The organism is Cyclobacterium jeungdonense, assembly GCF_010994275.1.
In the GTDB taxonomy this organism is placed as follows: domain Bacteria; phylum Bacteroidota; class Bacteroidia; order Cytophagales; family Cyclobacteriaceae; genus Cyclobacterium; species Cyclobacterium jeungdonense.
In genome coordinates this window covers 1-57,671 of sequence record NZ_WMCD01000016.1, presented here as the reverse complement: position 1 = coordinate 57,671, position 57,671 = coordinate 1, and the positions used below count along the sequence as shown (strand labels likewise).

The following is a 57,671-nucleotide window of genomic DNA, read 5'->3' as shown; positions in this document are numbered from 1 at the left end:
CCATAACTTATTCCCTAATAGGGTTTTTAAATTGAATTCGATGTTATCAGGCAATCCTTCCTGATTCCGGTAAAAACCATTGAGAATCAAAGAAACCTGAGGAGAAAGGGCTTCTCTGAAACCGGCTTGGGCAATGTAGGTAACAGGCCTTCCATCCATAAATTCCTCTCCACTGACTATGCGTCCTTTATTTACGTTATGCATGGCGTAGGAAAAATAGTACGATTTATGGGTTAACGCCAACCCGATATTAAAGTCAAAAATTTGCATGTCCGAAAAGCTGCCCAGGTATTGACCAATAAGAGGATCTCCAGCTTGTTCACTGGATAAAGCATTCCCGTCCAGCCTAATGGTTTGGTAATTTAGTCCAGCCCCTAATCGTAATTGGTGTTCACTGGTCAAGCGAACCCTGCTGGCATAAGCAACCAAAAGCTCCGTTTCTTTAAAGGCCCCATACGTGTCATGCATCAGGTTAATGCTGTAGGCATTTTTCCCCATAAGAGCAGGGTCTTCCAGTCCTTTTGCCTCGGAAAAATCCATTTCAGCACTGATAAAATAGGTTTTAGGAGCACCTTCCATCCCAGACCATTGATTTCTCACAAAACCCCTTAAGGTGCTCCCTTCGTAACCTGTCAGTCCAGGGTTGAAATAACTTTGAAAATGACTAAACTGACTGATGTATTTTCGTGACTGTGCCTGCAGATTACCGGTTTGAAAAACCAATAGGAATAGAAGGAAGCAGGCTGTTAGTTGTACGTAGCTGTTTTTCATCGTCCTTTAATTAATTGTTAAAAATGGTAAGTACTCCTCTTCGGACTTCGTCCGTTTCTCCCAAACTGATAACCCAGAAATAGGTTCCGGTTGGTAATTCCTTGCCAAGAAAGGTTCCATCCCAACGCTCATCCGGGTTTTCTGTATAGAAAATGCGCTTGCCGCTTCTCTCATAGACTGCGATTTTGCCTCCCTGGTAATACCGGAGATCATTTACTCCCCAATCATCGTTGATACCATCGCCATTGGGCGTAAATGAATTAGGTACAAAAATAGCATCCAGGTTGGCCCTGCTTCTATTAATGGTAAAGGTTTGGGAAATGGTATTTCCGGCCCGATCCGTACTGCTGACTTCCAGGGTAAAAGCGGTTTTTCCAGGCAGTGCTTCTTGACTGTTCCAATATAAGTCACTGCCAGATATGCCGAAATAGCGGTTATCTATTGTTAATCCTGTTAGCTCATACCTGTGAATATTATCTGCCGGATCCAATGTGTTAAAGGTACCAATGATAGTCCCAGGATCACTATCAGCGGCAAACTCATCGGTAGATAGCGTGATTTCCTCCGGAAGAGCTTTGTCTTCAATCAAAACACTTAGGATTGGTTCTAGCTGATCTGGATTCTGGATGTTGCCAAAGTCGGGGCTGCCTTTGTATTGATACAAACCAGCTACTTTGGTGTCCAATACAGGAATCGTCCAACTAACCGGGATGCTGGTTTCCTGCCCATTACTGAGACGTACGGTAATCCTATCCGGGAAGGAAACGGTTTCCAATGGGGTGTTCCAGGGTAAAGAGACCAACTCGGGATCTTCGATTTCAACGAGGTTTAGATCTATTAGATCAAGTACGAATGAAGCCGTTTTATCATTTCCTTCGGTGTCGATAGCGGTTAACTGAATAAGGATCGTTTCGGTATTGGAGTATTGTGTTCCTGGCGCCGGACTCTGAACAAACTGGGACAATTCGCAATTGTCTCGCGCAATCGCTACTTCGGTGAAATCCGGCAATACGTACGTTCCATTTAAATAGATGGTATTGTCCGCTGGTATGGATTCGATCACCGGTGCGGTGACATCCTCGATGATTACTTCCTGAGTTTGGGTGCTGCTGTTTCCATTCGAGTCAGTAAACGTCCAGGTAATCAGTGTGTTTTCCAGAATCGGAAGGTTTCTATCAGGGCTTCCTACAATACTTCCCTCACAATTATCGGTCGCCGTTGGAGGATCCCAAGATTCCAATTCACACTCCGCTCTCAAAACCGGGAGTATGGCGAGGGAGGGTAAAGGAGCGGATTGGTCTTCTACGGTCACTATTGTATTTGAAGAAAATGCGATTCCCTTTTTATCCACAACACTCACCTCAATGTCCTGTTCTCCTAAAGTTGAGCAATTAAAATCAACCCTGTTAAGAATCACAAGTTGACCTGCCGCCAGGGGTTGGTCCAGCAGACTTGCAGCCTCCAACGTTGCTTTGCCCGATTCATCAAGTGTGAGTGTGCTGGTTTTGACACGAGGAAGAATTTGGAAAGTGTCTCCAGAAAATTGAATTTGATAATTGCTACCCGCACTCAGGTTTCCTTGATTAATTGCATAAGAACCTACGTCTTCACCCGGCTCCCTGCCCAGTGATCCAGTGAATAAAGATTCATCCTCCCCGGATACGAAACCGCTACTGGTAAATGTAAACGCGGGGTCGTTTTGCCCGTACAATTTGCTTAGTCCGGCATCTGCTGTTACCTGCAGGGTCTGGGGATTGATGGTAAAGTCAGCAGCTGTAAAGTCCAGCATATAATTTGCTCCGGCACTAAGACTACCCTGGGTGATGGCGTACATTCCTACTACTTCTCCAGGCTGCCTTTCCAGTACTCCGCTAAATAAGGATTCGTCATCTCCGTTAACGAAACCGCTGCTCGTATAGGTTAACGCAGGGTCATTCTGTCCGTACACTTTCTTTTGCCCGGCATCCGCAATGAGTACTAGCGTTTGTGGATTGATGGTAAATTCCGCCCCTATGAAGTCCAGGGTATAATTACCACCTGCACTCAGGGTTCCTTGGTTAATTGCATAAGACCCCACGTCCTCTCCGGTCTTCCTGCCCGGTGATCCGGTAATCAGAGACTCGTCTTCACCATTTACAAAGCCGCTGCTGGAAAAAGAAAAAACAGGATCAAGTTGGCCGTAGGTTTTATTTTGTCCAGCATCTGCGGTGACTTGCAGGGATTGTGGATTGATGGTAAAATCAGCAGCTGTAAAGTCCAGTGTATAATTGGTTCCGGCACTCAGGTCCCCTATATTAATTGCATAAGAACCGACATTCTCACCCGGCTCCCTGTCCAGGGCTCCGGCAAATAAGGATTCGTCATCTCCGTTAACGAAACCATTGCTGGTAAAGGTAAATGCAGGGTCATTCTGTCCGTACACTTTGGTTTGCCCAGCGTCTGCAATCAGTACCAGCGTTTGTGGATTGATAGTAAAGTCTGCCGTTGTAAAATCCAGGATATAATTACCACCTGCGCTCAGGTTTCCTTGGGTGATTGCATAAGAACCCGCATCTTCTCCGATTTCCCTGCCCAGTGCTCCGGTAAGTAACGATTCGTCATCCCCATTGACAAATCCACTGCTGGAAAAGCTGAAAGTCGGATCGGTTTGCCCATAGGTTTTGCTTTTTCCGGCATCTGCGGTTATCAAAAGGGTTTGAGGATTGATAGTAAAGTCTGCAGTTGTAAGGTCCAGTGAATAATTATTTCCTGCACTAAGGCTTCCCAGGACAATTGAATAGGTTCCTACATCCTCCCCAGCCTGTCTTTCGAGGGCACCAGAAATCAGGGACTCGTCATCTCCATTGACAAATCCATTACTGGAATAGCTGAAGTCCGGGTCGGTTTGCCCGTAGGTTTTGCCTTGTCCGGGATCTGCGGTTATCCGAAGGGTTTGTGTATTGATGGTAAAGTCGGCCGCTGTAAATTCCAGAGTATAATTACCACCTGCACTTAGGGTTCCTTGGTTGATTGCATAAGACCCCACGTCCTCTCCGGTCTCCCTGCCCAGTGCTCCGGTAATCAGGGACTCATCTTCACCATTAACAAAGCCGCTGCTGGAAAAGGAAAAAACAGGATCAAGTTGGCCGTAGGTTTTATTTTGTCCGGCATCGGCGGTCAGTACCAGTGTTTGTGGGCTAATGGTAAAGTCCGTCCCTGTAAAGGCTAAGGTATAATTGGCACCGGCAGTTACGTCTCCCTGGGTGATTGCATAAGAGCCGACGTTCTCACCCGGCACCCTGTTCAGGGCCCCGGTTAATAAAGATTCGTCGTCTCCGTTAGAGAAACCAGTGCTGGTAAAGGTAAGTACAGGGTCATTCTGCCCGTAGGTTTTACCTTGCCCTGGAACTGCGGTCAGCACCAGGGTTTGAGGATTGATGGTAAAGTCAGCCGCTGTGAAGTCCAGGGTGTAATTGGCACCGGCAGTTAAGTCTCCCTGGGTGATTGCATAAGAACCGACGCTCTCACCGGGCTCCCTGATCAGGGCCCCGGTAAGTACGGATTCGTCGTCTCCATTCACAAAACCGCTGGTGGTAAAGGTAAGGGCAGGTTCATTCTGCCCGTAAACTTTGCTTTGTCCGGCATCGGCGGTCAGCACCAAGGTTTGCGTATTGATGGTAAAGTTGGCCGCTGTGAAGTCCAGGGTGTAATTGGCACCGGCAGTTAAGTCTCCCTGGGTGATTGCATAAGAGCCGACGTTCTCACCCGGCTCCCTGATCAGGGCCCCGGTAAGTACGGATTCGTCGTCTCCGTTCACGAAACCGCTGCTGGTAAAGGTAAATAACGGGTCGGTTTGCCCGTATATTTTGCTTTGCCCGGGATCTGCAGTCAGTACCAATGTTTGCGGATTGATGGTAAAGTTTGCCGCTGTGAAGTCCAGGGTGTAATTGGCACCGGCACTTAAGTCTCCCTGGGTGATTGCATATGAGCCGACGTTCTCACCCGGCTCCCTATCCAATGCTCCAGTAATTAGGGTCTCGTCCTCTCCATTTACAAAGCCGCTACTGGTAAACGTAAAAGCAGGGTCCAATGTGCCATAGGTTTTGGCTATTCCTTCCGCAGCCGATACCGTTAGCGATTTGGGAAATATGCTGGCAATGCCGGATGGAGCAGCGGTTATATTTAAGGTATAATTTTCAGCATCTGCACCAGTTAATACCGCTGAAACGATTGAAACTGGTTTGTCCGTGCCACTTTGAGAATTGGCGAATGCCAGCACTAAATCGGACACCATCACTTCATCTCCAGGTTGAGGGCTAAGAAGCTCCAGATCATTGGTAAGAAATATCGCCTGGTTGGTTCCGTCGTAGGTTTTGTTTTCAGCCTGGAAAGACCCACCTAAAGTAAGTGTCTGTTTTTCTGTGGTAAAGCTTGCTTGCTGACCAAATGCAGTACCTGCGGCATTAGTCGCAAATGCCCGTACATAATAGGTGGTATTGGGAGCCAGACCGGAAACGCTGGCAGAAAAGGAGCCGGGGCCGCTGCCAATGGTAACTTTTTGGTCAGTTAGATCCGGGATTCCTGAAGTATTGAGGACAATTCCACTTTCGGTTACTTCACTAAATTGCTCGTTTTCTACCTCGCCTCCTAACGTCGCAGCATTGAATAAAATACCAGCAGGATCGGTTGTGTTTACTTGAGGAAGGGTAAAAACAGGACCTATGTACCCGGATTTTACCGGAGCACCGGAATTGTTTCCATCGGATGGGGTCACTTCAAAACTAATAAAATGCCCCAGGTAGTCAGAAAGCAGGGTTAAAACCTGTCCACTTTCTCCTGAAATAGCTGTCTCGTTGCTACCCACTGCATCGTCGGCCAACCACCATTGAAAGCTGCTCCCCGATTCTGTGTCGTTTTCGGTATCGGAATAGGTATAGGCACCCGTCAAACTTTCACCAACTGCAGTCGTTCCGGAGGCACTTACGCCTGATGCGACCGGAGGAGCATTTGGAGCGTTTACCTGAATAGACAAGGAACTGTTCGCTGCCAGGGATCCGCCGGTACCGGTATTTCCCTGATCGTTAATTTCAACTGAGAGGACCGCTTCGCCGACAAAATTGGTGGAACTGGTAAATTCCAATCCATCCAACGCATTGTTGATGGCAGTAAGGTCTCCAGAGAACTGCATGGTACTGTTATTGGAACCAGTTCCTTGCACGAAGTTTAGCCCGGCGGTCGTTGCCAGGTCCAGGCTGCCATTGGTTACGGATAGTTCGACTAGTAGCGCATTGGATCCAGCATCCGGATCGCTTACTGTTATTCCATTACCTCCTGCGCTACTCAATGCCAACGATTGATTGGAGAGGACTTCTTCGGTGGCGGGGAGGGATAGTGTTGGTGCGTCGTTAACCGCTTCAATGGGTATTCGAAGATTATGGGTGCCATTTGCAGGTGAAGAAAACCCTCCGTTTTCATCTTCCACAACAATGGAAACAATTCTTTCAGGTTCGGTTCCGCCCAATGTTGGATCTTCCGAAGTTGTGCGGAAAGCCAAGTCCCTTAGTACCGTGGTCAGGGTGGTCGCATTGGCGGTGCCAGTCAGTTCCATGGTGTTTTCATCCACCTCCTGAAAAATAAAAGGAGAGGGGTTGGCCAGACTAAATTCGTCCCCTGAAATTCTCCCTGTTCCTTCAAATCGGATAATTGCACGAATAAGTTGATCTCCATCTGCATCGCTGACATCAATGTTCTCCAAAATGAGAAGGTTGGAGGCATTTTCCTGGTAGGTAGGTGCCGTGTAAAGGTCCGGACCCACTTCGGGAATGGTATTTATAAATTTGTCGACTTGGGCGGTTACCTCCGGACCTTGATTTCCCGATATATCCGTTAAGGATACAGTCAGCGTTATCTGTCCATTCGGTAAACTGCTCAGATCGATTCCAGTTACCTGTTGGGTTGTACTTAGGATGGTACCGGATCCGGTTACAGCTGCGCCTCCTCCTGAACTATTAAATGAATAGATATAAGTGCTTTCCAATTCGGCTCCAGCAAAAGTGAATCCTATCTGATCCTGGTTGGCTAGTTCGATCATATTTTGATCAATGGTTACCGAGTAACCCAAAGGAGCGGCATTATCTACGCAAAAATCAAAATTATCCAATGCCAGGTAAGTAAAGGTGCCGCCTGTTTCGAGCACTAATTCATCCACCAGTATCGCTGAGTAGTCTGAAAGACCATCTGTTGCAAAATCCAGGTTGAAAAACCCGCCTGTTCCGCCAAAGTCAGAAGGAAAACCGCTGGTTTTTTGCAGGGTATATAAAACGGTGCCATCCCGTTTTCCGCTAATTGTAAGCGAACCATCATTGGTGGGAGATACGCCGGACTCGAAGGAGGAAAGGTATAGGCCTATCTTACTGACTGCAACAGGAGTTCCGGAAACCTGTAAGGTGTATGGTCCCGAACCAGATGATTCCAGGTATTTTGCCGATCCATTTGCTCCAAAACCAATTCTGTTTTTAACGGCCCAGGTGCCAGACAAGCTAAAATTCTTGCCATTTCCACTAAAGCTTACGGCTCCGTCGGTTTCGTCTTCAAAGGATTCGGAGGAGCAAGCCCCTACCAAATGGATTTGTCCGTTGACATATTCCAGCGTGCCGGTATTTCCCAGGGCATCTCTTATGTCCGTTCCGTTTTTTAAACGGAGTTGCAAAGAGCCTTCCCCCGCAATGCCCGTTACTTCTGCCTGATAGCTGCTCCCTGTACCAGTGATTTGATTTAAAGTTCCGGATGCAGTTCCCGTAGTTACAAGAGAAAAATCATCCAAACTTAAGTTAAATGCATCTTCGTCAAAAACGACAGTATACACAATGGAGGTGGCAGTACTATTGGGGCTGCCATCTATCAGTATCCGCTGGACTGACGGTGGTGCAGTATCTGTGTCGGGAACCTCCTCACAAAACTTGAAATTATCAATTAACAATTCCTGAAATCCGTCGGCAATGGTGAATTCCACCTCATCTACATTGATATTTCTAAAATTCTGTGCCCCATCCGTTGTAAAGTCAAGGGTCAAAAAACCTCCATTTTGAGTTGTATTTACTGGAAAACCAGATGTTTTAATGATGGTAAAAACGGTATTTCCATTGTTCTTGCCTGTAACAGTAAGTGTTCCGTTTCCTGTCGGATTATCTCCGTTGGATAAATCGGATAGAAACAGATCGACCGAAGTCATGGTGAAAAGTTCGGATGAACTGATTGAAAAATTTCCCGCGGTGTTATTGTTTTTGATATAACTATCGGAATTATCGGCACCGAAGCCCATGCGTTGTTCGATCTCGAGACCTGTGCTAAGCGAAAAGGAAAGGCCGTTGCTGGAGAAGCTGCTGCTTGCATCCGCGCTGCTTTCCATGTTTTCAGCGAAACAGGCACTTACAATGTGGGTCCCTCCTGACGTGAAAGCTGGAACTCCGCTGGTATTGTTCTCATTGGCGATATCGGTACCCGCTTTCAAATCCAATCGTATAGAGCCTTCTCCGCTAATGGCATTTACGGTAACCTGGTAACTATTGCCCGTACCACTAATGGCCGCTAAACTTCCGGTAGTTCCGGAGGTGGTTAGTAAAAAGTCATCCAGACTAACGTTTAGCGCAGTTTTCGAAAAATTGACGGTGAAAGTGACCGATTCGGCTGTGGTAGCAGGAACTCCATTCAGCGTAATTCCGGTGACTACCGGAGGATCCGCATCCAATGGGGAAAAAGGTGGTCCGGTGGTGACATGATCAAGAAAATAATATAGGTCGTCCGCGTTAATCCTGATTTCATCCACATCGTAAAAATCTGGGTCATTATCAAACGTCTTCAAGCCATTTGATGCTGAATTAAAGTCAATGGGTTTGGAAGAACCAATTTGGGCTCCGCCTTTAAAGGCGCTAATGGTACCGGAAGTAGAGGCTCCCACGCCACCTTCCTGAAGGAAAATACTGATAAATTGAAAGGAAGAACCATCCGTCTTGCGAATGGACCACTGTTGGATTCCGTTGGGCACAAGATTGGAGTCATTTAAAGCCACGCTGCCCAGAAAACCGTCGGTTTCTGTGGCTTTAATTCCTGAGTTGGGAGTGGCACTGGGTTCTTTGGTTATTGAAAATCGTAATCCGCCATTGTCATAGGTTTCGCCGAAGTTCCCAACGTAGTTGGTAATCTCGTTAAAGGTAACCGTAGTGGTTTGTGCTACTAATTGTTTGCAACAAAAAAAAAGGATCGAGATGAGGAGAATGTTTTTTAAAAGTAGCTTCATTACTTTAAAAGTTTAAGAATCAAAATGAAAGAACTCCCCGAAAAAATGAACGGGGAATCCTTTTCAGGTTTAATTAATTTCGGGATGGATAAATTCCCTCGGTACAGATAATGAAATTCATTCCACAAAAAGGAGGCATTTGGTCAAAGGCTTGACTTTGCCCTGCAATACCAATGGCTTGCGCATTCATGGTGGTATTGGCTGCACTATCGAAAGCGTTTACGGCCACAGGGGGATTCGATCGGTCTATTTGAACCTGACTTAAGGCTGGAAATGCATTCTGTGGGTTATTGGTATTTCCCGAGGCAGAGTTGGCCGAAAGGGTATGGTTGTGAGCAGGCAAATTGGCAACAGTAAGTGTAGTGTTTTCCTTGCCACCTATTTCTCCCAGTTGCCGGTTAGAAAGACCCGGTCCCTGGCCCGGCCCCATGGGTACCCGTCCCCGGAGATCCGGCAGGGCAAAAGTGGTTCGGCCATCTCCCCCGTAAGTAGTTCCTAAGATCGAAAAGAGTGCCTGGTTTTGGCTGATGGCTAGTATTTGTCCATTGCAGAGAGCATAACCTCTGGGAGCGAAGTTTCCGGCGAACATTTTGATAGTACCCATTAGTTCTTCCATAGTAATATTTTGAATTTTGGTTTATAATAAATAAGAAACTAAATATAAATTAAAAAAATAAATAAAATAACTATTTACTCGGCTATATTTCAGTAGATTGTATTTATATATAAAAAAAAGTTTTTGAAATTAATTTAAATGTTAAATAAATCGGAAAATTATTTTTAATAAATTAATATAGTTTACTTTTCACATATTGAGAATATATCTACTGTCAAATAAGAAATTTTAAGAATATTGATTAATAGTGGGTTTTCAGTAAAGCACCATTATGGAATCTTATCCACGGGCAGATCGGGATCTGATACTGTTCAAAGCTCCTTTTTTATTTACATTGGTGAGTAGCCAGAATTGTATTAGGGTTGAAAAAGAAACCCGGATGGGTACGAGGTTGCTGCTTTTGGAAAGGCAGTCAGCGGCATGGAACTGGTAGGAATAATTAAACGCCTCCCCGATGAGGGTGGGCCTGGTGAGAATTATCTCAATCCAGCGGATTGAATACAGAAGGCAGTACCCTTAAAAGTTGCGCATTTAAATGAAAATATGAGTACCTTACTTGGCCGTCCACCCCCCATCAACGGTAAGCATGGATCCGGTCATGTAGCTTGAAGCCTCGCTAGCCAGAAAAATTGCAGCTCCCTGGATTTCTTTCAATTCACCCCACCTTCCAAAGGCTGTGGCACCGATGATAAAGTCCCTGGTGGCAGGATGATCAGCGACGGGAATGTTCATCTCCGTTAAAAAAGGACCGGGACAAATGGCATTTACATTGATGGAAAAAGGAGCCAGTTCAATTGCCAACGCCCGGGTCATTTGTACTACGGCTCCTTTACTGGAGGTGTAGGGTGTCCTGTCTGCCAGTCCCACCAATCCGAGTGTACTTGCCAGATTGATGATTTTTCCTGCTTTTTGAGCTTTCATATGTGGAACAACTGCCCTGTTGCACAACCAGGTGCCGGTCACATTAACGGACATTACCTGATTGAATGCTTCCAGGCTAAGTGCTTCTATTCCTCCCCTGATATTAATTCCTGCACTGTTGATCAGAATGTCGATTTTTCCAAATTTATCAAGGGCGTAAGCAGTCATTTCTTTTGTTTGCTCCTCCTGCGTGATGTCCGCAGCAAAAGAAAGACCATTGACTCCAAACGCTTCTGAAATGGCGGCCGCTCCTTTTTCACCATCTTCCTTGTTTCGATTAACCAGCAACACATCCGCTCCCGAGGAGGCCAGACCAGCAGCCATGGCCAGCCCCAAACCCTTGGACCCGCCCGTAATGATGGCTTTTTTGTTACTTAAATCAAAAAGTTCGATTCCAGGTAAGGTCTTCTTCATGGCATTTGCAGATTAAGTTTTTACAGGTAAAGCTAAAGATAGCAAAACAAATCATCCTTTCAATGGTCAATGCAGGCTTGTAGGCCTTCATCTATAGAAGTAGGCTTTAGCCCGTAGGCAGTTTCAATTTTGCTACTGTCGAAACAATAATCTTCATCGAGCTGGTACCTCAGTTCTTTTATTTCCTTCATCAGGGGCATAAAAATTGCCAGGAAGGAAACAACCCATCCAGGCAATACCTGCACGTTATCCTTTCTATCTAATTTAGAAGCTAGAATGGTGGCTATTTCCTGTGCGGAAGGATAGGATTTAGAAGTAGGGAGGTGCCATACCTGATTCCAGGAGTCCTCCTGTTGCGCTAAAAAAGCAGTGGCCTTGGTCGCATCTGGAATATAGGTAAAGGAATGTTTTTTGTTTTTATTGTACATCCATTGGGGCGATTTCCCACCTATCATTCGGTTGATAATCGTTTCATGAACCATACTTAACCGCGCACCCGGACCGTAAAAATCTGCCGCCCTGACAATCATAGCTGTCAGTTGACCTTGTTCAATTTCTTTCATTATCATTTGTGCTATTTCGGCTCTTACCTTACCTTTCCTGCTTTCCGGACGGATAGGACTATCTTCTTGAAGGAACCCGACCGCTTTCGGATCGTAAGCATACATGTTGTCAAAGAAGACCAGCCTTGATCCATGGGTTTTGCAAGCGGCAATTACGTTTTTCATAATTACCGGCCAATCCCTTTCCCATAACGCCGCTCGGTAAGTAATTCCTGCCACCAGATAGCAGATGTCGGATCCTTTCACCGCATCATTCACTTGGGAGGCTTGCAGCAGGTCCGCTTTGACCAGTTCCTCCGTCCCGAATAGCCTTTTTGGATTTCGGCTTACCAATCGCACTTTTACCGGGAATTCTGAAAGTTTTTCTGCCAGACCATTTCCAATGTTTCCCCCGGCGCCCAATATGGTTTGTGTTTGCATGTTAGATTTTTTTTACGAGTAAATATAATCACTCAAAATTCGAGTTTGAAAATTACTTTAAAAATAAGTAGCTGGAACGACGACGTGCATGTGCTTAAAAATGGGATTTTTTCAATTTATGTTTTTTCGCTACTTTTTTACTTTAAAAAAGCTATTTTTGTCATCCAAGATTTTTGTTTTGTTGAATTAACAATGCTACCCCATGATCCAATTAAAACCTTTCTTTTCCAACGTACCCGGAATTCTTTTATTGGTTTTTTCTTTTATCCTGCCTTATCCCGGCCTTGCCCAATACGCTGTATCATTAGATGATCTGGATGCTTTTGAAAAGCCCGGGAAAACCTGGAGGGTAGCAGGGGATGCCATAGCCGACTTATCTGAGCAGGGTCGGTTAACCGTATCAAATGGAAACGGTGTGCTGGTAAATTTGCCAACAGAAAAAAATAAAGGGCAAGACTTATACACCAAGGAATCTTATGGGGATTTGGATGTGGAAGTGGAGTATCTGGTGGCCAAAGGTTCCAATTCCGGAATCTACCTACAGGGAATGTACGAAATTCAAATTTTGGATAGCTGGGGAGTTAAAATTCCGCGAGCGGGGGATAATGGGGGTATTTATGAGCGTTGGGATGATTCCAAACCGGAAGGCCAGAAGGGCTATCAGGGCTATGCACCAAGGCAGAATGCCAGTAGAGCTCCTGGATTGTGGCAAAAACTAAAGGTATCCTTTCAGGCTCCCAGATTTGATGAAAACGGTGAAAAAATTGAAAACGCAAGAATGCTTTCCGTCGAGCTGAATGGTGTAATCATTCACGAGGATGTAGAACTTTTTGGACCCACCAGGGGAGCTATGGCAAACCAGGAGATGAGTAGAGGTCCCATTCGCATTCAGGGAGACCATGGGGCAGTGGCTTTTCGAAACCTTCAGCTGACCCCTTTTGATAATGCTGCTCCGGAGCTAAAAGGCTTGACCTATGATATTTATAAAGGTAGGTTCGAAGCATTGCCTGACTTTTCTTTGCTCAAGTCAGAAAAGTCAGGTGAACTGGAATCCCTTACTGCATCCATTTCCGGATCGGGTGATCAATTCCTAATCCGATATCGCGGACAGTTGGACATTCAGGAAGAAGGAAGTTATTCGTTTAACTTTTCGTTTCCAGGGGGAGCAGGGGTGCTTTCCATTGGGGGAGAACAGGTTTTTAGGCCGTCTGGAGGAAATGTAGCGGGCGAGGTATCACTGACTCGGGGTCTTCATCCGCTTGAATTAGTTTATTCCAAAGTTCAGGACTGGGTTGATCCCCTGCTCACAGCAGAAATAGCAGGTCCCGGCATTCGGCCATTGCTGCTATCGGATCGGTCTTTTGTAGGATCCAGTGGCCCGGACCCTATTTTGATAGATCCAAATGAACGTCCGGTTTTAAGGAGTTTTATGGACCTTCCCGGTGGATACCGGATGACGCATGCCGTTTCGGTGGCCTCCCCGGATAACGTGCATTATACCTACGATATGGATTATGGTAATCTGATCCAGATTTGGAAAGGGGAATTTCTGAACGCTACTCCGATGTGGTACAGCAGAGGCGACGGGTCTTCGAGGCCTATGGGTACCCTGCTCTACCTGGGTAGTCCGGCATTCAGCCTGGCTCAACTTAGTTCAACAGAGCAGGCCTGGCCAACCGATACCTTGGGTAGTGGATATAAAGTTAATGGGTACCGTGTTTTGTCTGAAGAGCATGAGCTTCAATTTTCGTATGAAGTATTTGGTGTGGCAGTTGAGGATAAGCTGGAAGTGGTATCCGGTGGTAAAGGTTTAAAGCGAATACTGAATCTGGGAGGATCTCTGGAAAACAGGTATGTCCGAGTGATAGCATCCGAAAAGATCGAAAACCTTGGAAATGGCCTTTATTTGGTAGGAGATAAGGCTTATTATATTCAACTAGCCGAAGAAATTCAATCAGTCCCGATTTTGAGGGATAGTAATGGGCAAAAGGAATTACTGGTCCCTGCCCGGAAAAACATGGACTATGTTTTATGGTTTTGATTTTTACAGACAACGGTAAAATGGAAATAAAAAATAAATCAATCGGAATACTTTTCCTCGCAATGATCTTTGTGATCCTTTCGCCAAGGCTAACGGCCCAGGAATCCCCAATGGAAGAAGATTATTTAAAAATCCTGAAAGTGAAAGCGCCGGAGGGGTTATTGCTCGAAGTAGGAGGATTGGCAGTGTTGCCAAACGGAAACCTCGGAGTGGCTACCCGGAGAGGAGAAATTTACCTGGTGGAAAACCCAACAGGGTCACGTCCCTATTTTAGAAAATTTGCATCTGGATTACATGAAATTCTGGGATTGGTTTACCTGGATGGTGCTTTTTATTGTTCTCAGCGGGGAGAGTTGACCAAATTAGAAGACACCAATCAAGATGGACGCGCTGACCAGTATACAACGGTTTACAGCTGGCCGGTTTCGGGAAACTACCACGAATACAGTTATGGTCCCGTTGTGGATGAAGCGGGAAACTTTTACGTATCCGGAAACGTGGCTTTTGGAAATGAAGAATGGTGGAGAGGAGAGAGTCGCGTTCCTTACCGGGGCTGGATCATGAAAATCAGTCCGGATGGAAAAATGGAGCCTTGGGCAACAGGTATGCGATCTCCTGCTGGATTGGGATATATCGATGGCAAGCTCTTTTACACCGAAAATCAGGGGGATTACATGGCCTCAGGAGGGATCTGGCACATTCAGAAAGGGTCTTTTGCAGGACATCCTGCCGGGCTCACCTGGACCGGCCGGGAAAACTCTCCTTTGGACCTCAGTCCGGAGGCTTTTCATGCCGTCGTTGATCCCCGGAAAGTAAAAAACGAGCAGGGTCGCTACATCAAGCCTGAAAATGTTACCGACGAAGATTACCTGACCCTTTATCAGGCAAAAGAAAAATTGCCGCAAATTACCCTTCCTGCTGTTTGGCTGCCTTATGGGATTTACGGTATTTCAACCTCCGAACCGATCAAAATACCGGAAGGCAATTTTGGACCATTTTCAGGCCAAATGTTGGTAGGGGATCAAGGACAGAGCAAAATCATGCGGGTTATGATGGAAGAAGTGAATGGGGTACTCCAGGGAGCAGCGATTGATTTCAGAAGTGGTTTTCGCTCAGGCGTTTTGAGAATGGCCTGGGGCTTGGACGGGTCCTTGTTTGTCGGTGAGACCAACCGGGGATGGGGCTCTGCCGGTGAGGCCAGTGAAGGCTTGGAGCGCCTGGTGTGGAATGGCGAAATACCCTTCGAGATTCGGGATATCCATGCGATGCCTGACGGGTTTGAAGTGGAATTTACCAAACCGGTAGATAGAAAGTCAGCAGAAGACCTGGCATCTTACCGTGTCCAAACGTTTATCTATAAATACCATCCAGTTTATGGTAGTCCACCGGTAGCCAATGAAATGGCCGATGTAAAAGGAGTCCAGGTTTCAGAGGATTTGCTGCGGATTCGGATAAAATTGGATGGGCTGACCCAATACCATATCCATCATTTACGATTGGACGGTATCAGGGAAAAGAGTAATTATTACTCCCTGGTACATCCCTCCGCCTATTATACATTAAATGAGATTCCGGAAGGAGAAGTTTTGGCAGAAAAAGACATGAGTACCTATCGTTCTACCGCACAATCTGCTGATTCTGATCCTGCAAGTGTTAGTCCAAAAGCGGTGGCTATGGCCAGTGATACCGATAACCTTCCTGAAGGTGATGAAAACATCATTGACGAGGCATTGGTGAGCGCATTGCTTTCTCAATATACTTGTGTTGCCTGTCACAATAAGGATACGAAACAGGTTGGGCCAGCTTACGGGGAGGTAGCTAAACGAAACTATACAGCGGAAGAAATTGTATCCCTGATACATACTCCAAAGCCGGAAAATTGGCCGGAATATGCTACGCCCATGCCCCCCATGCCTCATGTACCGGAAGCAGATGCCTTAAAAATCGCTAAATGGATTAATTCTCTGAAATAATATTTTTATTTACCGGGATGAATTATAATTTATTTTTGATTTTTCCCATTATTTAGATTAATTAGGTACATTTGATTAAAAATCAGAGACTATTGGTACTTTAAGGTAAAATATCAGGTCTCTTTAAATTTTAATTGATTAATTTCTTTTACTTTTTTGCAAAAATTGGTAACATTGCTAAACATTCAAAATTAAATAATGGTTATACTATCATTAATTAATTTTGAAACACAATGAACCTAATCTTAACCTACATGCATATCCCGAACCTTATTGACTTTTTGGCTTTTCTAAGCCAAGGGCTAAAAAATTCTATTCTTGAACCGATACCAATAACGGTTCTTTCCAATAATCCTGACTCTTAATTTCATTTACTAGGCAATTTCTGCGATAAATCCTGCAAGGGAAATACTCATTGTCAGAACATTCCAGTAAGTAATAAATTTAAATCCAAATACACACGTAAACCTAATTAATTGCTTATGTCGAAAATTTACAAATTATGTAGCATGGCACTGTTCCTTATCATGGCAAATACGGCAATCGTATTTGCTCAGGTGGAAGTAACAGGTACCGTATCGGATGATTTAGGAGATCCCTTACCGGGAGCCGCGGTATTAGTCAAAGGTACTTCAAATGGTACCGTAACCGATCTAGATGGTAATTATACCATCACTGTACCCAACCAAGATGCCATTTTGGTATTTTCTTTTTTGGGTTTTACAACCATTGAGGAGCAAGTTGGCAATAGGACTACTGTAGATGTCCAATTGGAGCAAGGAGTCAGTGGCCTGGACGAGGTTGTGGTTACTGGTTACGGTTCTCAATCCCGTCGGGAAATTACCGGAGCGGTTACATCAGTGGATACTGAAGAATTGCTTGCCATTCCTGCTACCACCTTTGCTCAACAATTGCAAGGAAGAGCTGCTGGTGTGTCCATCGTAAATGATGCCACTCCTGGCGGAGGAGCTACGGTAAGGATCAGGGGTTTTGGTACCATTAATAACAACGATCCCCTATATGTGATTGATGGAGTACCGACTCAAAGTCAGGGAAATTTGAACCCGAATGACATTGAATCCATCCAGATTTTAAAGGATGCTTCTGCCGCGTCTATCTATGGTTCCAGAGCAGCAAACGGAGTAATCATTATCACTACGAAACGTGGAAAGGTGGGTGAACCATCCATTTCTTTCAATGCTTTTTATGGAACACAGACAGCAGAAAGAGGACCCGATCCCTTAAATGCCAGGGAATTGGGTGAGTATTTGTACCTGGCTGATATTTACGCTGGAAACACTCCAGATCACGGTCAGTATTCTTATGGTCCTAATGGAGAAGTAAGTATGCCTGACTATGTTTTCCCAAGTGGTGCAATGGAAGGAGATCCTGGGGTAGATCCCAGTCTTTATGCGTTGGAGCCGGGAAATATTTATCCCATCACCCGCGCTGCAGATACAGACTGGTGGGCTGAAACTACTCGAACCGCACCTATCCAAAGCTATCAGGTCACTGCTAATGGCGGAACCGAAAATGGCCGGTATGCATTGTCTTTGAATTATTTTAATCAGGAAGGTATTGTCAATGACATCAGTTACGACAGGTATTCTATCCGAGCAAACACGGAATTCAAGACTTTAAATAATAAGCTTACTGTAGGAGAGAATCTCTCTGTAACCCTGGGAAACAGAAAGGGAGGATTTGGAAATGGATCTGCTGGTAACAATGCCGAACAAAATGCCGTATTTAGTTCATCTTTACAGCACCCATTGTTGCCGGTATATGACATCATGGGTAATTTTGCTGGAAGTAGAGGAGCCAATTTGGGAAATAATTTTAACCCCGTTGCTGTGCTGGCAAGGGCTAAAGACAATAGAAATTATTCCCTCAGAGCATTTGGTAATGTGTATGCCCAATTAGACTTGACTGACAATTTGTACGTTCGATCTAGTTTTGGAGTGGACGGCAATAACCGAAGAGCAAGGTATATCGGAAGGCCTCAGCCTGAATATGTGGAAGGTAACTTTGTAAACAGTTCTACTGCGGAAAATGAGTACTCATATCAGTGGGTATGGACGAATACCATTAATTATACCAAGACGTTTAACGAAGTTCACGCGTTCGACGCGTATTTGGGAATAGAATCCATTAAAGAATTTGGTGAGATTTTTGGCGCAGCCAGGCAACGATTTGCTTTCGAAACACTTCCGATCATTTCTTATCTTGATTTGGGAGATCCTAATACAGCAACCAACTTTGGTAGAGTTGTAAGTGATTACAGGCTTTATTCTCAATTTGGAAAAATAAACTATTCTTACGACGGTAAATACCTGGTTCAGTTTATATTAAGAAACGACGGATCTTCCAGATTCCTGGCTGCTTCCCGAAATGCGACCTTCCCGGCATTCAGTTTGGGTTGGAGATTGTCCGATGAGGCAGCTATCGCAGAAGCGCTGCCATTTGTTTCCGATATGAAATTGAGATACGGTTGGGGTAAAACGGGAAATCAATTGATCGGAGATTACAATGCGTATACGACTTACAGGACGAATATATTCAATGCGGGTTACCCCATTGACGGATCCACTTCTTCTCCTGCTTTAGGTTTTGACGCCCAGCGATTTGGTAACCCTAATGCCCGATGGGAAACGACCACGTCAAACAATTTAGGACTGGACGTGGAATTTCTGAACGGAAAGTATTTCTTTGAATTGGACGTTTGGAATAGAGTAACTTCCGACATGCTATTTGAGGTACCTATTAGCTACGGCCACGGAGATGCGACACCGCCTTTCTTTAACATAGGGCAAATGACTAATAAAGGTATTGACCTAAATATAGGATTGGACGACACGGCTTTAGGAGGAGAATTGAGATACAGTATCTCGGCAAATTACTCTATGTACAGAAATAATGTGGATAATCTGGCTGAAAATGAGGATAACGTACTGTTTGGTGCTTCTACAAGGGTACCATCCGTGACAATTACTCAGTCTGGGTTTCCGATTTCCTCCTTCTTTGGCTATAATAACCTGGGAATCTTCCAGACTGAAGAAGAGGTAAATGCCCATCCGGCTTATGGTACTTACAATGCAGTAGGTAAATTTAAAGTGGAAGATGTAGACGGGGACGGAGTAATCACCGATGGCGATAGAACGATCATTGGTAACCCGCACCCTGATTTCGTTTACGGTATTAACTTGAATCTGGGTTACAGAAACTGGGACCTTACTTTATTTGGCAATGGATCTGTTGGGAACGATATCTTTAACTACATCAATTACTGGACGGATTTTAATACCTTCCAGGGAAACAAATCCAAAGCCGCTCTTTACGACGCCTGGCAGCCAAATAATACGGGTGGTACACTGCCTATTATGGACGCCAATGACCAAATTAGTAGCCGGCCTTCAAGTTATTTTGTTGAAGACGGGTCTTATTTTAGGTTGAGAAATGCGCAACTAACTTACAATCTTCCTGAGAACATGTTGAGCGATTGGGGAATGAGCAGGGCTTCCGTTTACTTCCAGGGTCAGAATTTGGTAACCTTTACCAAGTACACTGGTACAAACCCAGAAATTCAGACAGGAAGTAACAATACGGTTGGATTTGATGGCGGTTACATGCCGGTATCCAGAAATCTAATTTTGGGTGTTAACGTTACCTTTTAAGCAATCTCAACAACTAAAAGAAGCAATCACATGAAAAATACATATTTTAAAATAGCTGCTGCTACTTTGGTATTGGGTGTGTCCACTACCTCCTGTCAGGAGGAATTTCTGGAGACGATACCTCAGGGGCAATTTAGTACCGTGGGGCTGGAAAATGCACAGGGTGTGGAAGGAATTTTACTTGGCGCCTATGCCATGATAGACGGATACGGCCTGGATGGTCAATCTGGCTGGAATGGAACCATTGATAATTGGGTATATGGAGGGGTTGTATCAGATGATGCCTACAAAGGCACCGATGCCGGTGATCAGCCGGAACAATCCTTTTTGGAAGCCTTTGATTTCCAGCCCACCAATCTTCACCTAAGAAATAAGTGGAGAGCGGTTTACAAAGGAGTAGCCAGAACCAATGATGTATTGAACACCCTGAAAGAAGCGGAAGACGTTACGGACGCACGAAGGGCTCAGATTATCGCTGAAGCCAGGTTTTTGAGAGGTTTCTTTCACATGGAAGCTCGAAAAATGTGGGAGAGAGTTCCTTATATCGACGATGAAACCTTTGAACTTTCCGATCTTGAAAGTAGTAAAGTTCCTAATGACAGCGAAATATGGCCGGATATAGAGGCCGATTTTCAGGCAGCGATGAATGTGTTGCCCGAGGTTCAATCCGATCCGGGAAGACCTACAAAGTGGGCAGCGCAAGCATTTTTGGCCAAATCTAAAATGTTTCAGGGTTGGGATCAGTCTACTGGCGAAGCAAACACGGCGGTCTTACAGGAAGCAAAAACGCTTTTGGAAGATATTGTAGTGAATGGTCCCTTTTCGTTAACCGCTACTTTCCAGGAAAATTTTCTGGTAGGCAGAAGAAACAACGAGGAGTCCATTTTTGAGATTCAGTTTTCTATTTCCAGTGCCACTACGGCTGCTGCTAACGAAGGAACAACTCTGAATTATCCCTATACCGATCCTTGGGGCTGTTGTGGGTTTTACCAACCTACCCAAAATCTGGTAAATGCATACAAAACTACAGCTAATGGGCTGCCGTTACTGGATACCTTTAACGAAGTAGATGTTCCCAATGATCAGGGATTGGCCTGGGATGATCCTTTTGATCCATACGATGGACCTCTGGATCCAAGGCTTGATCATACCGTAGGACGAAGAGATATTCTCTATAAAGGATACAAAATTCATGGAAGTGACTTTATCAGAGACCAAAGCTATGCAGGTCCTTATTCGCCTATAAAACATGTTGCCGAGCCAGAATTTTTCGGAATTGGTGCCAATCCCCGGTTGTCTGCAAACAATTACCGAATCATGCGTTTAGGTATGGTGATTCTATGGCTTGCCGAAGCAGAAGTAGAGCTTGGGAATCTGGAACGAGCCAGGGAATTGGTAAACCTTATTCGTACACGTGCGGCAAATCCTGACGGATTTGTTCCCAGAGCAATTCAAGGAGCGGAAAGAAACGATTTTACGATCGTTGAAGGCGAGCCGGCTGCTAATTACGTAATTTCGACTTACCCTGGCCCATGGACTGATCAGGATCAGGCGCGCAAGGCAGTGCGAATGGAAACCAGGCTTGAATTTGCAATGGAAGGACACCGATTCTTTGATCTTCAGCGATGGGGAATTGCTGCGGAAACAATGAATGAATACCTGGAGGAAGAAATGACAAAAAGGACCTATCTTGAAGGCGTTTCCTTCGAAAAAGGAGTCCATGAATTTTTCCCTGTACCATTGGAAGCGATCGAAAGATCCTTTAAGGATGGTGCGCCAACTTTAACTCAGGATCCCGCATTTCAGTAACTAATTTAAAAAGAATAAATATTAAAAAAAGGTGAGGTTTTTATCTCACCTTTTTTGTGTTATAAATTTAGTTCAGTCAATTAAATTCTGTTAAATTGGATGTATGTAGTTAATTAAACAGCATGTAGCTTGGAAGATATTCGTTTTTGGAATTATGTTTTCTTCCTGCCATCCAGAAAATGCAGGCCGTTTCAGGCTAGTTCCCTCTGCCGAATCAGGTATTGATTTCACTTATGCCATCATCGAAACAGACTCCTTTAATATTTTGACTGAAGAGTTTATCTACAATGGAGCGGGAGTGGGGATGGCTGATTTTAATAGGGATGGATTGCCTGATCTTTTCTTTGCTGGGAATGAAGTAGATAATCACCTTGTGCAACGGGGAGACCCTATTTCATGAACACTATACTGCCAGAGGATACATTTCTCCTGTTGAGGATGTAATTCATTTTGGTTTGGGAATTCGATCCATTGTCGAATCGCTAGAGGTGTACTGGTCAAACTCGTCCAGTCAAAAACTCCGCAACGTACCGCTAAATCAAGTAATAATCCAGGATATTAAAGATGCCTCCATGATAGAAGCGCATCATGACTCCGTCTCGATCTTAAAGGAGCCTTATTTTAGGGAAGTTGAGGAGGAACTCGGTTTGGCTATTGACTACCAGGAACGGGATGCGGGGATTTCAATATACAACGAACCCTTCCTCACAAATTTTCCCAGTTTGGTCCTGGACGGGCGGTAGGAACTGTCAATGGACAAAGAGGTATATCGCGATCGGCTTTATGAAAATGACGGGAATGGTCATTTTAGTCTTTTGCAAGATGCTTTGCCGGACTTGCATGAAGTTGGTACAGTCGTCAGAGCTGTAGATTTTGACGGAGACGGATTTTTAGAACTGTTTATTGCCGCACGATCCGGTCAAGGTCACTACCCACTTTCCGGTAAAAATGTCTTATTAAAAAGGAAGGAGGTAAACTAGCGGACATGACCGATAGCCTGGCACCAGGATTGAAAGACATCGGGATGGTTAGTGATGCCTTGTGGACGGATATGGATCGGGATGAAAAAGTGGATTCAGCGACTTATTTTTTTTTCTGACCCACTCGATTTTTCGATTATTTTCCATTTGCAGGGTGGGAATACTATTCGTAAGGAATTGTATCATGAATCTGGTTTTTTGTCTCAGTCCACCCGCTGGCTGACCCCCCCCCAGCGGCTCAGGAAATGGGAATAACAGCCGATTCGGGGCAGGTACGAAAGCTAGCGGTTCCCTCTGAGATAAAATAACATACAGTTCAGGCTAAACCGTATAATAAGTGCTGGCATGGGGACACTTTTTCCATACTTTTTCCGTTTTTGATGCAAGGGGTTGCAACCAGAAATGAAAGCGGAACACCTGCCAGGTTTTTGGAATATCCAGGATCAACCGAATAAATCCTAGCTTTATTAATTTTAGCGGTATATTTACATTTTTAAAATTAACAGCCCTTTTGAATGCCAAAATTAATCAGAATCACTACCGTACCCCTCTCTCTGAAATTATTGATCAAACACCAACTACGGTTTATGGCCGAAGAGGGATTCCAGGTATTGGCCATTTCCTCAGAAGGGAAAGAATGGCAGGCTATTTTAAAAAGCGAAAAGCATATTGAAAAAGTGATTATTCCTTTTACCCGAAAGATCACACCGGTAAAAGATCTTTATTGCCTGTGGCTGCTGTACAAATTATTTAAACAGGAGCGACCAGATATTGTGCATACTCATACTCCAAAGGCCGGGCTTTTGGGGATGATGGCAGCTAGGCTTGCAGGTGTTCCTGTCCGTATCCATACCTTGGCTGGCCTGCCTTTGGTTTCACGGTCAAAGACTCAGCAAATCCTTCTTTCCCTGGTAGAGAAAACAACCTTTCGGCTAGCTAGTGAGGTCTGGCCAAATGCGTACTCTCTGAAGGATTACATTATTCGTAAAAAATTGGTAAACGAAAAAAAAGTCAGTGTCATCGGAAATGGCTCTTCGAACGGAGTAGACCTGGAGCGGTTCAGCAGGTCCAATTTGCAGGAAAATCATTTGGTGGCGGCTACCATGCGTATCGCGCCTGGAGAAAATGAGTTTGTTTTTTTGGCAGTGGGCAGGATGGTGAAAGATAAAGGAATTGCTGACCTGGTGGAAGCATTTATTCGATCAAAAATTGTGAGTCGGTCCAAACTGGTTTTGCTTGGGGACTTTGAACAGGATCTGAATCCCCTGGAACGAAAAACCATAAATCAAATTAAAGATCATCCTAAAATTATTCACATTCCCTGGTCGGATCATGTGGAGCATTACATGGCACTATGCGATGTGCTGGTGCATCCTTCCCACAGGGAAGGTTTCCCTAACGTATTGTTAGAGGCGGGAGCCATGTGTTGTCCGGTGATTTGCTCGGATATTGATGGCAATAAAGAGATAGCCACTCACAAGAGAACGGCGCTGATATATCCCGTGGGCAAAGCAGATGTGCTACAGGAAGCCCTGGAGTTTGCTTTTGTAAAAAGGGTCGAAATGCAAGGCTTTGCAGAGAAGCTTCATGAGAAAGTGGTCCAGGGATACGAACGAAAATCCATGCATAGGAGTATTTTAAAGGCATATAACCGCATGTTAAATAGAAAATAACGTTGATAAAATTAAAAGCAATTATAAATTTCGTAAATAAGTCTATTTGCTTAATTTTGAGGACGGTCATAATGAATTTTTACCCAATGAGGCTGATTTTAGTAGTGTTGTCTGCGGTACTGGTTTCCTCCTGTATCAGTAACAAAAGAATCAATTACCTTCAAAATTTAAAAGGAAATGAGCCTATCGCTTTGGGTGAATTCATACCCTATGCAGAGGTAGATTACGAATACGTTCTTCAACCTTACGATATTGTGGATATTGATTTCGCATCCTCTAACGAAGAATTACTCCGGGCCTTTAATTACCAGGGCGCAGCAGCAGGCCGCGGGGGCGGTTCAGGTGGGGCCGGGGGAGGTGCCATGGATATTTTTTACTTTTCAGGCTATTCGCTGGATAAAGATGGTTTTGTCCGAATGCCGGTATTGGGGCAGCTAAAATTATCCGGTTTGACCGAGGAAATGGCCAGAAATAAGGTACAGGAAGCCATTAGTATTTATTTTAAAGAGGATGTAGAAGTTAGGTTACGGATTGGCGGAATCAGATACACCACCTTGGGAGAATTTAACAGTGTAGGGCCAAAAATAATTTTAAAAAACAGGGCTACAATCTTTGATGCCATTTCAATGGCTGGAGAATCTAATATCCTTGCAAGAAAAAATGAACTGTTTTTGATTCGGCAGTACGATGGGGGGACGAGAATACATCAAATCAACCTTAATGACCGGCAATTACTTGCCTCGCCATTTTATTTTATTCAGCCCAATGATATTTTGTATTTGCAACCGATGCAGATACGGCAAATTGGGTCGGGGGAAAACTTTTCAGCAAGCCTTCAGTTGGGCATCTCTATCATTACAGCGATGATGTTTATTTATGGCATCAGCTCCGGAATTTTTTGATTATGGAAAATTTAGATTTATCCAAATTTGAAGAACAGGAGAGGCCGATTGATATTAAGTATTATATCATCAAGTACTCTCGTTACTGGCCACTATACCTTTTTTGTATCCTGATAGGAGTGCTCGCTGTATTTCTCTTTCATCGCTACACAATGGAGAGGTACGAAGTGAAAGGCAGTGTCATGATAAAAAGTAACCTGGCTCCAGAGGTAAGAATTCTGGATCGTTCCAATATTTTTTCCGGAGGGGACAACCTGACCAATGATATTTTACTATTTTCCTCAAAAAACCTGGCGGCAGAGGCTTTAAGCAAAGTACATTTTGATGTCAGTTATTTTGCTTCAACCAATATCAAGGAAATTGAGTTATATAATAACAGCCCGATCAGGGTAGAGGTGGACTGGGATTTTCCCCAATTGGTAAATAAAAAAATTCGTATTCACATTCTTTCCGATTCTACCTACCGCCTTTTACCAGGTGAAAACATGTTTTTGGATCGGTTTTTTATGAGCTACCAATACCTGGAGGAGGAGCGGGATATTTTCCAAACGGAATTTCATTTTGGAGAGGAAATAAAAGGAGGGCAAGCAAAATTCACCGTTTACCTACAGAATATATCAAGGCAGTACGATGAGTATGAGTTTTTGCTTCATTCTCCCCAATCACTGATTGAAAGGTATGCTGGTGCCGTGCAGGTAAGACCATTAGTCAATTACGGATCGGTTTTGGAAGTAAGCATGGTTACCAAAATCGTAGAAAAAGGGAGTGATTATGTAAATGCACTGATGGATTCCTTTCTGGAATACGACCTCAGAGAAAAAAACCGAATCTCAGAAAATGCTTTGAAATTTATTGAAGAGCAGCTATTTATCGTAGAAGATTCGTTGAATTCCGTGGAGCGTAGGATGCAGCAGTTTAAAGTAGACAATAAAATGCTGGATGTGGATGCCGAATTTGGTGGCGTCTTGAACAGTATTCAATTGCTGGAAGATAACATCCAATCCATTGATTTCGAATTGGCCTATTATAAAACCCTTGAAGATTACCTGATTAGCAAAACAGGGAACTTTGAGGAAATAGTGGCTCCCTCCTTGATTGGCATTTCGGATGGCCTGCTTAATGACCTTATCCAGCAACTGGTAAGTCTTTCTCTTGAAAGAAGAAGATTATTGGCAGTAGTGCAGGATACTCATCCTGATGTTGCAGTTTTAGATCAGCAAATCGGCCGGTTGAAGGAAAACATTTTTGAAAATATTAGTAACCTGGTTGGCAATACCGAGAGCAAGAAAGAGGATTACCAGAAAAAGCTGGAAACCTTTGATCGCCAGTTTGCAAATCTCCCCGAGGCAGAATCCGACTACTCCTCCATTTTCAGGGAATTTAAGTTGCGAGAAAATCTCTATACCTATTTACTTGAAAAGCGGGCAGAAGCCGGCATCGCAAAAGCTTCTAATGTACCGGATAACAGCATCGTGGATTATGCCAAGAGGGGAGTACTGATCTATCCCAAGAAAACCCAAAATTATTCCTATGCCTTAGGACTAGGTTTTTTTCTTCCCCTGGGTTTTTTGTTGCTATTCCATTACCTCAATAATCGTATCATGGACCAGGTACAACTAAAAAGTCTCCTAAAGATCCCTATGTTGGGTACGATTGGATACAGTGACAAGGATACCAATTTGTTGGTAGCCGAGCACCCGCGATCCCTGGCTTCAGAATCATTCCGATCTCTGCGATCTGCCTTGTTTTATATCGCAAGCGAGAAAAAATGCAAAAAAATACTGGTTACCTCAAGTGTTTCCGGGGAAGGAAAAACATATATCAGCCTAAACCTGGCCTCCGCAATGGCCTTGAGTGGAAAAAAAACCTGCATTTTAGGCTTGGATTTGAGAAAACCCAAGCTTTCCAGTTACCTGGATATATCCAGCAAGAAAGGATTGTCAGGTTATCTAATAGATAAGGATACCGCCGACGAAATTATCATTCCTACCAAATACGAGAATTTATGGATGGTGCCATCCGGACCCGTGCCTCCCAATCCGGCAGAATTGCTTCTAAAATCCAAAATGAATACTTTTTTGGAAAAATTGGAGCAGGAATTTGATATCATTGTCATGGATTGTCCTCCGGTAGGTTTGGTTTCGGAAACCATGGATTTGTTACGCTTTTCTGATGTTAACTTGTACATTGTCAGGCATGATTTTACCCACAAAAACCAACTGTTGATGATAAACGACCTGTATGCTAATGATCAGATAAGAAATTTTTATGCCATTTTTAACGGTCTAAAAAGCGGAGGCGATACCTATGATTTTGGGGGTTATAATTATGGATACGGTTACAACTATTCCTACATGAAAAAAAATAGGTACGGAGAAGGATATTATTCCGAAGAGCCAGTGTATAAATCCGGATGGTTTAGAAAACTTATCAATAGATTTAAGGTATGATTGGCTTTTTGACAAAGCTTTTGGAGATTTACATGTTATTTTGATTGGATACACGAATTATGAAAAAATCTGTTTTGATCACCGGAGGAGCCGGGTTTATAGGCTCGCATGTCGTTAGACTTTTTGTAAACAAATATCCCGATTACCGTATTATTAATCTGGACTGTCTCACCTATGCCGGAAACCTGGAAAACCTCTCCGACATTGAAGATAAGCCCAATTACGTTTTTTCGAAAGTGGATATAAACGATACTCAGCGTTTGGAGCAGGTTTTTAATGATTACCAAATAACAGATGTGATCCACCTGGCAGCAGAATCCCACGTAGACCGGTCTATTTCAGACCCCTTGTCTTTTGTGAAAACCAATGTGATGGGTACGGTAAATTTGTTAAATGCGGCAAAAAATTTCTGGAAAGACTTACCAAATCATCTTTTTTACCATGTTTCTACTGACGAAGTCTATGGATCACTGGATCATGGCGGCTATTTCACTGAACATACCCCATATGATCCCCAGTCTCCCTACTCTGCTTCAAAGGCAGCTTCCGACCATTTTGTAAGAGCTTACGCCAATACTTACGGATTGCGCATGGTGATTTCCAACTGTTCAAACAATTACGGCCCCAATCAATTCCCGGAAAAATTGATTCCCCTTTGTATTCATAATATCAAAGAAGGGAAAGCCCTTCCCGTCTATGGTAAGGGAGAAAATGTTAGGGATTGGCTGTATGTTGAAGACCATGCCCGTGCCATTGATCTGGTATTTCACAAAGGAAAGAAAGGAGAGACGTATAATATCGGCGGTTTTAACGAATGGAAGAACATTGACATTGTAAAGCTTATTTGCCAAATCATGGACCGGAAAATGGGAAAGGAGGACGGAGAATCTGCCAAACTGATTACTTTTGTCAAGGACCGGGCAGGGCATGATTTACGCTATGCTATTGATGCGGCAAAGATCAATTCGGAGTTGGCATGGAGTCCGGTTCAGACCTTTGAATCGGGCATTGAAAAGACGGTAAATTGGTATTTGGAAAATGAGGCCTGGCTGAGCGGGGTCACATCAGGCGATTACCTGAAATATTACCAGCAACATTACGGTTAAGAAAAGAGATTATAGATTATGAAACAATACCATCAGCTTCTTCAACATATTTTAGACAATGGTGTCAGAAAAGGAGATCGTACAGGTACCGGCACCTTGAGTGTATTTGGGTACCAGATGCGGTTTGATCTCTCAGAAGGTTTTCCTCTGGTAACTACCAAAAAGTGTCACACACGTTCTATTTTTCACGAATTGCTTTGGTTTTTGAAAGGAGATACCAATATCTCCTACCTGAAAGATAATAAGGTTTCCATTTGGGATGAATGGGCAGACGAGGAAGGCGACCTTGGCCCCGTTTATGGTTACCAATGGAGGCACTGGCCAGATGGAAAAGGCGGTGAAATCGACCAGATCAAAAATCTTATCCAACAAATCAAAACCAACCCAAACTCACGTCGTCTTATCGTTAGTGCCTGGAACGTAGCAGATGTGGACCAGATGGCGCTGCCTCCCTGCCACTTGCTATTCCAGTTTTACGTAGCGGATGGAAGGCTTTCTTGTCAACTATACCAACGCAGTGCAGACGTGTTTTTGGGCGTACCTTTTAATATTGCTTCCTATGCCCTCTTCTTAAGCATGATAGCTCAGGTTTGCGATCTCGTACCCGGAGAATTCATCCATACCTTTGGAGATGCTCACTTGTATAACAATCACCTGGATCAGGCGAAACTACAGCTCAGCCGCGAATGCAGGCCTTTGCCACAGTTGAAATTAAATCCAGATGTAAAAAATATTTTCTCCTTTACCTATGAGGATATTCTATTGGAGAATTATGATCCACATCCGCATATTAAGGCTGCTGTATCGGTTTAAAAAAAACTGGTTTAGCTTGGAATACTGAGATCAAACAGGGATTCCAGTTCCGGTATGGGACGGGTATCAAACTGCCGTCCGTTTATAAATTTCAGGTAACTGATTCCGGAAATATTACTCACAAAAACCTGATCGGCGTCCATAAGGTTATCGGGTCGGAAACTACCCTCAGTATGTTGTATTTTTAATTTACTGAGCCGCTCCAGTATGTGTTTTCTTCCAATACCAGCCACACAGGCATGATTTAGGGAGGGGGTTACGATTCGTCTCTTTTTACACCAGAAAAGATTGGAGCTCCCTGCTTCAGATAAAAAACCCTTGCTATCCAGGAGGATTACTTCGTCCATTTTTCGTTCCATTCTTTCTTGGTTCGCCAATACATAGGGAAGTGCATTCAGGGTTTTACAGTTTGCCCATGGAAAATCATACAATCGAATGGATTCATTGATGTATGCCGTTTCCTTTATTTTAGGGGCTGCCTGAAAATCGGAGATCGTGACTAGTTCGGAAAAATTAGTTTCTAATGGCGTATACTTACCCAACCCATTACGGAAAATAGTCCAGCGAATCCGATATGTTTTTTCGCGGTCAAAATGGCTGTTGATAAGGGTTGAGATCCGGGCAATATCAAGGTGCCCTTTGGGCGGCATGCGGAGAATTTTTAGACTGCGGATTGCCCGTTCCAGGTGCGCATCCCTGAATCGGATTGCACCCCTACTGTAGACCATGGTTTCAAAAATACCATCTCCAAAAAGCATCGCCCTGTTTAAGGATAGGGAATCGATTTCTTTAAACGGATTTTGGCTGTTCGAAAGAAAATGTTTCATTACCGTACAATTGGGTGTCCGATTAGGGACAGTCTGTGTTTAATTAGTTCCTTAAAGGTTAAATTTAATTAAAAAATCAGGTCCAGGGGGGACAATTGCAAATATTAGCATAAACTTGTGAGTAATGCTGAATTTAGCATCAATTTTGGATACTGTTGAAAAGTTTTTATTAACTTTATAGTCATCTCTTGCATCAATTTAGTTGCTTAGGTAATTTTCAATATATCATTATTTTATGAAACACATTTTACTGGTATTTTTATTAGGGCTAGGTCAAATTAGCGCTGGATGGTCTCAAGATACCGCAGGAAAATTATCGCTGGAACAGTGTGTTGCTATCGCTTTGGAGAACAATCTCAATTTGAGAAGAAGCGAGTTGAATTTGGTGTCATCAGAAGCCACCTTGATGGAAACACGAGGACAGCATTTGCCATCCTTTTCCATGGGAGGCTCGTCTGGATTCCGATGGGGAAGGTCTATCAACCCCGTTACGAATCTTTTTGAAACCAGAAGAATTGGAAACGTTAACATATCAGCAAGCTCCAGTTTACCTATTTTTGCCGGAGGACAGATTCGCAATAGTGTGAAACAGGCAACCTTAAATGTAGAAACGGACAGGTTGAATCTGGCGGCAAGCAGAAATGATATTACCCTGAATACAATTAATTTATTTATCAATATAGCTTTCGCAAAAGAACAACTCAAAATCGCAAATTCGCAATTAACCACCAGTAGGGACCAGCTGTCTAGAACTCAAAAATTAGTAGCTGCCGGTTCTCTGCCCATGGCGGATCAATTGGATTTGCAGGCACAGACTGCTACCAATGAGCTGGAAGTAATCAATGCGGAAAATAATCTGAGGATCGCTCGATTGAACCTGTCTCAGGCCCTCCAATTGCCCTTTACAGAAGATTTTGATATTCTTATTCCGGAGCTTGAAGTGGACGGATTGTCAGTTGGCACTGAAGGAGTGGAACAGATCTACTCGGTTGCCGTTAGTTCTTTACCGGAAATTAAGGCTGCTGAGTATGGCGTCCAGGCAGCGGAATACGGTATAAAGATAGCCAAAGGCGCCTACCTTCCTAGCCTCAACCTGAGTGCGAATGTATTTTCCAATTATGTGGATCAAACTAATTTTACTACGTCGGACCCCATATTGCAGCAATTTGAAAACAACCTGTCCCAGTCAGCAAACGTAGGTTTATCCATTCCAATATTTTCCAATTTTAGAAACCAAGCCGGTGTACAACGGGCCAGGGTACAGAAGCGATTGAGTGAAATCCAGGAAATTGAAGTTAAGAACCTGCTGAGACAGGATATTGAGTCTGCCTACACTTCTGCCTATGCCGCCAGGCAATCCTACAGAAGTTCACAACTACGTGTGGAGGCCTTGGAGGAAGCTTTTCGAATGGCGCAGCAGCGATTCGACGTAGGAGCCATCAATGCAGTGGATTTTCAGGTAGCCCAAAACAATCTCTTCAACGCACAGGCAGATCTTGTTACTTCCAAATATGAATATGTTTTCAGTGTGAAAGTGCTTGACTTTTACCTGGGAAATCCCCTTACACTATAATTCAACCAAAATCATGGCAAAAAAGAAGTCGAATAAATTAATTTATATCCTATTGGCCGTAGTGGCTGTATTGGTAATAGTCACGGTTATTGGAAGAAAAGCAGGGTGGATTGGGGGAGAAAAGCCCTTGGAAGTAGAGGTTGGCGAGGTTATTAAAAGAGATATTGTGGAGAAGGTAAGTGCTTCTGGAGTGGTGCAACCCGAAACGGAAGTAAAAATGAGCCCGGATGTAGCGGGTGAAATCATAGAACTGAACGTCAACGAAGGCGATTCAGTAAAGCAAGGGGATTTACTGGTAAAAATCCGACCGGATAATTTCATTTCCGCATTAGACCGAGCTCAGGCAAATTTAAACCAGCAATTGGCGAATCTCGCTCAGGCCAAAGCTACACTAAAACGGTCCGAAGCCCAATTTAACAGGACTGAGCTTTCGTTTAATCGAAATTCGAAATTGTATGAGGATAAAGTCATTTCGGATGCCGATTTTGAACAGGCGAAAGCGGATTTTTTAACGGCTCAGAATGACCTGGAAGCGGCCAGGCAATCTGTTTTGGCTGCCGAGTATATCATAAAAAGTTCCCAGGCTTCAGTAGATGAAGCAGCTGAAAACCTTCGATTAACCAATGTGTATTCTCCCACAAACGGGGTGGTCTCAAGCTTGCTGGTAGAACAGGGAGAGCGAGTAGTGGGTACAGCACAAATGGCTGGTACCGAAATGCTGCGTATTGCAGACCTGTCCCGCATGGAGGTGCGGGTAAATGTGAACGAAAATGATATCGTCCGAATTAGCTTAAAAGACACGACGCTGATTGATGTGGATGCCTATGCCTTTAGCGGGAAGAAATTCACGGGTGTGGTAACAGCCATAGCCAATTCCGCCAACGAAAAGGCAAGTTCAGATGCGGTTACGGAGTTTGAGGTGCGAATAAGACTTATAAATGATTCCTATAAGGAACTGATATCAAATGAAAATCCCTTCCCTTTCAGACCAGGGATGACAGCGAGTGTGGAAATCATTACGGAGAAAAAAGAGTCGGTGCTTTCTGTCCCGTTGGCTGCGGTAACTACTCGGCCGGGACAAACCGTTGATCTGGGGGATGCAAGTGGTAGCATGAAAGAACTGGTGTTTATACGGGAAGGTGAGGTCGCAAAAATTCAGGAAGTGAAAACCGGAATATCCGATTTTGAAAATATTGAAATATTGGAGGGACTGGAAGAAGGACAAGAAGTGATTACCGGCCCTTATTTTGTAGTTAGTACCCAGTTGGAAAATGACAAGCCCGTAAAATTGATGGAAGCACCAACCGCCCCAAACGAATAGCATCATCTCAATTATAAATAAGGTGTCAAGCCACAACAAACAATACTTTTCAAACGACTGACTTTCAATAAATTTTGTTAGGCACATTTTCGTAATTGTAGTATTTTTTTTCTTATTTTAGCCTGATCACCTGCTTTTATTGTATGATTAGGTCAAATAGTGTCTTCATTTACCACTGGGTTCTTTTAGGGATCAGTGTTTTTGGATTATGGGGTTGTGGTCCGAATCCTCCAGAGGCGATTCGGGTGGAAGCGAATCGTATTCCTGAAAAAATAGTATACAACCTACATGTAAAGCCTATTTTGTCCGATCGGTGTTTTTCTTGTCACGGACCGGATCCCAATACACGGGAAGCCGGATTAAGACTGGATACAGAAGCGGGTGCTTACCAGTCGCTTCAAGGAAGTTGGACGAAAAAGGCCGTATTTCCAGGTAATCCTGGAAGAAGCGGTCTTTACCATCGCATTATTTCAGAGGATCCGGATCAACAAATGCCCCCTCCCGAATCTAACCTTAGTTTATCGGCCCAGGAAAAAGCCATTTTGATTCGATGGATTGAGCAGGGGGCAGTTTACCAGCCGCATTGGGCCTATATTCCGCCGCAAAAGGCTTCCTTGCCTGAACCAAAAGATTCCCAAAAGGTCGTAAACGAAATTGACGCTTTTATTTTTAGCCGCCTGGACAGAGAGGGATTGTCTCCCTCACCGGAAGCTTCTCGAACCACCCTTATCCGCAGATTGGCACTGGATCTGACAGGTTTGCCGCCTGATTGGGAGATGGTAGAACGGTTTCGACAAGACACCTCCCCGGATGCCTATGAAAAAATCGTGGATGAATTATTGCATTCGGATTCGTACGCCGAACGGATGGCATTGGATTGGTTGGATGTTGCCAGGTATGCCGATTCTCATGGATTGCATGCGGATGGCATCCGGATGATGTGGCCTTGGAGAGATTGGGTAATCAAAGCCTTTCAGACCAACATGCCCTACGATCGTTTTGTTGAGTGGCAAATTGCGGGAGACATGATGGAGGAAAAGAATAAAGAGCAAGTGTTGGCAACAGCCTTTAATCGTAACCATCAGATGACAGCGGAAGGAGGGATTATTGACGAAGAGTACCGCCTGGAATATGTTTTTGACCGATCTGAAACCACCGCCAAAGCATTTCTGGGACTAACCTTGGAATGTGCCAAATGCCATGATCATAAATTTGATCCCCTATCCCAAAAAGATTATTTTAGTTTAGCTGCTTTTTATAACAATGTAGACGAAGTGGGAATGACCGGTGATGATAAAAATGCAGGTCCCATGATGTTATTTACCGATGAAAAGACGGATGCTGAAATCGCCCGCATCAAGGAAGAAATTAACAGGCTGGAAGCAAAATTAGCCGATTCCTATCTTGACGGTGATCTGCGAACTACCCAGATTTCACCTTCCAATACCATCGATAAGGGTTTGCTGGCTCATTTTCCACTTAGTTCTTATGCTAATGAAATTACCTTATCCAAACAAAAAGGGACAGAAGGAAGGGTTTCGGGAAGTCCTGAGATAATTCCCGGGCCGGTTCCGGGAGAGAATGCCTTGCGGTTTAAAGAAGATTACGATATTATCGAAATTCCCGGAACAGGGTTATTTGAAATGAATCAGGCATTTTCCTACAGTATATGGGTTAATCCGGAAACCATCGAGCCTTATCGGTTTATTTTAGGAAATATTGGAAATAAAAACACTTATTGGAGGGGGTATGAGCTATTTTTGGATAGTTTGAATCAAGTCAATGTTCAGTTGATTCATGCTCTACCTCATAATGCCATCAAAATTAGCGGAAAGACCATTCCGTCCAACCAATGGACGCATGTAACTTTTACTTATGACGGTTCGGGAAAAGCCCAGGGACTAAAACTCTATGTAAACGGAAAGGAGGCAGACAAGCTGATTGAAAAAGACAATCTGTATAAAAGTATTCTTCCTATTAATACGAGTTACAAAACTATAGATAAAGCGTTGAGGCTGGGAAGAAGCTATCGGGTCTTTAGCGGTGATGACGGTATCTATACTGGAAGCCTGGCAAATTTGAAAATTTTTAACCGGGATTTGACAGCATGGGAAGTAGCCTGGATTTTCTCCGAAGACTCAGGGGAGCAGGTCACGGATCCAACAATAAGGCTTGCCCACGTAAATTATTGGAAAAATGCTGGAGGGGCGATAATCAGGGATTCCCTCGCTCATTTGCGAGCAGAAAAACTAGATTTAATGGCAGGGATCGAAGAGGTCATGGTGATGCAGGAAAGCAGTAGCCCAAGGAAAACGTTTGTGTTGGACAGAGGAGCCTACGATGCTCCCCTGGAGGAGGTTCAGGCTGCTGTTCCCGAAATCCTCTCCGGCTTTTCTCCCGATTGGCCTAAAAACCGGCTGGGTTTGGCGAAATGGCTGACCAGTAGGGAAAATCCCCTTGTAGCCAGGGTTACGGTAAACCGATACTGGTATCGGATTTTCGGTAGAGGCATTGTACCCACAGTGGATGACTTTGGAAGTCAGGGACAGTTGCCCAGTCATCCCGAATTATTGGACTGGTTGGCAGTAGATTTCATGGAAAATGGATGGGATCTGAGACACCTGATTAAAAAGATCGTCATGTCGGCTACCTACAGGCAATCTTCTGAAACAAATGAAATACTTCTGGAGAAGGATCCGGATAATGTTTTATTGGCCCGGGGATCTCGTCACAGGCTTCAAGGAGAGTTTATTCGGGATAGCTATTTGAAGGCTAGCGGACTTTTGGTCAGCAACTTGGGTGGTCCCAGTGTGAAGCCATACCAGCCGCCGGGTTTATGGGAAGAAAAGGGTGAGTTTTCCTATTTTTTGTATAACTACGAACAAGACAGCGGGGAAAGTCTGTATCGAAGAAGCATGTATACCTTTCTTCGCAGGACGGCACCTCCTCCTTCCATGAGTACTTTTGACGTGCCAAATCGGGAGGAATGCATGGTCAGCAGGCAGGAAACCAATACGCCGTTACAACCGCTGGTTCTCATGAACGATCCACAGGTAATCGAGGCTTCGCGGGTTTTGGCGGAAAAGATGCTGAAAGCAGGTGAACGGAATCTTGACCAGCAGGTTACCTTTGGCGTTCAGCGTTCCCTGGGTCGAAATCCTGATGAAGAAGAACTGGAAATATTGAAGCAACTATATGAGGCGGAACGAAGACGATTTGGTGATGACTTGGAGTCAGCCAAAAATTTAATTTCAGTGGGAGAGTTCCCCGTTGATAAGGATATTTCGCCTGAAAAGACGGCAGCAATGACCATGGTTGCGAGTTTGCTGTTTAACCATTACGAATTTTATACCAAAAGATAAGAAGCCGCCATGTCTGATTTATGCCAGCATACCAACAATTATTCGAGAAGGGATTTTTTGTGTAAAACAGGCCTGGGCTTGGGAGGTCTGGCCCTTTCCTCTTTGGTAACGCCAATTCAGTTGGGAGCCACCCCGGCGGGAGGACTCGGTGGAGGCACTCACTTTTCACCAAAAGTAAAGCGGGTAATTTATCTTTTCCAAAGTGGTGGACCTTCTCAACTAGAATTGTTTGATTACAAACCCGAGTTGCAGAAAAGAAATGGCGACCAATTGCCGGACAGTGTCCGGCAAGGGCAGCGACTGACAGGGATGACTGCCGGGCAAAAGTCCATCCCCATGGTTGGATCTGTCTACGATTTTAAGCAATACGGGGAATCAGGGGCCTGGGTAAGTGAGCTTTTGCCACATATCGCCGGTATTACAGATGATATTTGCATGGTGAAATCGATGTATACGGAGGCCATTAATCACGATCCTGCCATAACCTTTTTTCAAACCGGTTCCCAGCAACCCGGTAGACCTTCCATAGGCTCTTGGGTAAGTTATGGTCTGGGATCTGAAAATGAAAATCTCCCTTCCTTTTGTGTGTTACTTTCGCAGGGAAAACAGGGAGCCCAACCGGTTTACAGCCGCTTGTGGGGAAACGGCTTTTTGCCCAGCCTTCATCAGGGCGTACAATTTCGTTCCGGAAAGGATCCGGTGTTGTACCTGAACGACCCACCTGGTATTTCGGGAAGGGACCGCAGAAATTACCTGGATCATTTAAAGAAATTGTACGATTTAGGTTATCAGCAGTCCCATGATGAGGAAATCAATGCTAAAATTGCGCAATACGAAATGGCCTATCGGATGCAGACCTCTGTTCCGGAAACCATGAATATTTCCGACGAACCGGAGCACATTACGGATATGTATGGACCTGAGGTACACCAACCGGGAACGTATGCAGCGAATTGCCTGCTGGCCCGGAAACTAGCTGAAAAGGATGTCAAATTTATACAGCTTTATCACAAAGGATGGGATCAGCATGGAAACCTCCCCAAAGATATTCTTACCATGTCCCAAAGTATGGATCGCCCTACCGCTGCCTTAATCAGAGATTTGAAGCAACGAGGCATGTTGGAAGATACCCTGGTTATCTGGGGAGGAGAGTTTGGTCGAACCAGTTACTCTCAGGGCCGCCTGACCCCGGAAAACTACGGCAGGGATCACCACCCCAACTGCTTTACCATGTGGATGGCAGGAGCCGGGGTAAAGAAAGGTTTTACTTACGGTGAGACAGATGATCTGGGGTACAACGTGACCCGGGATCCGGTTCACGTACATGATTTTCAGGCCACTTTATTACATTTATTAGGAGTGGACCACGAAAAACTTACGTTTAAACACCAGGGCAGACGCTATCGATTGACCGACGTGCACGGTAAGGTAGTAAAAGGTATTCTTACCTAGACGTTGATACCATTAAACTTTAGATTGATCCAGCGCCCGTTCTATATCCAGGATGATATCGTCGACGTGTTCCAGACCGACCGAAAGCCTGACCAGACCGTTAAGGATTCCTACACGTTCCCTTTCTTCTTCGGTCAATTTGCTGTGGGTAGTAGACGCTGGATGAGTGATGATGCTGCGGCTATCTCCCAGATTGGCGGTGACGCTGATCATCTGAAGGCGGTCAATAAAATTTTTGGCTCTACTCAGTCCCCCTTTTAGGGTTAGCGTGATGATACCCCCGCCATGGCGCATCTGTTTTTTTGCTAGCCTGTATTGGGGATGGGATGGTAAAAAAGGATATTTCACACCTTCTACTTCAGGGTTTCCTTCGAAATAGCTGGCAATTTTAAAGGCACTTTCACAGTGTCTGTCCATTCTGACAGCAAGGGTCTCCATACTTTTGGCTAAAACCCAAGCATTGAATGGTGACAGCGAAGGGCCTGTGTGGCGCATAAAGAATTGAACCTCATTGATCAATTCCTGTTTTCCCAGAATCAGGCCCCCTAATACCCGTCCCTGTCCATCGATAAATTTGGTTGCACTATGGGTTACGATATGTGCTCCCCATTTGGCTGGCTGCTGTAAGTAGGGGGTGGCAAAGCAGTTGTCTACGACTAAAATAAGATTATGTGCATTGGCGAAGTTGGCGATGTATTCTAAATCTATGATTTCAAGCCCGGGATTGGAAGGAGTTTCGACGAAGACCATTTTGGTAGTCGGCTGAACCAGCTTTTCCCAATTGCCTATGTCAGAAATATCCCCGTAGGAATGAGAAATGCCCCATCTAGGAAATACCCGGGTTAATAATTGATGGGTGCTACCGAACAAAGACCTGGAGGCGAGTACATGATCTCCCTGACTCAACAAGGCTGCCATACTACCAAACATGGCAGCCATCCCGGAAGCAGTTGTTACCCCTGAATCGGTCCCTTCGGCGGCACATACTTTTTCTATCAAGTCACTGGTGTTTGGATTTGCATACCGGGAATAAATATTTCCTGGTATTTCATCGGCAAACATTTGCCGGGCTTGTTCTGCTGAATCAAAGACAAAACTGGAGCTTAGGTAGATGGGGGCTGAATGCTCCCGCTGATCAGAGGAAGAAGCAGCAACGCGCACTGCCTGGGTTTCAAAATTTTTATAGTCCATGAATGGTTTATTTCAGAGGATTTTGTAAGAAAAGAGGAAATTATTCGCACTCAGCAAAAAACGTTGCCAAGAGGGTAGCGGTTCGGAAGGGTGGGGAGCAATTTTTGTTTTCATATCGTCTAATTTATCGGTCCCAATTGGGTCAGGTCTTGGCACCTTTCCGATGGGCGGAAGGTTGCCAGAGGTTCACAGAGCCTGTTCTCTCGCCTCTTCTTTATAAATCAGTTTCCTGAATTAATTGCAAATAAAAGGAGCGGATGGGTCATATCCAAATCCGAGGCCGGATTTGAGCGGCTAAAATGAAAAATCATATTGAACCCGGAATCTCCAGCCTGAAGCTTCCCGGTTAACAGATTCCTCTTCAAAATCAAAACGGGTTATATCTACCGTCATTTTATTCAAGTGATCATTAAAAAAGCAATTGAAGGCCAAGGAATATTCTCTTTCCCGATTTCCTTGTAACTCCATTTCTGGCTGGAATAGGGCATACCTGCCAGCAAGCTCCAGTTTGGTTCCCTCACTTGCTGCTTGCTTAGGATTTAGTAAAATCCCTCCCTGAACAAACCAACCCTGAAGCCTTGTTAAACGATCTGTTTCCCTGTCCAATATGTTTTTACGGTGAAATTCGCTGTGCCAGCTAAAGTACCTGTATTTCAAACTACTTTCGATCAGGAATTGGTCCATCTGGTATTGTCCCGGGGATCCATTTTCAAACCCAACCAATTGGCCCCCACCCTGGGATGAATAGCGCGTGTACTGACTGCTATTGGTGCTTCCTGCCAGCGCCAGGGAAGCCACTGGTTCTGAGTAAAATTCTAAAGCGGATCCTGACATGGCTACTCCATCTCCCAGAAAATTCCATTGCAACCTGCCCGAATACATAAGTCGGCTGTCATCGTTATTTCGCGCGCCAATCCCTGTGCCAGTCAATGCCATAAGATGATAGTTAAAATTGGCCAATCCGCCGCCATCCCATCTGCCGTAAATGGTCGCTCCCTGCTGTCTGTCCAGGGTAAAAGGCCGGTTGATAATCGAGCGCTCCATCATCTGCTGGTTGCCACTGGATATCACCCTCTCTCTGGTATATTCTGACTTCCACTGCCCGAATTTAAAGCTTAACCAAGGCCATTTTTCGACCATTACCCTAAAATCCAGCAGGCGGGATGCTGAAAGTTCGTATTCGAAATAATACTTTAGCCAAGGTTTATGGGCATGCCCCCCCACTTTGAACCGTGCCCTGTTGATTTTAAATAGGTTCTGTTTTTGCTCAAAGAAGTCATCATATGTGATTGGATCCTGGTCAGCCGGTGTAGCAAAACGGAATTGCAGCCTGCCGGCCAATTGCAATCGATACAAGCCGTCAGCAGAGGTAAACTGAAAGCCTCTCGAACTATAGGACGTTTCGCTCTGGGGAGGCTGCTCCTGAAAAGCCAAAATTTTGCCCTGGAGGGACCCTAATAAAATAAAAATACAAACCGTTTTCAATGGCATACTTTATTGGACTTTGCTACGCACTCATTTTTTTTGTGATGGTTTCAAGATCGGTTCTAACGAGAGGTAAGCCTACCGGTATCTAATATTAATCATTTGTTAAATAAATGTTAATTTTATGTTACTATACCTGCAAAGATAAAAATTGACTAATCAGGAAAAAAGATTCTTATACCGATGGCCTACTGAAAGTTCGAATATATCTACAAGAGGAAACAGGAGACCAGATTTCAAATTGAGCTATGAGAAAAATACTGATTCGAATAAAAATGGCCGATACTATGCGATTACCCAAGAAATTAAAGGTTTAATCGAGAATAATTTCTACTTCAAAAATGGGGTTAATGCCAGCCTATTTGAATCAAATACTTAGTGGAAAGAAAATCAGGAAAAAGGAAACGCTTTTCTGAATTGCATGAAGCATACAACCTGCTAGACGAGATTAAATAGATCTCGCTACTTACAAATATTTCTTAATTTGCTTTGCCCAGATGGAATAACCCTTGGCGTTCATGTGAAGGTTATCCTCCAGAAAAATATCCTCCATTGGTGTTTTATTGGCGTTTAACATGGGATTCCAAAGATCAGCGTAAGATACCTTTCTCTTCCCTCTGGCGTATTTTTTCAAGACAGCATTAAGTTCCTTGTACTTGTCCGCCAATTCCCATCTAGCTATGCTGGGTTTGGCACTAATCAAAATAATTTCGGTTTGCGGGTGGTCTAAATGGATTTGGGTAACGATCAGATTGTAAGTTTCAACGATTTCTTCGATGGATTTTCCTGCAGCGAGGTCATTATCTCCTTCATATATAAAAACCTTTTCGGGCTGGTAATCCAGCACCAATTCATCCAGGTAATGAAGCAAATCGCTAGCCTGAGAGCCACCAAAACCACTATTAACAATTTTTTCTTCCGGAAAATCTTCCTGGAGACTTTTCCACATTCGGATGGTAGAACTTCCGGTAAAAACCACCGAAGCCTGAAAATCCTGCGGCGGATAATCCTGCGTTATTTGCCTGACCTGATCGGAAAAGCGGCCGGGATCCTGAGCAAAGGAATCCGGTGAAAGGATTAAAAAAAGCAAGGAAAGGAATAATAGATTTTTCATGGGGTAAATCGTTAACGGAACCTAAACTACTATAATAATTCGAAGAATTAAAACCTGTTGAAAAAATGACTGTCACAAAAACGGACAGAAATAGCGTACAGTTTCGGGTTTTGATGCATCCAGGTGCTTAGCTGAGGCCTAATGGAAAATTTTCCGGATCGTATTTTCTTTCCTTCGGCCCGGCTATAAAAATATATGTGGCTGTAATATAGATGGTTATATATAATTAATCTCAAGGTACGATTTTTCTTTTTTCCAGGTGTGCACGGCAACTTCCATGGTATACATTTTGAGTGGCAATGTTCAAAAGATTATATGATAGATGCATAATGTAGAGAAATTCCTGATATTTTGTTCCGGTGCTTACCTGCCATTGGTGCGGAGGTGTCCGGCGAGCATAAACAGGTTTATAGGGATTGGGACAACGGTCCTTTTTACGGCTATTTTTGCAGGACTATCTGTAGGCTATGCATTATCTACTGTTTTCACCTCTTTTTGGGTGATTTTGGTCATTGCTTTGATATGGGCTTTGATGATTTTTAATTTAGACCGCTACATCGTTTCCACGATAAAAAAGCAGGATCAATTTTTTCCGGAATTCAAACAAGCCCTTCCCCGATTGGTGTTGGCCTTATTGATCGCGCTGGTTATTGCCAAACCATTGGAGCTACGGATTTTTGAAAAGGAAATCAACAGAGAACTGGATGAACAGCGTCTGGCTACGATAGAAACTAGCAGGGAAAAAATTGCAGAAGGGTATCCGGAAATCAATGATTTGGAAAGTAAAATTGAGGGTCTCAGGGCTGGGATTGCCGCTAAAGAGGATTTTCGAAACCAAAAGCAAAAGGAATATGATCAGGAGAGATTTGGCGTAAAAACAGAAGGGACCACCGGGCTTGCGGGCATTGGCGTAAATGCGGAAAAGAAAGAAAAGCAACTGGATCAGGCAGAGCAGGATTACCAATATACCCAGAAGCTGAACGAGGGCAGGATTCAGGATCTGGAAGCGGAAATCAGGAGAATCAATGTATTGAAGGAACAGGAATTTCAAAACCAAATGGTGTCCCTGGATGCTTATGATGGATTGGCGGCCAGATTGCAGACTTTCAGGGATTTGACTTTGAAAAATACAGCGATCTATTGGGCCAATTGGATGATTATTTTTCTATTTATTATGATAGAAATGGCACCCATTCTGGTCAAGCTGATGGGTAGCAGAGGCCCCTATGATCAGTTGCTGGATTTCCATGAAGCAGGTATTGTCCTGGCAGGGGAGGAGCAATGGTATAAAAAAACGAAAGAGGGACAATTGAGAAGAGAGGTTTTTGATGAACTTTATCCTCGTAAAAAATCCCAACGAATAGCTGGCGAAACGATCTGGTAACGAAAAAAATATCTTTAGATCATAAAGTGAAAAATGTTAAATAGCGGGTTTTATTTTCAATTGTTTAAAAAGATCATGATTAATGTGAATAGAGTTTTTGGAATGATACAATAATTTTATTCATATTCACTGAAAATTATTTCAGGTAATTATGGAAAAGCAGTTAATTTGGTTGCTGTTTATTTTGGGGGCTTGTAGTATTATATCCTGTAACGAAAAGGAGAAAGAGAGAAAGACCAGAATTAATAAGCCACCTAATATCGTATTTGTCCTGGCAGATCAATGGCGCGCACAAGCCGTCGGTTATGCAGGAAATTCGTCCGTGAAAACTCCGAATATTGATTCACTTGCCAGTGAAAGTATTGTTTTTCATAATGCAGTAGCGGTTTTACCTGTGTGTGCTCCCTGGAGGGGAAGTTTCATTTCCGGTCAATACCCGCTCACCCATGGACTTTTCTATAACGACAAACCCTTTCGAACGGAAACCTTAACCATAGGAGAAATTTTAAAAAAAGAAGGTTACCAGACAGGGTATATTGGTAAATGGCATCTAAATGGCCATCCCCGGGGAACTCATCCTTTCAGTGGAAGGGACCAACCCGTGCCTAAGGAAAGGAGGGAAGGGTTTGATTATTGGAAAGTAAGGGAAGTGGGTCACAACTACAACAATTCTTTTTATTTTGATGAAAACGATCAAAGGCATGAATGGGAAGGGTACGATGCCTTTACACAGACCGATAGTGCCATTAGCTTTATTCAGAAAAATGCGGATCAACCTTTTTTATTGGTATTATCCTGGGGGCCCCCTCACGCTCCTTATCATACAGCACCCGCTGAATTTAGGGAATTGTATGTACCTGATGAAATTCAATTAAGAGATAATGTTCCGGAACATCTTCGTGATAGCGCAAGACAGGTGATGGCCGATTACTATGCTCATTGCACGGCTTTAGATAAGGCTTTGGGAGATTTGCGACAGGCCATTCATGCTGAGGGTATTGACGATAATACCATTTTTGTTTTTACTTCCGAACACGGAGACATGCTGTTTTCGAAAGGTGTTTTGAAAAAACAGCGGCCTTGGGATGAGTCCATCAAAGTGCCGATGTTGATCCACTATCCGGATTTACTAGGTATGGAAAGCTTCGCGGTGCAAGACCCTATTAATACCCCTGATATACTCCCAACCTTATTGGGGTTGAGCGGATTGGAAATACCAGAGTCTGTAGAGGGAAGGGATTTTTCTCAGGCTCTTATACAAAAGCAGGAATTGGGTAATGAAGCGGCGTTGATCATGCTTCCGGTTCCCTTTCATCAATGGTCTTTTCAAAACGGAGGGCGTGAATACAGGGGGGTTCGAACAAAAAAGTACACTTATGTAAAAGACTTGTTGGGACCCTGGTTGCTTTATGATAACGAAATGGATCCCTTTCAAATGCACAATTTGGTAGATTTGCCTGCTTTTGAACAGTTACGAAATCACCTGGATCGGTTACTTTCAGAGAAGTTGGAAGCCACCGGGGATAAGTTTTTACCCGCCGATGAGTACATGAAACAATGGAATTACCTGTACGACAGGGATGATAGCCTGAGGGCTGAAAATTACCTGGAAATTGGTCGTTAGCCATTCAACCCGGGCAGCCATTTAAATGCCTGCCCTTGGGTAGAAAATCCTTGTTGGTGTACAACTTTTTATAAATAAGAAACTTTTATTACTTTGAATACGGTTCTTAATGCCAGGTTGATACGCTTTGCTCAATCCATCAGTACATGTGCTTTTTCGGCTGGTGAAAAGTTAGAAAAAACCGATCAAATTTAACGTAAAGCTATGATCAGAGAAGAAAAGAAAAAAATTATTCCCTTGGTTAACCCAGAGGAAGAAGCTTTTTTGGCTGGCCCTCAGACCAGATTAAAAGATTTTAAGTTTGTACTTAAGGTGTTGTTTGAATTTATACGTGGCTTTCGTATGCTTCATTTCGTGGGACCCTGTGTGACGGTGTTTGGGTCTGCCCGGTTTGAACCTTCTGATTATTTTTACAAGGAAGGAGTCAAAGTAGGGCAGGCAATCAGCCATTTAGGCTTTACCGTAATGACCGGGGGAGGGCCAGGTATTATGGAGGCAGCGAATAAAGGTGCGAAATTGGTGGGGGGTAAATCTGTGGGTTGTAATATCGTACTTCCATTTGAACAGTTTCCCAATGCCTACCTGGACAAATACATGGATTTTAATTACTTTTTCGTGAGAAAGGTTTTACTTTCCAAATATAGCTTTGCTTTCGTCGTTCTCCCTGGAGGTTTTGGTACCCTGGATGAGTTTTTTGAGGCATTGACTCTGATCCAAACTCGGGTAATGAAGCGGTTTCCGGTAGTATTAATGGGTAAAGAATTTCACCAGCACCTTTTCGACCATATTCGTTCCATGGCCATCGAGGGGACTATCAGTGAAGAAGACCTGGGGTTATTTTTATTGACAGACAGTGTGGAAGAAATGGAAAACCATCTTAAAAAATACGCTATAGAGGAATTTGGACTGAAAAGAAAAGGTCCGGTAAAACCTTCCAAACTACTTGGAGAGAGCCGCTAATACCGTAATAGTAAAAAGCGATAGTTTGCCCTTTTTTTAATTTGGCCTGATTGTTGGAAACCCAGTATGATAAAGTGTGGATTACTTTTTAAAGGTGAATGTAGATAGTTTGAGGCCCAATGAGTAGTAGTTCGGTACAAAATACACAAAAACATCTTGTTTTGATGGGAATTGGCTTGTCCGGGATTGAATTCCTGAAGGAATGGCTACTAGAGCCCGCCGGGTTTCGGGTAACCATCATCGGAGAACACCCATCTGATTTTTTTTACTTCAATGCCCTGTGTGGCCTTAAGGGACTAAATCACTCCTTTTCCTGTGACCCAGGAAATGAATCTGAGACGAAATTTATCGTTTCGTCTATAGAGAAAATTGATATTAAAAAAAAGAGCCTCCTGCTCCCGGAGGGGCCTCTTCGATTTGATATTCTGATAATGGTCAATGAACCCAAACCTAAACCCTTATTTCACCGAAAAGTAGTCTTTCTAAGCCATCTCATCAGGGGAGATGATTACATAAATTGGATTCAGGAATCTGTCAGAGAGGCGGTCGTAAGTGGCGATGGATTCGTAGCCATGGCCTTGGCTGAGCAATTGCAGGAAATGGGCTTGAAGGTTACACTTGTAAGCAATGAAAGCAGTTTGGCAAAACAAAGTATGCCAGAAGAAGAGGCCTGCCTGGTTGCCAAGAAATTAAAAACAAGCGGTGTTCAATTGATTTTTAATGAAACGATAAATAACTATTTGCTGGGCGAAGAAGGGGAAATTACCGGAGTTAGCCTGGAAAGTGGTAAAGAAATGCCTTGTCAGGTAGTGATTCACGAAAAGGGAAATTTTCCCGATTTTTTCTTTTTGAGAGGCCAACCATTTTATTCAGGAGAAACATTTCGGGTAAGTGCACACTACGGATTGGAAACTAAGGATGGCATATTTGCCATTGGTCAAAACCTGCAGGTTTTCGAAAAGGACTCTATTGAGAATCGGAACATTCCGCTTTCTACTCAGGGTATTAAATTGGCTAGGTATCTAAAGGGAAAATCGTTGCAAATAGCGGAAACGTTTGATTGGAAAGACCCCTATCAGCTAGCAGGTTTGGAGTGGTGTACGTATGGAGATTTTTCCACCTATTGGGGAAATAATTCACATAACTTTTACTGGGAGCACCCCAATGGGGAAATCGCTTTCCGTTTACTTTTTCACCATCATGATTTTTCTATTTTGGCCTTAGCTACTTTGGGAATTAATTTTGATCAGGAGTTTTTAAACAATGCCTTCACCGAGAGGTGCAAGGCATTGGATTTTATAAATAAAATGAAAAACGAAGTTTTTACCAGGGAGAGTTCTGAAGACATGATCTTACTCATTTCCAAAGCTTTTGCGGTAGAATTCAAAGGCATAAAAAACGAAAGCAGAACCTCCTTATTTGGTAAAATTTTTGAAAAGTTTCTCTAATCGATTGAATATTAGGTGTCTGGATTGCATTCCATTTCCTCAATATCATTCTCAGCTTCCTCAACAGCATCTTGCCAATCAGCCCTGGATTGTCCGGTCAGTGATGAACAATTACCATAGGGACGTAATGCGTCCAAATAGGACTGCGCTGCATTTCGAAGATTCTCGCAGGTAGCTTGACTTTGGTTTTGTGCGTGCTCTATTGAAGCCTGAGATAAGGCGTTAATTTCCTCCTCCAGGTCCACTGACCATTGTGCAGAACAAGTGACTACATCGTCATCCCCTCCAAGTGAGCATCCAAAATTCAAAAAACAAAATAAAGGTAAAGCAGCAATAAGCGATTTCTTCATAAAATTCATCATAACTAATTTTTGTTTTATTATTTACGAGATTTTAAGTTATAAAATACTTTGTAAAAAGTAAAACAAACGACTAAAAAATAGTATTAAAAAGCCGAATATTAGATGTAAAATAACGTGTCAGATTTTATAAACCATGTTAGATGGGGCAGGTTAATGTAAGGGTTCAGAAATTGGGGATTCGGGATCTTCTAACTAATTTATTACCATGCACTCTCCCGTTGAATATTTTAGCTTTCTACAAACATTTATATGGTAGCGGAGTTAATTTCCTAAATAGAATAAAACAATTATTTAAATATGGGACTCAAAGAGAATATACAGGAAATAGCGGACAGGGCGGTAAATGGGACGACTAACACCTATGATGGATCCAAAGAGATTCTTATCAAAGATGCCATTTTCATAAGGGATAAAGGTTGTTTAACCAAAATAGCTTATGCAGATATTATTTACCTCAAAGGGGATGGCAATTACACTACCTTGGTTACCAAAGAAAAGAGTTTTTCACTTCGAAATATATTGAAGGAATTTGAGGAAATTTTGCCAACTGATCTGTTTCTAAGAATTCATAAATCGTTTATAGTTAATTTGGAAGAAATCCGAACCATTTCGCCCAAGGAAGTCTCCGTCCGGAATGAAAAGGTACCAGTGGGCAGGACCTATTACCCAACCCTTATCAGCGGCGTTCAAAAATTAGGTAGTAATGGATTTGATTAAAAAAAATCACTGGTACCTTTTGTTGTTCCAGAGCAAACTGCTGTCTCCATAACTCAAAAAACGGTATTCCTTATTTAATGCTTCTTCGTAAATCTCCCTCCATTGCTGATGGGTGAATGCAGCAATCAGCAGAATTAGCGTGGAACAGGGTTGATGAAAATTGGTAACCAGACCATTACAGACCCTGAATCGATAGCCTGGAAAAATAAATATTTCTGTAGTACCAATCAGGTAAGTTTGGTTAGTACTTTCCAAATGAGACAATATGGCTTCGAAGCTTTTTTCTTTTGAGATGTTTTTTTCATTTCCGGTGTAGGGTTCCAACTTATCTACATGAAATTCGGTATTAGTCCCCGAAATTAATTTAACCCCATACCAGTATAAGCTTTCCAGGGATCGTAAGGAGGTGGTACCGACCGCTACGATATTGCCCTTGGTACTACACAAATTTGCGATGTTTTCTTTGGAAAACACCATTTGTTCCCGATGCATGGGGTGATCCAGGATGTTTTGATGCTTAATGGGCAAAAATGTACCCGCTCCTACATGAAGGGTAAGGTAATGAAGGGTGATTTTTCTTTTTTTGATTTCCGATAGGGTATTTTCTGTGAAATGCAATCCTGCAGTGGGGGCGGCTACTGCTCCTTGGGTTTTTGAATAGACCGTTTGGTACCGTAATTTATCCGTATCATTGGCTTTTCTGTTTAGATACGGAGGGAGGGGCACTTCTCCGCTAGCTTCGACAATCGAGGCAAAAGTAAGTTCTGCCGGTTCCCAACGGAACTCCACTTCTTTCGTATCCTTTGAAAGTAATTTTGCTCGTAGGAGCACGTTTTTTTGATTTACCGGGATTACGCATTCAATCTCCTCACCTTCTTTCCATCGCTTTAAGTTTCCCACCATACATTCCCAAACCACCGGCCCATGGCTTTGCATGCTTTGTGGAATTAGCGTCGAAGGCCTGAGGGGGGTTAGTAAAAAAAGCTCGATAGCTGCACCGGTGGATTTTCTAAAATGAAGTCTGGCAGGAATTACCTTGGTATCATTGAATACCAAATGAGTATTGGCAGGCAGGATCGCGGGTAGGTCCCAAAAATGAAAATGTTGGATTTTCCCATTTTCATAATGAAGTAATTTGGAGGCATCCCGCTTTTTCAAAGGGAATTTGGCGATGAATGCTTCCGGTAAATGGTAGTCGTAATCCTTAAGGGTTGGGGTAATCTCCATGTGCAATATTGAGTAATCCTTGGGTTCAGAAATTGGGGCAAATATAAGAACTTTTGGTTCAATTGCTTGCAGCATGGTTTTGCACCAGTTCGACTATTTGCGAGGTCATCAGCAGGATTTGGGTATAAAAGGATATCGGGATTAAAAGAAAATGCGCATATTTGAAAGCAATAAAATTTCGTTATGGCGCAAACCTTTAAAATTAAAGCAGCAATCAAGCCTTACTCCCTGGACTTTACCTTCGATGCGGGTACCAGCAGGGGGGTGTTGACGGAAAAGCAAACGCATTTCATTCAGGTACAATCCCCTGTTTTTCCGGACATCTACGGGATTGGTGAGGCAGGACCTTTGAAAGGGCTGAGTCCGGATGACCTTCCGGATTTTTTGGATCGGGCTAATGAAGTGTTAAATAAACTGGAGAAAATATCTTTTTCGAAGGATCCAACAACTATCCTGACGATGCTATCCGAGGTGGGGTTAGATGAATACCCTAGTCTCAGATTTGGGCTTGAGACAGCACTGTTGGATCTCGTAAATGGGGGGACGAGAAAAATTCTTCCGAACAGTTTTTACGAGCACGGCAGTGCAATCCCCATCAATGGGCTTATCTGGATGGGCGAAAAACGATTTATGAAAGCACAGATAGACCAAAAACTACAAGAGGGCTTTGAGTGCATCAAGATGAAGATTGGTGCGATTGATTTTGAAATGGAATTGGCATTATTGGAGTCGATCCGAAAAAAATACAGCAAAGAGGTGATATCGCTAAGGGTAGATGCCAATGGTGCTTTCGATCCAAATGAGGCCATGGTAAGGATGGAGCGATTAGCGAAGCTGGAAATTCATAGTATTGAACAGCCTATTCACCCTGGCAATCGGCATGCAATGGCTCAATTATGCCGAACATCACCCATACCGATTGCGCTGGATGAGGAATTAATTGGTATTAACGATTTCCGCCAGAAAAAAGCCTTGCTGGAGGACCTGAAACCGGCTTACCTGATTTTGAAACCCACCTTAGTAGGAGGCATTTTGGCTACACAAGAGTGGATCCGTCTTGCTGAGGATATGGGAATAGGATGGTGGATGACATCAGCTTTGGAAAGCAATATTGGGCTAAATGCCATTGCTCAATTGACATCTTCCCTGAATCCCATACTTCCACAGGGCTTAGGGACTGGCATGCTCTATCGGAATAACGTTTCGTCTCCTTTGGTGATTTCGTCAGGGAAATTAAGGTACGATAAGGATAGATTCTGGTCCATCCCTGATTGGAACCTGGATGATTAGCAGATTTACTTCTCCGCTTGTTATTTGAGATATCCATACAAACCAATCTTTTTCCAAATAGAAAACAACAACAATAAAAATGTATTTTCCACCAATAATGCTGCTAAGACATGATTTTTGATGCTTCGTTTAGGTATATCCTGACACTATCGCTAATTGCAGCGATGGGAGGGTTTCTGTTTGGATATGACACAGCGGTGGTATCCGGAACTATCGGTCAGGTAAGCGAGCTATTCGATTTGGATGCCATGGCCCAAGGCTGGTATGTGGGCTGTGCCTTGCTGGGTTCCATTTTGGGGGTGACCATTGCTGGTCGCCTGGCGGATCGTTTTGGCAGAAAGCGGGTAATGTTATTGGCGGCATTGTTGTTCGCTATATCGGCCTTGGGATGTGCTTTGGCTCCTACTTTTTTTTCACTCGTCATTTACAGGATTATTGGGGGGGCAGGTATTGGAATGGTTTCAATCGTATCTCCTATGTATATTTCAGAGGTGGCTCCAGCCAACATCCGGGGCAGCCTGGTATCCTTGTACCAATTGGCCATAACCGTAGGCTTTCTTGGCGCTTACCTGGTCAATTTTCAGCTATTGGAATGGTCAGTAACGGACCTTTTTAGGGAACAGAAGCCCTGGGATTTGCTTTTCCACCAGCAGGTGTGGAGGGGAATGCTTGGTATGGAACTGCTGCCTGCATTGGTTTTTCTGTTGGTATTGTTTGTCATACCGGAAAGTCCCAGATGGTTGGTCATCAACCAACGTCTAGGTCGTGCGGAGAAGATTTTTAGCAGATTATATCCGGACAGGAAGCTTGCAGAAATGAAAATCGATGAAGTGAAAAAACAGGCAGCTAAAACCAGCGAATCCAACTTCGAACTGTTGAAAAACCCAAAGATCCTCCGGCCCGTTCTTTATGGGATGGCCATTGCGGTATTAGGGCAATTTATGGGAGTAAACGCAGTATTGTATTATGGTCCTGGGATTTTTGAGCAAAGTGGATTATCTGGTGGAGATGCATTGTTTTACCAGGTGATGGTAGGCTTGGTCAATGTTCTGACCACTATTTTGGCCCTGCTGATCATTGATAAAGTGGGTAGAAAAAAACTGGTGTATTTTGGGGTAAGCGGAATGATTCTTAGCTTAGTCTTGATTAGTTTCTATTTTTACGCTGGTTCCAATTTGGGGTTATCTTCATTATTCCTACTGACCCTGTTTCTGGTGTATATTTTCTGCACTGCCATAAGCATTTCAGCGGTAATCTTTGTCTTGCTTTCGGAAATGTATCCAAATAAAATCCGGGGGCTGGCCATGTCTATTGCCGGATTTTCCTTGTGGGTAGGGACTTATCTGGTGGGGCAATTGACCCCTTGGTTTTTGGAAAAGCTGGGACCATCAGGGACCTTTCTGTTCTTTGCGATGATGTGTTTCCCTTACCTGTATCTTATTTGGAAGAAAATCCCGGAAACAGCAGGCAGGAGCCTCGAAGATATTGAATCCTATTGGTTGGGAGATGAAAAAAATCAAAAGAATACGGTATGAAATCGACACGATTAAAATCATCATTAAACACACAGGGCAATGATTATTTTAATCGTCAAAGATTCCATGTGACCATTAAGAAACAATTATAAACAGATGAAACAGTATCTGGATACTTACAAAAATGAACTTCTCGATCAGGTAATCCCTTTTTGGCAAGATCATAGTCTTGATAAAAGGTATGGGGGGTATTTTACCTGTTTGGATCAAAAGGGACAGGTATACGATACCGACAAATTCGTTTGGTTACAAGCCCGGCAGGTATGGCTATTTTCCATGCTCTGTAAAAAGGTGGATTTAAAACCTGACTGGCTGAATATGGCCAGGAAAGGAGCTCATTTTCTTAAAAACAATGGCAGGGATGTAGCCGGAAATTTTTATTTTTCACTAAACCAAGCTGGGGAGCCTTTGGTGCAGCCCTACAACATCTTTTCGGACTGTTTTGCAGCCATGGCCTTTTCAGCTTTATATAAAGTAGATCCACAGGAGGAATTTGCCCGCTTGGCGGTGAATACCTTCGAAAACATCCTCTCGCGAAGAAGCAATCCCAAAGGGAAGTACAATAAGGCTTTTCCCGGTACCCGAAATCTAAAGAGTTTTGCGCTACCCATGATTTTGAGCAACCTGACACTTGAAATGGAGTCACTTTTGGGTAAGGATCTGGTAAAAGAGCTGGTTCCGGGAGTTATTCACGAGGTGATGGAAGTATTTCTGGATAGCAATTCGGGGCTGGTCCTGGAAAATGTCTTGGAAGACGGCAGTTTCTGTGATTCCTTTGAAGGAAGGCTGACCAGTCCGGGTCATGCAATTGAGGCCATGTGGTTTATGCTGGACCTTTCGCATCGATTTGGAGATCATATTTTAAGAGATAGAGCCATTGAAACCGGATTGCGAACTCTGGAGTACGGGTGGGATTCCGAATACGGTGGAATCTATTATTTTATGGATTGCAAAGGCCATCCCCCAGATAAACTGGAATGGAATCAGAAGCTGTGGTGGGTGCATCTGGAATGCCTGGTGTTTCTGGCCAAAGCATTCCAGATGACGGGTGATCCGGTTTGCATGAGTTGGTTCGAAAAAGTACATGAATACACCTGGACCCATTTTAAAGACCCGGATTATCCGGAATGGTTTGGCTACCTGGACCGGTATGGAAAGGTACAGCTACCATTGAAGGGTGGAAAGTGGAAAGGTTGTTTCCACGTTCCCAGAGGTCTTTTTCAGGTATGGCAAACATTAGGTCAACTATAAGTATAATAACATCATCAATCAGCCCAAGAATAGTAATCGTATGAAGAGAAGAGACTTTATTGGTAAGGTAGCCCTTGGAACCAGTTCATTTGCTTCCATGGCAGGTGTACCAGCTGCCGCACTGGGAATAAATAGGGAGGTGCAGGTGGCGGAAAACGGAGCGGTTTTTGAAGCCGACCTGGTCATTGCAGGAGCAGGTTTGGGAGGTTGCGCATCGGCTTTGGCCGCCCTTAGAAACGGCCTTTCTGTACTGATGACCGAAGAGACAGACTGGTTGGGAGGGCAGTTGTCCCAGCAAGGTGTGCCACCTGACGAACACCAATGGATCGAAACCCATGGTGCACCTGTGCTTTACAGGCAGTTTCGAGAAAATATCCGGGAGTATTACAAGCGCCGCTATCCCCTTACTCCGGAAGCTGCTGCAAATGAACGCCTGAATCCTGGAAATGGATCAGTTTCCCGCTTGTGCCATGAGCCTAAGGTAGCGCACCGGGTACTGGAAGAAATGTTTGCACCCTACGAAAGTGCCCGGAAAATTATCATCCTAAAAGAGCACAAAGTTGTTTCTGCTAAAGTAAGCCAGAACCGCGTTCAGGAATTGATTTTTAAAAATACAGGAACGGGCAGCAATATCATCACCAAAGGCAAGTACTTTGTAGATGCTACGGAGCTTGGAGACTTATTACCCCTTACAGGTACTGAATACATCACCGGCAGTGAATCCAGGTCAGATACCGGCGAATTACATGCTGGAAGCATCCACCGGCCGGACAACAATCAGGCATTTACAGTTTGTTTTGCTATGGATTATGTCAAAGGGGAGGACTGGACCATTGCTAAACCAGCCGATTATGCCTATTGGAGAAATTTCACCCCTAAAATGGATCCTCCATGGGCAGGGAAAATGCTGGAACTCAACTACAGTAATCCCCGTAACCTGGAGCCAAAAGAACTGGGTTTTCACCCGGAAGGGATACCTACCGGCGATAAGCTTAACCTGATGCTTTATAGGCGAATATTAGATCGGCAAAATTTTATTCCCGGGTTTTATCAGGGGGATGCCACCATCGTCAATTGGCCTCAAAATGACTACGTATCCGGAAATATCATTGACGTCAGTGAGGCAGAATTTAACCGTCATGTTAATGCGGGTAAGCAGCAAAGCCTTTCCATGCTTTACTGGCTGCAAACAGAAGCCCCCAGGCCGGATGGGGGAAAAGGTTGGCCTGGTTTGCGATTGCGGCATGACCTGATGGGTAGCTCCGATGGCCTGGCAAAATATCCGTATGTACGGGAATCCAGAAGAATAAAGGCCTTATTTACGGTTCTTGAGGAACATGTTGGCGCCGAACAACGCGCGCAGATTTCCGGACTGAGTGGTGAGGAACTCACCGCTGCGGATTTTTACGATAGCGTGGGTATAGGGTATTACCATATTGACCTGCACCCTAGTTCCGGTGGAGATAATTACATTGATTTTGGTTCGTTGCCCTTTCAGATTCCATTAGGGGCCCTGATACCCATAAAAACAGAGAATTTAATACCTGCAAATAAAAACATAGGTACTACCCACATTACCAACGGATGCTACAGACTGCACCCGGTAGAGTGGAGCATCGGGGAAGCTGTTGGAATGCTGGTACCATTTGCCCTCGAAAAAAAGGTTCGTCCAAGAGTAATCCGGGAAGACAGATCCTTATTGGGCGAGTTTCAAAATTTTATCCGATCTCAGGGAATAGAAACAAGCTGGCCTGAAAAATAAACGAAGTGATCCGGCAGCGGGTCTGACGAAATACCCCTGCCGGCTCATCATTTGAATACATTATTCTACCCCCAGTTTTTTCATGATCCATGCATGACCTTCTTCGCTTTGTTCAGCATAGCGCCAATGAGCCGCATCCTGATAGAGTGATAACATCTTATCACCAGGTATGACATTATAGGCCGAATACATGGAGGTCGGCGGGCAAACATTATCATTGAATCCCCAGGAATAGAAGCCAGGTACTTTTACAAATCGGGCAAAATTCGCCACGTCGTAATACCTCGAGGTAGCAACCTTGGCAGGTTGATTGGTCCATTCATCCTTGAATAAATGGGGCCAACCACCGGCACGTCCGTGCAGGTATCCGGTAAGGTCTGAAAGGGCGGGGTAATAACTAACCAGGAAGTCAATTCTGTCATCAAGACCGGCGGTAACAATGGACAAGGCGCCTCCCTGGCTACCTCCCATGACGGCCAGCGTTTCGCCATCGAATTCATCCAGGGAATAAAGGAAATCCACCGCACGAACACAGCCCAGATACACCCTTTTGTAATAATACCGGTCTTTATCTTCCAGAAAGATCCGGTTGTAATCCTTTAGGGCTCCAGCTGAAAGGTTTTGGTAAATGGGGGAATCGTACAGGTTTACCGGAATGCCATGAATACCAATTTGCAATGAAATTACGTTTTCATTGATATTGGCACCATAATAGGGGCGAATTCCAGCTCCCGGAACATGAAGAATGGCCGGATAGTGACCGGGTTTTTTAGGCTTGCTTAGAATCCCATAAATGTATCCACTAATATTTCTGAATTGTACGTGGTATACATCTGTTAGGTGCGTTGACCGATCGGGAAGGTGTGTCAGGACTGGCTCAAGGGGGATTTGGCTCAGCTCCTCTTTGCTCTTTTTCCAGAATTCAGAAAAATCATCCGGGATACTGGTAGTGGGTTGTATGGATTCGGGATCGATACCGGCTGTACCAGTGTTTTGGTACGTTTCTCCATTTTCCTGATAGGTGATTTTGCACCTGACAAAACCCGGAACGGAAAGCCGTCCCCCTTTAATCTGCCCGCTTCCATTTTTTAGCACCATCTGACCCTCTATTTCGGGTTTCATAAGCTCAGGACCAATTTCGTACCGAATGTCGGCGTCCTTTACTAATTGTCCGAATTTGTAGATCGCCACATCAAAAGCGATGGCCTCTCCGGTACGGTAAACCATGTTCGTTGCTGATGGGCTGACCATGATACGGATGTACTGGCCCTGCTGGGATTGGGCCAATGAATCAAAGGAAATTATCCAGACTAAAAAAAACAGGAATAATACAGTCTTTTTCATAAATAGCGGATGGGTTAGATGTGGGAAACTTTCGTTTGTAATGAAATTATTGGCAAATATACGTTTCCTAAATTAAAATGGAATCCTGAGTATACCAATCACAAACCCGAATTAAATAGGGATAAAATTAAAATAGAAGCATATTTGAAAATATATTGCGGCGATGAAATAGGAAAAATCCATTTTTTTGGTCAAATTTGTGATTCTTAACAAGCCAAGACATACTGTCCAGGATTAGGTTTCTGATCGAAATTGATTTTTTTATTTCAGTTCCTAGTGTCATTCGATTAGTAGAAACTTCACGCTTTTATGCAATCTTATTCGGATAATTTGTGTTGTGAGTTAGGAACAAGTAACGTTCAACAAAAATTAATTTATGGCAAAATCGAAAGAAACTTTTAACAAAAAAGAAAAAGAGAAAAAAAGATTAAGGAAGAAGAAAGAGAAAGAAGAAAAGAAAGAAGCCAGAAAATCCAATTCCAATAAAGGGGGCGATCTGGATGACATGATTGCCTATGTAGATGACGAAGGCAATATTACTTCTACTCCTCCCGATCCAACTGTAAAGAAGAAAAAAATTGAATTGGAGGATATTGAAGTAAGCGTGTCAAAACAAGCTCCTGTGGATCCGGAGGATCTACGAAGGAAGGGGAAAGTCACCTTTTTCAATGAATCCAAAGGATATGGTTTTATCAAAGATCTGGAATCCCAAGATAGCGTGTTCGTACACGTTAAGGGTTTGGTAGATGATGTTCGTGAAAACGACCAGGTTACCTTCGAAACCGAACGAACCCCGAAGGGTCTGAGTGCCATTGATGTGAAGTTGGCGAAATAGCCGCCTCTACTTTTGTGAATCGCATAGCAGTGGAGTAAGCCTCCGCTTCTTTGCGCACAAAAGCATTGAAATGGTAGCTGCCAGGCAGTAGAATATTCACTCTGGAAATAAATTGTAATAGCTCCGATATTATCTGACAGTTGGGTAAATTTAGACCGCGTTTTCTTAAGGGATATTACTCCCAAAATGATTGTAAGATAAGGGGCTTT

General features: G+C 43.8%; 38 protein-coding genes and 1 riboswitch (1 of these 39 running past the window's edge). Of the genes, 26 read left to right on the top strand and 12 right to left on the bottom strand.

Annotated elements, in window-relative coordinates; genetic code table 11:
- From GKS34_RS22080 to GKS34_RS22060, 5 genes are all read right to left on the bottom strand, one after another.
- Positions 1 to 771 carry the 5' portion of a PorP/SprF family type IX secretion system membrane protein gene (locus GKS34_RS22080; protein ID WP_163387170.1) on the bottom strand. It extends 201 nt beyond the left edge of the window, so 771 of the gene's 972 nt are visible here — the first part of the coding sequence; the start codon lies at positions 769 to 771; its stop codon lies off the left edge, out of view.
- Between the two features lie 10 nt (positions 772 to 781).
- A complete protein-coding gene (locus GKS34_RS22075) occupies positions 782 to 9,046 on the bottom strand; it encodes an MBG domain-containing protein (protein ID WP_163387169.1) in 8,265 nt (2,754 codons plus the stop codon).
- Between the two features lie 73 nt (positions 9,047 to 9,119).
- Complete coding sequence (locus GKS34_RS22070) at positions 9,120 to 9,662, bottom strand: phage tail protein (protein ID WP_163387168.1); 543 nt, start codon at positions 9,660 to 9,662, stop codon at positions 9,120 to 9,122.
- A gap of 552 nt (positions 9,663 to 10,214) precedes the next feature.
- Positions 10,215 to 10,997, bottom strand: a complete 783-nt coding sequence (locus tag GKS34_RS22065; RefSeq protein ID WP_163387167.1) for an SDR family NAD(P)-dependent oxidoreductase — start codon at positions 10,995 to 10,997, stop codon at positions 10,215 to 10,217.
- A 59-nt stretch (positions 10,998 to 11,056) separates the two neighbouring features.
- Positions 11,057 to 11,980 (bottom strand): NAD-dependent epimerase/dehydratase family protein, encoded by a 924-nt coding sequence (locus GKS34_RS22060; RefSeq protein ID WP_163387166.1) that lies wholly within the window; start codon positions 11,978 to 11,980, stop codon positions 11,057 to 11,059.
- Positions 11,981 to 12,182: 202 nt separating this feature from the next.
- Between GKS34_RS22060 and GKS34_RS22055 the strand changes: the two genes are divergently transcribed.
- The 12 genes from GKS34_RS22055 to GKS34_RS22000 all read left to right on the top strand — a co-directional run bounded on the left by GKS34_RS22055 (position 12,183) and on the right by GKS34_RS22000 (position 29,398).
- The gene (locus GKS34_RS22055) at positions 12,183 to 14,021 is read left to right on the top strand and encodes a 3-keto-disaccharide hydrolase (protein WP_163387165.1); all 1,839 of its coding nucleotides are present in this window, start codon (positions 12,183 to 12,185) and stop codon (positions 14,019 to 14,021) included.
- Positions 14,022 to 14,083: 62 nt separating this feature from the next.
- Positions 14,084 to 15,994 (top strand): c-type cytochrome, encoded by a 1,911-nt coding sequence (locus tag GKS34_RS22050; RefSeq protein WP_163387164.1) that lies wholly within the window; start codon positions 14,084 to 14,086, stop codon positions 15,992 to 15,994.
- A 509-nt stretch (positions 15,995 to 16,503) separates the two neighbouring features.
- Positions 16,504 to 19,665, top strand: coding sequence for a SusC/RagA family TonB-linked outer membrane protein (locus GKS34_RS22045; RefSeq protein ID WP_240459418.1), 3,162 nt, complete (start codon positions 16,504 to 16,506; stop codon positions 19,663 to 19,665).
- Positions 19,666 to 19,695: 30 nt separating this feature from the next.
- Positions 19,696 to 21,474 carry a RagB/SusD family nutrient uptake outer membrane protein gene (locus GKS34_RS22040; protein WP_163387162.1) on the top strand — a complete coding sequence of 593 codons (1,779 nt, stop codon included), beginning with the start codon at positions 19,696 to 19,698 and terminating at the stop codon, positions 21,472 to 21,474.
- 154 nt (positions 21,475 to 21,628) lie between these two features.
- Positions 21,629 to 21,874 carry a hypothetical protein gene (locus GKS34_RS22035; protein WP_163387161.1) on the top strand — a complete coding sequence of 82 codons (246 nt, stop codon included), beginning with the start codon at positions 21,629 to 21,631 and terminating at the stop codon, positions 21,872 to 21,874.
- Positions 21,846 to 22,217, top strand: a complete 372-nt coding sequence (locus GKS34_RS22030) for an ASPIC/UnbV domain-containing protein (protein ID WP_163387160.1) — start codon at positions 21,846 to 21,848, stop codon at positions 22,215 to 22,217. Before GKS34_RS22035 ends, GKS34_RS22030 begins: the two co-directional genes overlap by 29 nt.
- A gap of 9 nt (positions 22,218 to 22,226) precedes the next feature.
- The gene (locus GKS34_RS22025) at positions 22,227 to 22,454 is read left to right on the top strand and encodes an FG-GAP repeat domain-containing protein (protein WP_163387159.1); all 228 of its coding nucleotides are present in this window, start codon (positions 22,227 to 22,229) and stop codon (positions 22,452 to 22,454) included.
- A gap of 515 nt (positions 22,455 to 22,969) precedes the next feature.
- Complete coding sequence (locus GKS34_RS22020; RefSeq protein WP_163387158.1) at positions 22,970 to 24,127, top strand: glycosyltransferase family 4 protein; 1,158 nt, start codon at positions 22,970 to 22,972, stop codon at positions 24,125 to 24,127.
- A gap of 86 nt (positions 24,128 to 24,213) precedes the next feature.
- A complete protein-coding gene (locus GKS34_RS22015; RefSeq protein ID WP_163387157.1) occupies positions 24,214 to 25,029 on the top strand; it encodes a polysaccharide biosynthesis/export family protein in 816 nt (271 codons plus the stop codon).
- Positions 25,030 to 25,031: 2 nt separating this feature from the next.
- The gene (locus tag GKS34_RS22010) at positions 25,032 to 27,479 is read left to right on the top strand and encodes an exopolysaccharide transport family protein (RefSeq protein ID WP_205602133.1); all 2,448 of its coding nucleotides are present in this window, start codon (positions 25,032 to 25,034) and stop codon (positions 27,477 to 27,479) included.
- A gap of 59 nt (positions 27,480 to 27,538) precedes the next feature.
- Entirely contained in the window at positions 27,539 to 28,585 is a 1,047-nt protein-coding gene (rfbB, locus tag GKS34_RS22005) for a dTDP-glucose 4,6-dehydratase (protein ID WP_163387155.1), read from the top strand.
- A gap of 18 nt (positions 28,586 to 28,603) precedes the next feature.
- Complete coding sequence (locus tag GKS34_RS22000) at positions 28,604 to 29,398, top strand: thymidylate synthase (protein WP_163387154.1); 795 nt, start codon at positions 28,604 to 28,606, stop codon at positions 29,396 to 29,398.
- Positions 29,399 to 29,409: 11 nt separating this feature from the next.
- On the opposite strand, the gene GKS34_RS21995 is transcribed toward GKS34_RS22000, so the two are convergent.
- Positions 29,410 to 30,225, bottom strand: a complete 816-nt coding sequence (locus GKS34_RS21995) for an aminotransferase class IV (RefSeq protein ID WP_163387153.1) — start codon at positions 30,223 to 30,225, stop codon at positions 29,410 to 29,412.
- 235 nt (positions 30,226 to 30,460) lie between these two features.
- Here GKS34_RS21995 and GKS34_RS21990 point away from each other — a divergent pair, with 235 nt between their 5' ends.
- The 4 genes from GKS34_RS21990 (at position 30,461) to GKS34_RS21975 (ending at position 37,933) form a co-directional block, all read left to right on the top strand.
- Complete coding sequence (locus GKS34_RS21990; protein WP_163387152.1) at positions 30,461 to 31,798, top strand: TolC family protein; 1,338 nt, start codon at positions 30,461 to 30,463, stop codon at positions 31,796 to 31,798.
- 13 nt (positions 31,799 to 31,811) lie between these two features.
- Positions 31,812 to 33,119 carry an efflux RND transporter periplasmic adaptor subunit gene (locus tag GKS34_RS21985; protein WP_163387151.1) on the top strand — a complete coding sequence of 436 codons (1,308 nt, stop codon included), beginning with the start codon at positions 31,812 to 31,814 and terminating at the stop codon, positions 33,117 to 33,119.
- A gap of 143 nt (positions 33,120 to 33,262) precedes the next feature.
- Entirely contained in the window at positions 33,263 to 36,481 is a 3,219-nt protein-coding gene (locus GKS34_RS21980) for a DUF1553 domain-containing protein (RefSeq protein ID WP_163387150.1), read from the top strand.
- A 9-nt stretch (positions 36,482 to 36,490) separates the two neighbouring features.
- Positions 36,491 to 37,933, top strand: coding sequence for a DUF1501 domain-containing protein (locus GKS34_RS21975; protein WP_163387149.1), 1,443 nt, complete (start codon positions 36,491 to 36,493; stop codon positions 37,931 to 37,933).
- A gap of 12 nt (positions 37,934 to 37,945) precedes the next feature.
- On the opposite strand, the gene GKS34_RS21970 is transcribed toward GKS34_RS21975, so the two are convergent.
- The 3 genes from GKS34_RS21970 to GKS34_RS21960 all read right to left on the bottom strand — a co-directional run bounded on the left by GKS34_RS21970 (position 37,946) and on the right by GKS34_RS21960 (position 41,723).
- On the bottom strand, positions 37,946 to 39,124 hold the full coding sequence (locus GKS34_RS21970; protein ID WP_163387148.1) for a trans-sulfuration enzyme family protein: 1,179 nt from the start codon (positions 39,122 to 39,124) through the stop codon (positions 37,946 to 37,948).
- Positions 39,125 to 39,245: 121 nt separating this feature from the next.
- Positions 39,246 to 39,347, bottom strand: a riboswitch (SAM riboswitch).
- Between the two features lie 71 nt (positions 39,348 to 39,418).
- Entirely contained in the window at positions 39,419 to 40,615 is a 1,197-nt protein-coding gene (locus GKS34_RS21965; protein WP_163387147.1) for a porin, read from the bottom strand.
- A gap of 460 nt (positions 40,616 to 41,075) precedes the next feature.
- Complete coding sequence (locus GKS34_RS21960) at positions 41,076 to 41,723, bottom strand: SGNH/GDSL hydrolase family protein (RefSeq protein ID WP_163387146.1); 648 nt, start codon at positions 41,721 to 41,723, stop codon at positions 41,076 to 41,078.
- A 322-nt stretch (positions 41,724 to 42,045) separates the two neighbouring features.
- On the opposite strand from GKS34_RS21960, the gene GKS34_RS21955 reads away from it, so the two are divergent.
- The 4 genes from GKS34_RS21955 to GKS34_RS21940 all read left to right on the top strand — a co-directional run bounded on the left by GKS34_RS21955 (position 42,046) and on the right by GKS34_RS21940 (position 47,139).
- Positions 42,046 to 43,107, top strand: a complete 1,062-nt coding sequence (locus tag GKS34_RS21955; RefSeq protein ID WP_163387145.1) for a DUF4407 domain-containing protein — start codon at positions 42,046 to 42,048, stop codon at positions 43,105 to 43,107.
- Positions 43,108 to 43,258: 151 nt separating this feature from the next.
- Positions 43,259 to 44,731 (top strand): sulfatase family protein, encoded by a 1,473-nt coding sequence (locus GKS34_RS21950; protein ID WP_163387144.1) that lies wholly within the window; start codon positions 43,259 to 43,261, stop codon positions 44,729 to 44,731.
- Between the two features lie 204 nt (positions 44,732 to 44,935).
- Complete coding sequence (locus GKS34_RS21945; protein ID WP_163387143.1) at positions 44,936 to 45,691, top strand: LOG family protein; 756 nt, start codon at positions 44,936 to 44,938, stop codon at positions 45,689 to 45,691.
- Positions 45,692 to 45,810: 119 nt separating this feature from the next.
- The gene (locus GKS34_RS21940; RefSeq protein WP_163387142.1) at positions 45,811 to 47,139 is read left to right on the top strand and encodes an NAD-binding protein; all 1,329 of its coding nucleotides are present in this window, start codon (positions 45,811 to 45,813) and stop codon (positions 47,137 to 47,139) included.
- An 11-nt stretch (positions 47,140 to 47,150) separates the two neighbouring features.
- Here the strand turns inward: GKS34_RS21940 and GKS34_RS21935 are convergent, their stop codons facing one another.
- Positions 47,151 to 47,489 carry a hypothetical protein gene (locus GKS34_RS21935; RefSeq protein ID WP_163387141.1) on the bottom strand — a complete coding sequence of 113 codons (339 nt, stop codon included), beginning with the start codon at positions 47,487 to 47,489 and terminating at the stop codon, positions 47,151 to 47,153.
- A gap of 309 nt (positions 47,490 to 47,798) precedes the next feature.
- Here GKS34_RS21935 and GKS34_RS21930 point away from each other — a divergent pair, with 309 nt between their 5' ends.
- Positions 47,799 to 48,218 (top strand): LytR/AlgR family response regulator transcription factor, encoded by a 420-nt coding sequence (locus GKS34_RS21930; protein WP_163387140.1) that lies wholly within the window; start codon positions 47,799 to 47,801, stop codon positions 48,216 to 48,218.
- A 6-nt stretch (positions 48,219 to 48,224) separates the two neighbouring features.
- Here GKS34_RS21930 and GKS34_RS21925 read toward each other — a convergent pair whose 3' ends face one another.
- On the bottom strand, positions 48,225 to 49,520 hold the full coding sequence (locus GKS34_RS21925; RefSeq protein ID WP_317168000.1) for an S-adenosylmethionine:tRNA ribosyltransferase-isomerase: 1,296 nt from the start codon (positions 49,518 to 49,520) through the stop codon (positions 48,225 to 48,227).
- Positions 49,521 to 49,628: 108 nt separating this feature from the next.
- Here GKS34_RS21925 and GKS34_RS21920 point away from each other — a divergent pair, with 108 nt between their 5' ends.
- From GKS34_RS21920 to GKS34_RS21905, 4 genes are all read left to right on the top strand, one after another.
- Positions 49,629 to 50,735 (top strand): o-succinylbenzoate synthase, encoded by a 1,107-nt coding sequence (locus GKS34_RS21920; RefSeq protein WP_163387139.1) that lies wholly within the window; start codon positions 49,629 to 49,631, stop codon positions 50,733 to 50,735.
- Positions 50,736 to 50,845: 110 nt separating this feature from the next.
- Positions 50,846 to 52,270, top strand: coding sequence for a sugar porter family MFS transporter (locus GKS34_RS21915; protein WP_163387138.1), 1,425 nt, complete (start codon positions 50,846 to 50,848; stop codon positions 52,268 to 52,270).
- Positions 52,271 to 52,366: 96 nt separating this feature from the next.
- Positions 52,367 to 53,521 (top strand): n-acyl-d-glucosamine 2-epimerase, encoded by a 1,155-nt coding sequence (locus tag GKS34_RS21910; protein ID WP_163387137.1) that lies wholly within the window; start codon positions 52,367 to 52,369, stop codon positions 53,519 to 53,521.
- Positions 53,522 to 53,561: 40 nt separating this feature from the next.
- Positions 53,562 to 55,283, top strand: a complete 1,722-nt coding sequence (locus GKS34_RS21905) for an FAD-dependent oxidoreductase (protein ID WP_163387136.1) — start codon at positions 53,562 to 53,564, stop codon at positions 55,281 to 55,283.
- Positions 55,284 to 55,343: 60 nt separating this feature from the next.
- On the opposite strand, the gene GKS34_RS21900 is transcribed toward GKS34_RS21905, so the two are convergent.
- Positions 55,344 to 56,627: an acetylxylan esterase gene (locus GKS34_RS21900; protein WP_163387135.1), complete on the bottom strand. Its 1,284-nt coding sequence runs from the start codon at positions 56,625 to 56,627 to the stop codon at positions 55,344 to 55,346.
- A gap of 376 nt (positions 56,628 to 57,003) precedes the next feature.
- On the opposite strand from GKS34_RS21900, the gene GKS34_RS21895 reads away from it, so the two are divergent.
- A complete protein-coding gene (locus tag GKS34_RS21895) occupies positions 57,004 to 57,462 on the top strand; it encodes a cold-shock protein (RefSeq protein ID WP_162343829.1) in 459 nt (152 codons plus the stop codon).
- Positions 57,463 to 57,671 lie beyond the last annotated feature (209 nt).

What these genes read in the sequence shown, in the direction of transcription:
- GKS34_RS22075 (WP_163387169.1), bottom strand. Translation starts at nt 9,046, where the DNA reads ATGAAGCTACTTTTAAAAAACATTCTCCTCATCTCGATCCTTTTTTTT.
- GKS34_RS22070 (WP_163387168.1), bottom strand. Translation starts at nt 9,662, where the DNA reads ATGGAAGAACTAATGGGTACTATCAAAATGTTCGCCGGAAACTTCGCT.
- GKS34_RS22065 (WP_163387167.1), bottom strand. Translation starts at nt 10,997, where the DNA reads ATGAAGAAGACCTTACCTGGAATCGAACTTTTTGATTTAAGTAACAAA.
- GKS34_RS22060 (WP_163387166.1), bottom strand. Translation starts at nt 11,980, where the DNA reads ATGCAAACACAAACCATATTGGGCGCCGGGGGAAACATTGGAAATGGT.
- GKS34_RS22055 (WP_163387165.1), top strand. Translation starts at nt 12,183, where the DNA reads ATGATCCAATTAAAACCTTTCTTTTCCAACGTACCCGGAATTCTTTTA.
- GKS34_RS22050 (WP_163387164.1), top strand. Translation starts at nt 14,084, where the DNA reads ATGATCTTTGTGATCCTTTCGCCAAGGCTAACGGCCCAGGAATCCCCA.
- GKS34_RS22045 (WP_240459418.1), top strand. Translation starts at nt 16,504, where the DNA reads ATGGCACTGTTCCTTATCATGGCAAATACGGCAATCGTATTTGCTCAG.
- GKS34_RS22040 (WP_163387162.1), top strand. Translation starts at nt 19,696, where the DNA reads ATGAAAAATACATATTTTAAAATAGCTGCTGCTACTTTGGTATTGGGT.
- GKS34_RS22035 (WP_163387161.1), top strand. Translation starts at nt 21,629, where the DNA reads ATGTTTTCTTCCTGCCATCCAGAAAATGCAGGCCGTTTCAGGCTAGTT.
- GKS34_RS22025 (WP_163387159.1), top strand. Translation starts at nt 22,227, where the DNA reads ATGGACAAAGAGGTATATCGCGATCGGCTTTATGAAAATGACGGGAAT.
- GKS34_RS22020 (WP_163387158.1), top strand. Translation starts at nt 22,970, where the DNA reads ATGCCAAAATTAATCAGAATCACTACCGTACCCCTCTCTCTGAAATTA.
- GKS34_RS22015 (WP_163387157.1), top strand. Translation starts at nt 24,214, where the DNA reads ATGAGGCTGATTTTAGTAGTGTTGTCTGCGGTACTGGTTTCCTCCTGT.
- GKS34_RS22010 (WP_205602133.1), top strand. Translation starts at nt 25,032, where the DNA reads ATGGAAAATTTAGATTTATCCAAATTTGAAGAACAGGAGAGGCCGATT.
- rfbB (WP_163387155.1), top strand. Translation starts at nt 27,539, where the DNA reads ATGAAAAAATCTGTTTTGATCACCGGAGGAGCCGGGTTTATAGGCTCG.
- GKS34_RS22000 (WP_163387154.1), top strand. Translation starts at nt 28,604, where the DNA reads ATGAAACAATACCATCAGCTTCTTCAACATATTTTAGACAATGGTGTC.
- GKS34_RS21995 (WP_163387153.1), bottom strand. Translation starts at nt 30,225, where the DNA reads ATGAAACATTTTCTTTCGAACAGCCAAAATCCGTTTAAAGAAATCGAT.
- GKS34_RS21990 (WP_163387152.1), top strand. Translation starts at nt 30,461, where the DNA reads ATGAAACACATTTTACTGGTATTTTTATTAGGGCTAGGTCAAATTAGC.
- GKS34_RS21985 (WP_163387151.1), top strand. Translation starts at nt 31,812, where the DNA reads ATGGCAAAAAAGAAGTCGAATAAATTAATTTATATCCTATTGGCCGTA.
- GKS34_RS21980 (WP_163387150.1), top strand. Translation starts at nt 33,263, where the DNA reads ATGATTAGGTCAAATAGTGTCTTCATTTACCACTGGGTTCTTTTAGGG.
- GKS34_RS21975 (WP_163387149.1), top strand. Translation starts at nt 36,491, where the DNA reads ATGTCTGATTTATGCCAGCATACCAACAATTATTCGAGAAGGGATTTT.
- GKS34_RS21970 (WP_163387148.1), bottom strand. Translation starts at nt 39,124, where the DNA reads ATGGACTATAAAAATTTTGAAACCCAGGCAGTGCGCGTTGCTGCTTCT.
- GKS34_RS21965 (WP_163387147.1), bottom strand. Translation starts at nt 40,615, where the DNA reads ATGCCATTGAAAACGGTTTGTATTTTTATTTTATTAGGGTCCCTCCAG.
- GKS34_RS21960 (WP_163387146.1), bottom strand. Translation starts at nt 41,723, where the DNA reads ATGAAAAATCTATTATTCCTTTCCTTGCTTTTTTTAATCCTTTCACCG.
- GKS34_RS21955 (WP_163387145.1), top strand. Translation starts at nt 42,046, where the DNA reads ATGCATAATGTAGAGAAATTCCTGATATTTTGTTCCGGTGCTTACCTG.
- GKS34_RS21950 (WP_163387144.1), top strand. Translation starts at nt 43,259, where the DNA reads ATGGAAAAGCAGTTAATTTGGTTGCTGTTTATTTTGGGGGCTTGTAGT.
- GKS34_RS21945 (WP_163387143.1), top strand. Translation starts at nt 44,936, where the DNA reads ATGATCAGAGAAGAAAAGAAAAAAATTATTCCCTTGGTTAACCCAGAG.
- GKS34_RS21940 (WP_163387142.1), top strand. Translation starts at nt 45,811, where the DNA reads ATGAGTAGTAGTTCGGTACAAAATACACAAAAACATCTTGTTTTGATG.
- GKS34_RS21935 (WP_163387141.1), bottom strand. Translation starts at nt 47,489, where the DNA reads ATGAAGAAATCGCTTATTGCTGCTTTACCTTTATTTTGTTTTTTGAAT.
- GKS34_RS21930 (WP_163387140.1), top strand. Translation starts at nt 47,799, where the DNA reads ATGGGACTCAAAGAGAATATACAGGAAATAGCGGACAGGGCGGTAAAT.
- GKS34_RS21925 (WP_317168000.1), bottom strand. Translation starts at nt 49,520, where the DNA reads ATGCTGCAAGCAATTGAACCAAAAGTTCTTATATTTGCCCCAATTTCT.
- GKS34_RS21920 (WP_163387139.1), top strand. Translation starts at nt 49,629, where the DNA reads ATGGCGCAAACCTTTAAAATTAAAGCAGCAATCAAGCCTTACTCCCTG.
- GKS34_RS21915 (WP_163387138.1), top strand. Translation starts at nt 50,846, where the DNA reads ATGATTTTTGATGCTTCGTTTAGGTATATCCTGACACTATCGCTAATT.
- GKS34_RS21910 (WP_163387137.1), top strand. Translation starts at nt 52,367, where the DNA reads ATGAAACAGTATCTGGATACTTACAAAAATGAACTTCTCGATCAGGTA.
- GKS34_RS21905 (WP_163387136.1), top strand. Translation starts at nt 53,562, where the DNA reads ATGAAGAGAAGAGACTTTATTGGTAAGGTAGCCCTTGGAACCAGTTCA.
- GKS34_RS21900 (WP_163387135.1), bottom strand. Translation starts at nt 56,627, where the DNA reads ATGAAAAAGACTGTATTATTCCTGTTTTTTTTAGTCTGGATAATTTCC.
- GKS34_RS21895 (WP_162343829.1), top strand. Translation starts at nt 57,004, where the DNA reads ATGGCAAAATCGAAAGAAACTTTTAACAAAAAAGAAAAAGAGAAAAAA.